Origin of the sequence: Clostridium sp. AM58-1XD (assembly GCF_003464085.1) — a bacterium.
Taxonomy (GTDB): domain Bacteria; phylum Bacillota; class Clostridia; order Lachnospirales; family Lachnospiraceae; genus Lachnoclostridium_A.
In genome coordinates this window covers 1-57,355 of record NZ_QSDR01000017.1, presented here as the reverse complement: position 1 = coordinate 57,355, position 57,355 = coordinate 1, and the positions used below count along the sequence as shown (strand labels likewise).

General features: G+C 45.9%; 58 protein-coding genes and 5 pseudogenes (2 of these 63 running past the window's edge). 45 read left to right on the top strand and 18 right to left on the bottom strand.

The window, feature by feature from the left end; all coding sequences use genetic code 11:
- On the top strand, positions 1-3 hold the 3' end of the coding sequence (pstC, locus tag DXA13_RS11930; RefSeq protein ID WP_118244726.1) for a phosphate ABC transporter permease subunit PstC. The gene continues 933 nt to the left of window position 1, outside the view; 3 of the gene's 936 nt are visible here — the last part of the coding sequence; its start codon lies beyond the left edge, outside the window; it ends in the stop codon at positions 1-3.
- Positions 1-865: the 3' portion of a phosphate ABC transporter permease PstA gene (gene pstA / locus DXA13_RS11925; protein WP_118244724.1), read on the top strand. It extends 5 nt beyond the left edge of the window; 865 of the gene's 870 nt are visible here — the last part of the coding sequence; its start codon lies off the left edge, out of view; its stop codon occupies positions 863-865. The genes pstC and pstA overlap by 8 nt, the downstream gene beginning before the upstream one ends.
- A gap of 12 nt (positions 866-877) precedes the next feature.
- Positions 878-1,633, top strand: a complete 756-nt coding sequence (pstB, locus tag DXA13_RS11920; protein ID WP_118244722.1) for a phosphate ABC transporter ATP-binding protein PstB — start codon at positions 878-880, stop codon at positions 1,631-1,633.
- A gap of 19 nt (positions 1,634-1,652) precedes the next feature.
- Positions 1,653-2,315 (top strand): phosphate signaling complex protein PhoU, encoded by a 663-nt coding sequence (phoU, locus tag DXA13_RS11915; RefSeq protein ID WP_118244720.1) that lies wholly within the window; start codon positions 1,653-1,655, stop codon positions 2,313-2,315.
- A gap of 53 nt (positions 2,316-2,368) precedes the next feature.
- Complete coding sequence (gene phoU, locus DXA13_RS11910; RefSeq protein WP_118244718.1) at positions 2,369-3,037, top strand: phosphate signaling complex protein PhoU; 669 nt, start codon at positions 2,369-2,371, stop codon at positions 3,035-3,037.
- A 228-nt stretch (positions 3,038-3,265) separates the two neighbouring features.
- Complete coding sequence (locus DXA13_RS11905) at positions 3,266-3,952, top strand: response regulator transcription factor (RefSeq protein ID WP_118244716.1); 687 nt, start codon at positions 3,266-3,268, stop codon at positions 3,950-3,952.
- On the top strand, positions 3,949-5,634 hold the full coding sequence (locus DXA13_RS11900) for an ATP-binding protein (RefSeq protein WP_118244714.1): 1,686 nt from the start codon (positions 3,949-3,951) through the stop codon (positions 5,632-5,634). The genes DXA13_RS11905 and DXA13_RS11900 overlap by 4 nt, the downstream gene beginning before the upstream one ends.
- Positions 5,635-5,658: 24 nt before the next feature.
- Positions 5,659-6,099, top strand: a complete 441-nt coding sequence (locus tag DXA13_RS11895; protein WP_118244712.1) for a GNAT family N-acetyltransferase — start codon at positions 5,659-5,661, stop codon at positions 6,097-6,099.
- 16 nt (positions 6,100-6,115) lie between these two features.
- Here DXA13_RS11895 and DXA13_RS11890 read toward each other — a convergent pair whose 3' ends face one another.
- Both DXA13_RS11890 and DXA13_RS11885 read right to left on the bottom strand, forming a co-directional pair.
- Complete coding sequence (locus DXA13_RS11890) at positions 6,116-6,694, bottom strand: sugar O-acetyltransferase (RefSeq protein WP_118244710.1); 579 nt, start codon at positions 6,692-6,694, stop codon at positions 6,116-6,118.
- Between the two features lie 26 nt (positions 6,695-6,720).
- Positions 6,721-8,079, bottom strand: coding sequence for an MATE family efflux transporter (locus tag DXA13_RS11885; RefSeq protein ID WP_118244708.1), 1,359 nt, complete (start codon positions 8,077-8,079; stop codon positions 6,721-6,723).
- Between the two features lie 211 nt (positions 8,080-8,290).
- Between DXA13_RS11885 and DXA13_RS11880 the strand changes: the two genes are divergently transcribed.
- The 3 genes from DXA13_RS11880 (at position 8,291) to DXA13_RS11870 (ending at position 11,559) form a co-directional block, all read left to right on the top strand.
- On the top strand, positions 8,291-9,241 hold the full coding sequence (locus DXA13_RS11880; RefSeq protein WP_118244706.1) for an AraC family transcriptional regulator: 951 nt from the start codon (positions 8,291-8,293) through the stop codon (positions 9,239-9,241).
- A gap of 284 nt (positions 9,242-9,525) precedes the next feature.
- Positions 9,526-10,971 carry an MATE family efflux transporter gene (locus DXA13_RS11875; RefSeq protein ID WP_118244704.1) on the top strand — a complete coding sequence of 482 codons (1,446 nt, stop codon included), beginning with the start codon at positions 9,526-9,528 and terminating at the stop codon, positions 10,969-10,971.
- A gap of 3 nt (positions 10,972-10,974) precedes the next feature.
- Positions 10,975-11,559: a cytidylate kinase-like family protein gene (locus DXA13_RS11870; protein WP_118244702.1), complete on the top strand. Its 585-nt coding sequence runs from the start codon at positions 10,975-10,977 to the stop codon at positions 11,557-11,559.
- 58 nt (positions 11,560-11,617) lie between these two features.
- Here the strand turns inward: DXA13_RS11870 and DXA13_RS11865 are convergent, their stop codons facing one another.
- Positions 11,618-11,797 (bottom strand): XRE family transcriptional regulator, encoded by a 180-nt coding sequence (locus tag DXA13_RS11865; protein ID WP_243009090.1) that lies wholly within the window; start codon positions 11,795-11,797, stop codon positions 11,618-11,620.
- An 82-nt stretch (positions 11,798-11,879) separates the two neighbouring features.
- On the opposite strand from DXA13_RS11865, the gene DXA13_RS21030 reads away from it, so the two are divergent.
- The gene (locus tag DXA13_RS21030; protein WP_181995646.1) at positions 11,880-12,032 is read left to right on the top strand and encodes a hypothetical protein; all 153 of its coding nucleotides are present in this window, start codon (positions 11,880-11,882) and stop codon (positions 12,030-12,032) included.
- 212 nt (positions 12,033-12,244) lie between these two features.
- On the opposite strand, the pseudogene DXA13_RS11860 reads toward DXA13_RS21030, so the two are convergent.
- The 3 genes and pseudogenes from DXA13_RS11860 to DXA13_RS11850 all read right to left on the bottom strand — a co-directional run.
- Positions 12,245-12,697: pseudogene (locus DXA13_RS11860) on the bottom strand (transposase); the annotation flags it as partial.
- A gap of 165 nt (positions 12,698-12,862) precedes the next feature.
- A complete protein-coding gene (locus DXA13_RS11855) occupies positions 12,863-13,144 on the bottom strand; it encodes a DUF1016 N-terminal domain-containing protein (RefSeq protein WP_243009089.1) in 282 nt (93 codons plus the stop codon).
- Between the two features lie 149 nt (positions 13,145-13,293).
- Positions 13,294-14,333, bottom strand: a pseudogene (locus DXA13_RS11850) (beta-eliminating lyase-related protein).
- 307 nt (positions 14,334-14,640) lie between these two features.
- Between DXA13_RS11850 and DXA13_RS11845 the strand changes: the two are divergent.
- From DXA13_RS11845 to phnW, 4 genes and pseudogenes are all read left to right on the top strand, one after another.
- Positions 14,641-15,406 (top strand): annotated as a pseudogene (locus DXA13_RS11845) (ABC transporter ATP-binding protein).
- Positions 15,406-17,046, top strand: coding sequence for an ABC transporter permease subunit (locus DXA13_RS21815; protein WP_347559833.1), 1,641 nt, complete (start codon positions 15,406-15,408; stop codon positions 17,044-17,046). The pseudogene DXA13_RS11845 and the gene DXA13_RS21815 overlap by 1 nt, the downstream one beginning before the upstream one ends.
- 120 nt (positions 17,047-17,166) lie before the next feature.
- Positions 17,167-18,117 carry an extracellular solute-binding protein gene (locus DXA13_RS21810; RefSeq protein ID WP_347559832.1) on the top strand — a complete coding sequence of 317 codons (951 nt, stop codon included), beginning with the start codon at positions 17,167-17,169 and terminating at the stop codon, positions 18,115-18,117.
- A gap of 68 nt (positions 18,118-18,185) precedes the next feature.
- On the top strand, positions 18,186-20,084 hold the full coding sequence (gene phnW, locus DXA13_RS23105; RefSeq protein WP_118244699.1) for a 2-aminoethylphosphonate--pyruvate transaminase: 1,899 nt from the start codon (positions 18,186-18,188) through the stop codon (positions 20,082-20,084).
- 103 nt (positions 20,085-20,187) lie between these two features.
- Here the strand turns inward: phnW and DXA13_RS11830 are convergent, their stop codons facing one another.
- The 4 genes from DXA13_RS11830 to DXA13_RS11815 form a co-directional block, all read right to left on the bottom strand.
- Positions 20,188-20,736, bottom strand: a complete 549-nt coding sequence (locus DXA13_RS11830) for a DUF6144 family protein (protein WP_118244802.1) — start codon at positions 20,734-20,736, stop codon at positions 20,188-20,190.
- A gap of 97 nt (positions 20,737-20,833) precedes the next feature.
- A complete protein-coding gene (locus DXA13_RS11825; protein ID WP_118244698.1) occupies positions 20,834-21,664 on the bottom strand; it encodes an AraC family transcriptional regulator in 831 nt (276 codons plus the stop codon).
- Between the two features lie 103 nt (positions 21,665-21,767).
- Complete coding sequence (locus tag DXA13_RS21805; protein ID WP_278287048.1) at positions 21,768-22,079, bottom strand: penicillin-binding transpeptidase domain-containing protein; 312 nt, start codon at positions 22,077-22,079, stop codon at positions 21,768-21,770.
- Between the two features lie 137 nt (positions 22,080-22,216).
- Positions 22,217-22,591, bottom strand: a complete 375-nt coding sequence (locus DXA13_RS11815) for a BlaI/MecI/CopY family transcriptional regulator (RefSeq protein WP_118244693.1) — start codon at positions 22,589-22,591, stop codon at positions 22,217-22,219.
- A 260-nt stretch (positions 22,592-22,851) separates the two neighbouring features.
- Between DXA13_RS11815 and DXA13_RS11810 the strand changes: the two genes are divergently transcribed.
- Complete coding sequence (locus DXA13_RS11810) at positions 22,852-23,673, top strand: MBL fold metallo-hydrolase (protein WP_118244691.1); 822 nt, start codon at positions 22,852-22,854, stop codon at positions 23,671-23,673.
- A 355-nt stretch (positions 23,674-24,028) separates the two neighbouring features.
- On the opposite strand, the gene DXA13_RS11805 is transcribed toward DXA13_RS11810, so the two are convergent.
- Positions 24,029-24,430, bottom strand: coding sequence for a winged helix-turn-helix transcriptional regulator (locus DXA13_RS11805; RefSeq protein WP_118244689.1), 402 nt, complete (start codon positions 24,428-24,430; stop codon positions 24,029-24,031).
- A 133-nt stretch (positions 24,431-24,563) separates the two neighbouring features.
- Between DXA13_RS11805 and DXA13_RS11800 the strand changes: the two genes are divergently transcribed.
- The 7 genes and pseudogenes from DXA13_RS11800 to uvrB all read left to right on the top strand — a co-directional run bounded on the left by DXA13_RS11800 (position 24,564) and on the right by uvrB (position 32,813).
- Positions 24,564-25,259 (top strand): alpha/beta hydrolase-fold protein, encoded by a 696-nt coding sequence (locus DXA13_RS11800; RefSeq protein WP_118244801.1) that lies wholly within the window; start codon positions 24,564-24,566, stop codon positions 25,257-25,259.
- Positions 25,241-26,271, top strand: a pseudogene (locus DXA13_RS11795) (AMP-binding protein); the annotation flags it as partial. The gene DXA13_RS11800 and the pseudogene DXA13_RS11795, both read left to right, overlap by 19 nt.
- 117 nt (positions 26,272-26,388) lie before the next feature.
- Entirely contained in the window at positions 26,389-26,769 is a 381-nt protein-coding gene (locus DXA13_RS21800; RefSeq protein ID WP_347559839.1) for a hypothetical protein, read from the top strand.
- Entirely contained in the window at positions 26,769-27,260 is a 492-nt protein-coding gene (locus DXA13_RS11790) for a GNAT family N-acetyltransferase (protein WP_118244687.1), read from the top strand. The genes DXA13_RS21800 and DXA13_RS11790 overlap by 1 nt, the downstream gene beginning before the upstream one ends.
- Complete coding sequence (locus tag DXA13_RS11785; protein ID WP_118244684.1) at positions 27,257-28,159, top strand: radical SAM mobile pair protein B; 903 nt, start codon at positions 27,257-27,259, stop codon at positions 28,157-28,159. The genes DXA13_RS11790 and DXA13_RS11785 overlap by 4 nt, the downstream gene beginning before the upstream one ends.
- A gap of 286 nt (positions 28,160-28,445) precedes the next feature.
- Positions 28,446-29,975 (top strand): exosporium glycoprotein BclB-related protein, encoded by a 1,530-nt coding sequence (locus tag DXA13_RS22420; protein WP_181995645.1) that lies wholly within the window; start codon positions 28,446-28,448, stop codon positions 29,973-29,975.
- 819 nt (positions 29,976-30,794) lie between these two features.
- Positions 30,795-32,813, top strand: a complete 2,019-nt coding sequence (gene uvrB / locus DXA13_RS11775; protein WP_118244681.1) for an excinuclease ABC subunit UvrB — start codon at positions 30,795-30,797, stop codon at positions 32,811-32,813.
- Between the two features lie 114 nt (positions 32,814-32,927).
- Here uvrB and DXA13_RS11770 read toward each other — a convergent pair whose 3' ends face one another.
- A complete protein-coding gene (locus DXA13_RS11770) occupies positions 32,928-33,434 on the bottom strand; it encodes a GNAT family protein (protein WP_118244678.1) in 507 nt (168 codons plus the stop codon).
- A gap of 284 nt (positions 33,435-33,718) precedes the next feature.
- Here DXA13_RS11770 and DXA13_RS11765 point away from each other — a divergent pair, with 284 nt between their 5' ends.
- Both DXA13_RS11765 and feoB read left to right on the top strand, forming a co-directional pair.
- Positions 33,719-33,958 carry a FeoA family protein gene (locus DXA13_RS11765; RefSeq protein WP_118244798.1) on the top strand — a complete coding sequence of 80 codons (240 nt, stop codon included), beginning with the start codon at positions 33,719-33,721 and terminating at the stop codon, positions 33,956-33,958.
- Positions 33,948-35,948 (top strand): ferrous iron transport protein B, encoded by a 2,001-nt coding sequence (gene feoB, locus DXA13_RS11760; protein WP_118244676.1) that lies wholly within the window; start codon positions 33,948-33,950, stop codon positions 35,946-35,948. Before DXA13_RS11765 ends, feoB begins: the two co-directional genes overlap by 11 nt.
- 37 nt (positions 35,949-35,985) lie before the next feature.
- Here the strand turns inward: feoB and DXA13_RS11755 are convergent, their stop codons facing one another.
- On the bottom strand, positions 35,986-36,927 hold the full coding sequence (locus DXA13_RS11755) for a DUF5688 family protein (protein WP_118244674.1): 942 nt from the start codon (positions 36,925-36,927) through the stop codon (positions 35,986-35,988).
- A 260-nt stretch (positions 36,928-37,187) separates the two neighbouring features.
- Between DXA13_RS11755 and DXA13_RS11750 the strand changes: the two genes are divergently transcribed.
- Positions 37,188-37,481, top strand: a complete 294-nt coding sequence (locus tag DXA13_RS11750; RefSeq protein ID WP_118244671.1) for an acylphosphatase — start codon at positions 37,188-37,190, stop codon at positions 37,479-37,481.
- Between the two features lie 16 nt (positions 37,482-37,497).
- Here the strand turns inward: DXA13_RS11750 and DXA13_RS11745 are convergent, their stop codons facing one another.
- The 3 genes from DXA13_RS11745 to DXA13_RS11735 form a co-directional block, all read right to left on the bottom strand.
- Positions 37,498-38,709 (bottom strand): helix-turn-helix domain-containing protein, encoded by a 1,212-nt coding sequence (locus tag DXA13_RS11745; RefSeq protein ID WP_118244669.1) that lies wholly within the window; start codon positions 38,707-38,709, stop codon positions 37,498-37,500.
- A 143-nt stretch (positions 38,710-38,852) separates the two neighbouring features.
- Positions 38,853-39,200: a hypothetical protein gene (locus DXA13_RS11740; RefSeq protein ID WP_118244667.1), complete on the bottom strand. Its 348-nt coding sequence runs from the start codon at positions 39,198-39,200 to the stop codon at positions 38,853-38,855.
- Between the two features lie 2 nt (positions 39,201-39,202).
- Positions 39,203-39,793 (bottom strand): hypothetical protein, encoded by a 591-nt coding sequence (locus tag DXA13_RS11735; RefSeq protein ID WP_118244664.1) that lies wholly within the window; start codon positions 39,791-39,793, stop codon positions 39,203-39,205.
- A gap of 331 nt (positions 39,794-40,124) precedes the next feature.
- Between DXA13_RS11735 and DXA13_RS11730 the strand changes: the two genes are divergently transcribed.
- The 15 genes from DXA13_RS11730 (at position 40,125) to DXA13_RS11665 (ending at position 54,655) form a co-directional block, all read left to right on the top strand.
- Positions 40,125-41,216 carry a TRAP transporter substrate-binding protein gene (locus tag DXA13_RS11730; RefSeq protein ID WP_118244661.1) on the top strand — a complete coding sequence of 364 codons (1,092 nt, stop codon included), beginning with the start codon at positions 40,125-40,127 and terminating at the stop codon, positions 41,214-41,216.
- 132 nt (positions 41,217-41,348) lie between these two features.
- Positions 41,349-41,738, top strand: a complete 390-nt coding sequence (locus tag DXA13_RS11725) for a tripartite tricarboxylate transporter TctB family protein (protein ID WP_347559838.1) — start codon at positions 41,349-41,351, stop codon at positions 41,736-41,738.
- A gap of 111 nt (positions 41,739-41,849) precedes the next feature.
- A complete protein-coding gene (locus tag DXA13_RS11720) occupies positions 41,850-42,833 on the top strand; it encodes a tripartite tricarboxylate transporter substrate binding protein (protein WP_118244655.1) in 984 nt (327 codons plus the stop codon).
- 22 nt (positions 42,834-42,855) lie between these two features.
- Positions 42,856-43,014, top strand: a complete 159-nt coding sequence (locus DXA13_RS21025; RefSeq protein WP_181995644.1) for a hypothetical protein — start codon at positions 42,856-42,858, stop codon at positions 43,012-43,014.
- A gap of 23 nt (positions 43,015-43,037) precedes the next feature.
- Positions 43,038-44,369, top strand: a complete 1,332-nt coding sequence (locus DXA13_RS11715; protein WP_181995643.1) for a tripartite tricarboxylate transporter permease — start codon at positions 43,038-43,040, stop codon at positions 44,367-44,369.
- A gap of 741 nt (positions 44,370-45,110) precedes the next feature.
- Positions 45,111-46,694, top strand: coding sequence for a ribulokinase (locus DXA13_RS11710; protein WP_181995642.1), 1,584 nt, complete (start codon positions 45,111-45,113; stop codon positions 46,692-46,694).
- A complete protein-coding gene (locus tag DXA13_RS22415; RefSeq protein ID WP_181995641.1) occupies positions 46,684-47,283 on the top strand; it encodes an ROK family protein in 600 nt (199 codons plus the stop codon). The genes DXA13_RS11710 and DXA13_RS22415 overlap by 11 nt, the downstream gene beginning before the upstream one ends.
- A complete protein-coding gene (locus DXA13_RS22410) occupies positions 47,259-47,903 on the top strand; it encodes an ROK family protein (RefSeq protein WP_118244645.1) in 645 nt (214 codons plus the stop codon). The genes DXA13_RS22415 and DXA13_RS22410 overlap by 25 nt, the downstream gene beginning before the upstream one ends.
- Positions 47,904-47,918: 15 nt before the next feature.
- Complete coding sequence (locus DXA13_RS11695) at positions 47,919-48,401, top strand: ureidoglycolate lyase (protein WP_118244642.1); 483 nt, start codon at positions 47,919-47,921, stop codon at positions 48,399-48,401.
- 14 nt (positions 48,402-48,415) lie between these two features.
- Positions 48,416-49,195, top strand: a complete 780-nt coding sequence (locus DXA13_RS11690) for a glucose 1-dehydrogenase (protein ID WP_118244640.1) — start codon at positions 48,416-48,418, stop codon at positions 49,193-49,195.
- A 47-nt stretch (positions 49,196-49,242) separates the two neighbouring features.
- Positions 49,243-50,256: a sugar ABC transporter substrate-binding protein gene (locus DXA13_RS11685; RefSeq protein ID WP_118244638.1), complete on the top strand. Its 1,014-nt coding sequence runs from the start codon at positions 49,243-49,245 to the stop codon at positions 50,254-50,256.
- Between the two features lie 73 nt (positions 50,257-50,329).
- Positions 50,330-51,847 carry a sugar ABC transporter ATP-binding protein gene (locus DXA13_RS11680; protein WP_118244636.1) on the top strand — a complete coding sequence of 506 codons (1,518 nt, stop codon included), beginning with the start codon at positions 50,330-50,332 and terminating at the stop codon, positions 51,845-51,847.
- On the top strand, positions 51,840-52,817 hold the full coding sequence (gene rbsC / locus DXA13_RS11675) for a ribose ABC transporter permease (protein WP_118244634.1): 978 nt from the start codon (positions 51,840-51,842) through the stop codon (positions 52,815-52,817). The genes DXA13_RS11680 and rbsC overlap by 8 nt, the downstream gene beginning before the upstream one ends.
- Positions 52,818-52,850: 33 nt before the next feature.
- Positions 52,851-53,783: a carbohydrate kinase family protein gene (locus tag DXA13_RS11670; RefSeq protein WP_118244632.1), complete on the top strand. Its 933-nt coding sequence runs from the start codon at positions 52,851-52,853 to the stop codon at positions 53,781-53,783.
- Positions 53,784-53,788: 5 nt separating this feature from the next.
- A complete protein-coding gene (locus tag DXA13_RS11665) occupies positions 53,789-54,655 on the top strand; it encodes a ketose-bisphosphate aldolase (protein WP_118244630.1) in 867 nt (288 codons plus the stop codon).
- Positions 54,656-54,744: 89 nt separating this feature from the next.
- On the opposite strand, the gene DXA13_RS11660 is transcribed toward DXA13_RS11665, so the two are convergent.
- Complete coding sequence (locus tag DXA13_RS11660) at positions 54,745-55,725, bottom strand: asparaginase (RefSeq protein ID WP_118244628.1); 981 nt, start codon at positions 55,723-55,725, stop codon at positions 54,745-54,747.
- Between the two features lie 121 nt (positions 55,726-55,846).
- Positions 55,847-56,080, bottom strand: coding sequence for a hypothetical protein (locus DXA13_RS20755; protein ID WP_147348025.1), 234 nt, complete (start codon positions 56,078-56,080; stop codon positions 55,847-55,849).
- A 194-nt stretch (positions 56,081-56,274) separates the two neighbouring features.
- Here DXA13_RS20755 and DXA13_RS11650 point away from each other — a divergent pair, with 194 nt between their 5' ends.
- The 3 genes and pseudogenes from DXA13_RS11650 to DXA13_RS22405 form a co-directional block, all read left to right on the top strand.
- Positions 56,275-56,484: a helix-turn-helix domain-containing protein gene (locus DXA13_RS11650; protein ID WP_243009092.1), complete on the top strand. Its 210-nt coding sequence runs from the start codon at positions 56,275-56,277 to the stop codon at positions 56,482-56,484.
- 90 nt (positions 56,485-56,574) lie between these two features.
- The gene (locus DXA13_RS11645; protein WP_118244622.1) at positions 56,575-56,982 is read left to right on the top strand and encodes a type II secretion system protein; all 408 of its coding nucleotides are present in this window, start codon (positions 56,575-56,577) and stop codon (positions 56,980-56,982) included.
- Positions 56,983-57,055: 73 nt separating this feature from the next.
- A pseudogene (locus tag DXA13_RS22405) lies at positions 57,056-57,355 on the top strand (hypothetical protein); the annotation flags it as partial.

Below are 57,355 nucleotides of genomic sequence, written 5' to 3'. Positions count from 1 at the left end.
TAACAGCTACAGTATCTGCAGCAAAAGAGTCCGCGTTTCCGATCAGGTTTTGAAAGCGCTGATTTACGGGGCAGCCGCAATTGCGATTATCATCCTGGTAGGAATCATGGGATACGTATTTTTCAGGGGAATTCCCCAGCTCAGCGTAGAATTTCTGACAACCGTTCCAAGCTCCAGGAAAGGAACCTTCGGTATTCTGGGAAATATTATCAATACGCTTTATATCATTGTCATTACCCTTCTGATTGCAACTCCGGTGGGGATCGGCTCCGCAATCTATCTGAATGAATATGCAAAGCCGGGGAAGTTGGTCAGAATTATTGAATTTACCACAGAAATTCTGTCAGGTATTCCATCTATTATCTTCGGACTTTTCGGTATGGTATTTTTCGGCGTGACGCTGAAGCTGGGATATTCCATCTTAACCGGTTCCTTTACCCTTACGCTGATGGTACTTCCTCTGATTACGAGAAACACTCAGGAAGCGCTGAAAACGGTGCCTGACAGCTATCGTTCGGGCGCACTGGGCATCGGGGCAACAAAGTGGTATATGATCCGTACGATCCTGCTTCCAAGCGCGGCTCCGGGAATCCTGACGGGCATCATCCTTTCGATTGGACGTATTGTCGGAGAATCGGCAGCACTTCTGTTTACGGCGGGAAGCGGTTTTCTGCTGCCCAAGAACCTGTTTACGAAAGTATTTGAGTCCAGCGGAACTCTGACGATTCAACTTTATTTATCCATGCAGAAGGCGAAATACGATCAGGCGTTCGGAATTGCCGTCGTGCTTCTTGTGATCGTGCTGGCGATCAATTTACTGACAAAGTACCTCACAGGCAAATTTGATGTGACAAAGTTAAAATAAATGGAGGACTATATGGAAACAAAGATTTCAACTTCCGCCTTAAACCTTTATTACGGTTCCAATCATGCGCTAAAGAATATTAACCTGGATATCTATAAAAATAAAATCACTGCGTTCATCGGGCCATCCGGCTGCGGAAAATCTACCTATTTAAAAACGTTGAACCGGATGAATGATTTGATTCCGGGCGTGAAGATTGACGGTACCGTTCTGCTGGACGGAGAAAACATTTACGATCCGATGGTAGATACAACACTTCTGAGAAAAAAAATCGGAATGGTGTTTCAGCAGCCGAATCCATTTCCCATGAGTATCTATGACAACATCGCTTATGGCCCGAGAATTCATGGAATCAAGTCTAAATCCAGGCTGGATGAAATTGTAGAAAAGAGCCTGAGAGGAGCGGCGCTCTGGGAAGAAGTTCACGACAGACTCAAGAAATCGGCCCTTGGACTTTCCGGAGGCCAGCAGCAGAGGCTTTGCATCGCCAGGGCACTGGCTGTAGAACCGGAAGTCCTGCTGATGGATGAACCGACATCTGCTCTGGACCCGATCTCTACGCTCAAGATTGAAGAGCTTATGGATGGGCTGAAAAAGGACTATACGGTGATTATCGTTACCCATAACATGCAGCAGGCCACACGTATAGCAGATTACACAGCGTTTTTCCTGGTAGGTGAGATTATCGAATATGCGCCTACGACAGACCTGTTCTCTCATCCAAAGGAGAAGAAAACAGAGGAATATATTACCGGCCGCTTCGGCTGATGGGGACAGGAGGGGAATTATGACGACCAGATCTGCATTTATCCACGAACTGCAGGAACTGAATAAAAGTTTAAAGGAAATGAGCCTGATGGCGGAACGGGCCATAGAAAAATCGCTGGAAGCTCTTCGCAATAATGACGCTGCTCTGGCAGCCGAGATTATAAAGGGTGACAGGGCTGTGGATGATATGGAACGTACAATTGAGACTCACTGCCTGAGCCTGATGTTACGGCAGCAGCCTGTTGCCAGCGATTTGAGGCATATTTCCACAGCACTCAAGGTAGTTACCGACCTGGAACGAATCGGCGACCATGCGGCGGACATCGCAGAGCTGACCCTTTCCATCGACGGGCAGGAACCGTGTGATATCATCGAACATCTGCCTGAAATGGCGGATCACGTAACGCTTATGCTGCGGAGCGCCATCAGCTCTTTTATCGACAGGGATATGAAAACCGCCAGAGAAACAGAAAAGATGGATGATATCATCGATGCGCTGTTTGACAGGACAAAAGAAGAAGTAATAGAACTGCTCAAGCAGGATGGAAGCAGATCAGACAAGGCGGTCGATCTTTTGATGGTTGCGAAATACTTGGAACGGATCGGCGATCATGCGGTAAATGTATGCGAATGGACGGAGTTTTCCGTTACAGGAGCAGTTAACGATGTTCGTATCCTGTAGCACACAGGCGGCCGGAACAGTTACTATAGAATTTGTATTAGGAAGGTGACAAAATGAGACAGCAATTTGACAGACAGCTGGAAGAGCTTCATATTGAGCTGATTAAAATGGGTGGTCTTTGTGAGGAGGCAATTCGTCTTTCTTCCAAAGCGCTTCTGAAAAAAGACAGAGCCATGGCGGAAAAGGTTTTTGCTCTGGACGGTGAAATCGACCAGAAAGAGCGCGTTATAGAAAATATGGGTTACCGCCTTCTGCTCCAGCAGCAGCCGGTAGCAAGAGATTTGAGAATGGTATCTGCCGCTTTGAAAATGATATCCGACCTGGAACGAATCGGCGATCAGGCAGCCGATATTGCAGAGCTGTCCCTGTATATTGATGCAGGAGAATCAGAGAGCCGCGTTCATATCAAAGATATGGCGGAAGCTGCGGTAAAGATGGTAACAGACAGTGTAGAAGCCTTTGTAAAAGACGATTTGAAACTGGCTTATCAGGTAATTGAAGATGATGATAAAGTAGACGGATTGTTCAACCAGGTAAAGGATGAACTGAAAAGCCTGATTGACAAACAGAAAGTCGACACGAAATCTGCCCTTGATCTTCTCATGGCTGCAAAATATCTGGAGAGAATCGGAGATCATGCGGTGAATCTTGCAGAATGGGTAGAATATTCCGTAACAGGTGAACGAAAAAACAATGAACATAAGCCCGGCAGTGTGATATAATGGCCGCAGAGCGGACATTATATCTGCGCATCAACGGTTTCTGCGCTCGCCGCAGAAAACCGTGCGCTAAGTTCGGCCGGAGGCGCCGTAGCCGCTTGCGGCTATGGCATAATGGCCGCAGATGGGAGCATACCAGTTCACTTAACGTGGTCTTGCAGGAGTTCAGAGAACTGTGTATACTGGGAGTGATTTATAGTAACAAGTTATAAAAACAGGCGGAGGTAAGCCATGGTATATATTGTAGAAGACGACGACAGTATCAGGGAACTGATCACGTATACGCTGAACAGTCAGGGCATGGAGGCGAAAAGCTTTGCCCGTCCGTCAGAATTTTACGAGGGGATGAAACAGGGACTTCCGAATCTGATTCTATTGGATATCATGCTGCCGGAGGAAGACGGCCTGAGTATTCTTAAGAAGTTAAAGGCGGACAGGGAAACGAAAACTCTGCCTGTTATTATGTTGACGGCGAAAGGGAGCGAATATGACACCGTACTGGGACTGGACAGCGGCGCAGATGATTATGTGGCAAAGCCGTTTCGCATGATGGAACTGCTTTCCAGGATCAGGGCGCTGATGAGAAGAGCCGGAGATCAGGTCCAGGAGGAAGAAAGGGAGGAATATACCCTTGGCAGCCTTTATGTATGCCCCTCCAGACATGTGGTGTCGGTAAACGGGGAAAATATTACCCTGACGCTGAAAGAATTTGAACTGCTGTGTCTGATGATGGAACATCGGGAAATGGTATTCTCGAGGGCGCAGCTATTGGATAAAGTGTGGGGATACTCCTTTGACGGCGAGAGCAGGACGGTAGATGTGCACATCAGGACGCTGCGCCAGAAGCTGGGTGAGGCAGGCAGCCTGATTGAGACGGTCAGAGGAGTTGGCTACAAGATCGGAGGAGAAAAGAAGTGACAAGGAGAATTTTCCACTCCATACTTTTTGTTTCCGGTATCATGCTGGCGGCGGCATTTTTGTGGATATTAATCCTGCTTCCGGGATATTTTGAAAGGCAGATACATCAGGAATTAAAAAGGGAAATCGATTATCTGGCCCTTGCAGTTGAAATGGGCGGAACAGAAAACCTGGACAGGTTTTCTGATACAGGGGAGAGAATTACCCTGATTGGACAGGACGGGACCGTCCTGTATGACAATATGGCAGACGTTTCACAGATGGAAAACCATATGGACAGGACAGAAGTACAGGAAGCCCTGGAGGGGCCGTATGGGGAATCCATCCGGTACTCAAACACCCTTGCGGTTAAGACGATCTATATTGCGACCAGGCTCGACGACGGAACCGTCCTTAGAATAGCAAATACGCAGTATACGATTGCGGCGATCATGGCAGGCCTTGCATATCCGGCGATAGCAGCGGTGCTGATTCTGCTGGTTCTGGCATTTCTGTTTGCCAGAAAAGCGGCAGAAAAGATCACGGAGCCGATCAATAAGCTGGATGTGGACCATCTGGAAACGGCCATGGGAACAAATAATGATATATATGACGAGATAGAGCCGTTCCTGACAAAGATAGAGCGGCAGAACAGGACAATCAACAGGCAGCTTATGGAAGCTCAGAGGCAGCAGCAGGAATTTGCGATTATAACGGAAAGCATGAGTGAAGGACTGCTCGTGATTGATAAAAGGACAGAGATTCTTTCCTATAATTCCAGCGCCCTTAAACTTCTGGGGGCTGACCGGGTGAGGGCAAACCAGAGTGTTCTGGAGCTGAACAGGAGTGAGAATTTTCAGAAAGCGGTGGAGTCGGCGCTTTCCGGAGAGAGTAAAACCGTAATACTGGAGACATTTGGTTACTGTCAGCTGATTGCAAGCCCGGTCATCCGGGATAATCAATGTGCCGGAGCTGTCCTTGTACTTGTGGACATTACGGAAAAACAGGAGGGCGAGCAGCTGCGCAGGGAATTTTCCGCAAACGTATCTCACGAACTGAAAACGCCGCTTACTTCGATTTCCGGTTTTGCAGAGATTATCAGGGATGGTATGGTTAAACCGGAAGACATTCCCAGATTTGCAGGGAAAATATTTGATGAATCCCAGAGGCTTATGACTCTTGTCAACGATGTAATCCGTATTTCCCAGCTGGATGAAAACACACTTCCATATGAGAAGGTGGAGATCGACCTGTTCCAGGCGGCAAAGGAGAATCTGGATCTGGTGGCTTCCGCAGCGGAAAAAGAAGGAATTGTGCTGGAAGTAAAAGGCGTGCACAGCAAAATTACAGGGGCCAGGGAAATTATGAATGAAGTGCTCTATAATCTTTGTGACAATGCCGTAAAATATAATAAAAAAGGCGGTTCGGTCATTGCAGAGGTAAAAGAAGATGACGCCAGGATCGTACTGAGCATTACAGATACTGGTATTGGAATTCCCGTTTCCAGCCATAAGCGAATATTCGAACGGTTTTACAGGGTAGATAAAAGTCATTCCAGAGAGATCGGCGGAACCGGACTTGGTCTGTCTATTGTGAAGCATGGAGCCGCCTGCCTTGGCGCCGAAGTGGATCTTGAGAGCGCGGAAGGAAAAGGAACGTCGATGATCCTGACCTGGAAGAAAGAAAAAACGGAGACTTTTTAAATCTAAAAATTTATGGGGGTACTTATGGATATTCAGGAAGTAACAGGCGATAAAAAAGCGTATATTGACTTGCTGTTGTTGGCTGACGAACAGGAAAGCATGATAGATAAGTACCTCGAACGCGGTGATATGTTTGTTTTGGACGACGATGGATTAAAGGCCGAATGCGTAGTCACCAAAGAGGCGGATGGTGTCTATGAGCTTAAAAACATTGCGGTTATGCCTGGCTGTCAAAGAAAAGGATATGGGAGAACATTGATCGAGTTTTTGTTTTCCCATTATGACGGCTGCAACACAATGTTGGTCGGAACAGGCGATGTTCCTTCGTCTCTTAGTTTTTATCACAAGTGCGGTTTCACGGAATCTCACCGTTTGATAAACTTCTTTACTGACAATTACGACCATCCGATGTTTGAAGATGGAAAACAGCTCGTTGATATGGTTTATTTAAAACGGGAGCGTTAATTTCCAATTTATCCGTTTATTCGGCTGACTGTTCATCGTTGCCTTCGATTCTTCTAATGATTTTTGCCGGGACGCCTGCTACGATGCAATGGTCGGGAACATCTTTTGTTACCACTGCGCCGGCGGCCACGACTATATTATTTCTGATGGTAACGCCTGGAAGTATGGTACAGTTGCCGCCGATCCAGACATCATTTCCAATAGTGACCGGTTTACCATATGCTTTTTTCTCCCGCCTGCCTCTTGGATTAAGTGGGTGTCCCACAGTCGTGATTAACGTGTTTGGCCCAATCATGCAATAGTCGCCGATATGTACCGGTGCAATATCTAAAATCGTAACATTATAGTTCGTCAAAAAATCCTTGCCGACATGAATGTTTTTTCCGTAGTCGCAGTTGAAATTCGGTTGGATATATACATTTTTTCCGGTAGAGCCGAACAGTTCTTTGATTGCTGAAAGCTGGGTTTCATAGTCGGCAGGATCAATGGCGTTAAATTTTGCACAATTCTTTAAGGCCCTTTCCTTACGGGCCACAAGGCCGGTATCAAAAAAGCAGTATTCCAGTCCGGCATCTAATTTTTCAAGCTCGGTCATATCAAAACCTCCTTATTTTCCATTATTTATCTTGTGATATTTTTTAGCCAGCCGTATTTCCGGTAATGGATCACAGCGGCGGGCAGTTTGACAACTTCATCTAAATTGATAATCAGAAAGACAATGACTACGGGTAGATTCCAGTAAAATGCCGCCAGGAAACCGGCGGGAACAGCAAAAATCCACATCGTGACCGCGTCGCAGATCAGGCCGAACTGAGAATCTCCGCCGGCGGGGAAAATCCCGGCTATGGTTGTCATATTGACGGCCTTAGCGACCATATAGCAGGCGCAGAATATAAGCATCCATTTTAAATATCCAGCTGCCTGGGGACTTAAAGAGGTCACGTTCAGAATCAAAGGCGTTATGGTAAGCAGGAACAATCCGGACGCTGCGCCGCTGATAACCGCCATCTTCCAGAGCAGTCTGCCGAAGGCCTTTGCCTGTGGCAGATTTCCTAATCCCAGTTCATAACCTACGATGATGCCGCCGCCATTTGCAAGTCCTGTACAGAAACTTACAATCAGGTTCTTTACGATATTTGCAATGGAATTGGCGGCAACGGCGTCGCTGCCTAAGTGTCCCATAATCACGGAGTACATAGTAAAGCCGCACCCCCACACAAGATAATCACCTAACATAGGCGTGGTATATTTCCAGTAGTCCCTGGCCAAAAGACGATCTGCTTCAAAACAATATTTCATATGCAGGCGGATTCTGTTTTCACCCAGAGATTCCGCATAAGCCCACAGCATTTCAACAAGTTTCGAAACAGAAGTGGCAAGAGCGGCGCCTGCGATGCCCATTTCCGGAAAAAAGAGCAGTCCGAAAATCAGCGCGGCGTTTAAGAAAATATTGATGACCACGGAACTCGATCCGATCGCCATACTTTTCATTGCATCCCCTGTGTTCTTCATGATACAAAGGTATATTTGCGATATTCCGGTGAACAGATAAGACAATGATACAATCCTAAGATAAATGCTGCCGCCCGATATCAGCTGCTGTTCGTTGGTGAAAATCCTCATCAATATACCGGGCATGAAAAAGGAGGCTAAAAAGAAGAGGGATGATATCAGAAAAGAAATCTTCGTGACATAGGCAAAGATTTTTTCGATCGAAGTTACGTCTCCTTTTCCATAATATTGTGCCGCTAAAATACTTGTTCCCATTGTCAATCCGCCCATAAACAGGTTGAATACAAAGGTGATTTGTCCGGCCAGAGATACCGCCGAAAGGGAATCCTGATTGACAAATCCCAGCATGAGCGCGTCGGTAGCACTCACCGCCGCCAGCATAAACTGCTGAAAGGCGATCGGCAGCACAAGGGAAAATAGTTTTTTGTAGAAGGCGGTTTTTTCGCCGTTTAGTTCATTCCATTTCATAAAAAATAACCTCCTGCCTGTCGCCTTTTATAGCGAACCTCTTTGTTAATGGTCTCAAGTATAAAAGAATATGATGAAAGAAACAGCGCTAAATCTTAATATATACAATGGTATTTTCTAATGTGAGATGGTATAATGACTGCGTAGCGGATGTATTATTATGACTGCAAAGCGGTCATTTATGGCATGTTTTTGAAAAGGGAGCGGCAGGATGGGACAGGAAGTATTGTGTGCGGCAGTTGAGAAACTGCGGAAGGAATTCCTGGAATGGGACTGGACATATCATAATTGTCCTTGTGAAAATCAGGAGGAAAAGATGTTTTACTGGCCAGGTGCGCCGGAAGATGAAATTATGGTTGTCGTTCATCAGAGCGGCGGACGGCAGGAGCTGTTTCACCGCCACGATTACTTCTATTTTAATTATACATATCAGGGAGAATACGACTCGATCAGCTTCAAGTATGATAACCGCATTACGATCCGGGAAGGTGAGCTGTATGCGGGCCAGCCTTTTGCTGGACATGCTCTCTGTGTTCATGACGACAGGGAAACGACGATTATCGGCGTACTCATTCAGAAAGATACGTTTTGCCGGGCGTTTTTGCCAATGTTGTCTGCCAATACAAAGCTGTTTCATTTCCTCCTTGATCCGGCTACGAACGAATTTTCTGATGAATTTATTCACTTTAAGATTGAAGACGACTGCAATATACGCGCCCTCCTGGAGATGATGGCAGTGGAGTATGCCAACAGACGGGAGGATAGCCAGGCGGTCCTGAAATCCCTCGCGTTATCCTTTCTGATTCAGATCGCGCGTCAATATGTTCAGGAAAACAGGGAAAACGCCAAGGAAAATCTTTCGGAGAAAATCGTGCAGTACATAGGAGAACATTTTGATACGGTATCGCTTAAAGAGATCGCAAAGAATTTTTCATATCACCCCAACTATATCTCAACCTTACTGCACCGTGAAACGGGAAAATCTTTTACTGAAATTTTACTGGAGCTTCGAATGGAACGGGCGGTCATTCTTCTGGAAGGAACGAGGATGCCGATAGAAGAAATTTCCACGGCGCTGGGGTATAGCAACAGCAGCAATTTTTACAAAGCCTTTCGGGATTATTATCATGTTTCACCGCGGGAATACTTGAAGACTATATGACGGAACCGTTAGATTGAAATTTCCGGCGGCGATGAATCATAAATCATGTATCTGCAGATTAGCGGGCAGGCATATGATATGGCAATTATGCACATATATATAGCAGCAAAACTTTAGTGATAATCACATATTACGAACGGAAAAAATATAAGGTATAATAGGAGCACCCGGTGAGGGATTTTCCAACCGGGGTGATTAATTAAAAATAGATCAAAGAGGTGGTAGCTGAAATGTGAAAACCAACACATTGGCTATCATTTTTTTGTGGGAAGAGAGAACAAAATATGAAACAAAATTCAAATCAATACCTTGTAGAGGCTCCGATCGGGAAGCTTATGATGAAATTTTCGATTCCGTGTATTATGTCGTTGCTGGTGTCGTCGCTCTATAATATCGTGGATCAGATCTTTATTGGAAGAGGCGTGGGATATCTGGGCAACGGCGCGACGAACGTGGTGTTTCCGATTACGGTGATTGCCCTTGCTCTCGCTTTGATGCTGGGAGACGGATGCGCCGCATTTTTAAGTATCTGCCAGGGCAAAAAAGATACGGAAGGTACAAGAACGGGAGCGGGAAATAACATCGTTATGCTTGTGCTGAGCAGCATTGTTATCATGGTGATTTTTATGGTCTGCCGGGAAGGAATTTTAAACGCCTTCGGCGCGACAGAGAATAATATCGAATATGCCAGAGAGTATTTTGACATTATTGTGATCGGCATTCCGTTTTTTATGTTTACAAACGGCTTGAACTCCGTGATCCGGGCCGATGGAAGTCCGCAGTTTGCGATGATATCCACATTGATTGGCTGTATTATCAATATTATTTTAGATCCGGTTGCAATTTTTGTGCTCCACTGGGGCGTGAAAGGCGCTGCCATTGCGACTATTGCAGGCCAGACCATATCCGCAGCTTTGGCCTTCTATTATCTTTTCCGTACAAAATCGTTTAAGCTGGACAGGAAATGTTTTGCCATAAAAACCGCTCTGTTGAAACGAATCTTACCCCTCGGAATCAGCAGCTTTCTGACGCAGCTTTCGATCGTCATTATTATGGGAGTCATGAATAATGTGCTGGTAAAATACGGCGCCATGTCCAAGTACGGTTCGGATATTCCGATGACCGTCGTTGGCATTGTGATGAAGGTTTTCCAGATTGTAATAGCAGTTGTGGTCGGCGTTGCCGCCGGATCACAGCCGATCGTCGGCTATAATTACGGCGCAGGCCGCATGGACCGTGTCAAAGAAATTTACAAAAAGATGATGATGATCGAAGTGGGCATCGGAATTATCGCAACGATCTGCTTTGAGATTTTCCCGATGAATATCATCAGCCTCTTTGGCAGCGAAAGCGATCTGTATAACGAATATGGCGTCATGGCATTCCGCATTTTCCTGAGTACGATCACCCTTTGCTGCGTGCAGAAAGCAACCAGCATATTCCTGCAGTCATTAGGAAAACCGGTGATGTCAATGGGACTGTCGCTGCTGAGAGAATTTGTTCTGAGCGTCCCCCTGGTGCTGATTCTGCCGCTGGCATTTGGCATCACCGGGCCGCTGTTTTCAGGGCCTGCGGCCGATGTCATATCATTTCTGGCAGTGCTGTTGATGATGAAATCTGTCATGAAGGAGTTAAACGCAGCCGCAGCCACAAAAAGAGAAAATACAGAAGAGAAAATGCAGAAGAGAAGAGGCATAAGAGAGAAGAGAAAATGTATAAGAGAGGTATAGAACATGGAAAAGATCATCATTACCATTGGAAGACAATTTGGCTCCGGCGGTCGTGAGCTGGGGAAGAAATTAGCGGAAAAAATAAATATTTCGTATTACGATAAGGAAATCATTGACGTTACGGCGGCAAAGAGCGGATTATCAAAGGAATACATCCTCCAAAACGACGAAACGGCAACCAACAGCTTTCTCTATTCTCTTGTTATGGGCACGAGAATTTTATCCGGTCAGAAAACGGTGGAAGAGATTAAAATAGACGCCCAAAGGGAAGCGATCCGGGAAATTGCCGGACAAGGCGGCTGCGTCATCATAGGAAGAGCGGCGGATTATATCCTGAGAGATCAAAACCCGTTCAGAATATTCATATCGGCAAACGAAGAAGACCGGGTGGAAAGAGTATGCAAAAGAGATCACGTATCCCCCGATGAAGCGTTGAAAAAAATACATAAGATGGATAAAATGAGAGCCGTTTATTACAATGAATATGCGGATGCAGAATGGGGAAAGGCAAGTAATTACGATTTGTGTATAAACCTAACGAAAATCAGTGTGGAAAAAGCGATCGAAATGATCCGAATGAATTTTTAGTAAAGAAAAGGAGTCTGGGAAAAAAGGATGTCTGCCATAGATTTCTTTCAGCGCTATATCAGTCACAAAACCGCTGATAATTCTCGATTCGTGTAATGACATTCTTATCAAAATTATATACGGCTAATTGTAATTTATCAGCCAAGTCTCTTTGAGATAGCGAAAAGTGCTTACGTAACGCAACAAATTGTGAACCTATAAGATTTTTTTGTCCATCTTTAGAAAGTACCTTTGCCATCTAATTCCCTCCCTCTATCGCCGAAAAGTTTGTATCACTTTTTGCACTAACTCTATTGATTTTATATCGAGAAGGAAATAACATGAGTAACAACACTGAAAAATTCAAAGAAAAGATTTGTCACCTAATGATTGGCGCTTTTGATTTAAAGCATTATCCAATTCAAGAAGACTTAAATGAAAATACTCGTAAAAGTCCTACACCAAAAGGGTACATTCTAGGAAGAACTAGATGATTTAATATCCAAAAGAGGAGTGGATTTTTGAGTAATATTATAGTATGGAAATTGAGACTATGAAGAAAAGTCTGCAATTAAGAATCTTCTATGATAAGGGAGGGCAATAAGCTTGAAGTTCCAGCTTATTGCCCTTGTTTTATATATAACAGTTGCTTACACGCATGTCAACAGCAGGCGGAATCTTCCGCCTATTTTTTGAATAGATGTGGTTATTCCGGGAGCCTGCCTTCGTACATGATAGCCAGTTCTCCATACACCTGTCCCCAGTTACGGATTGTACTTGTCCACCGTTTTGTGGCTTCAAAAGTGGCCAGATACAAAGCCTTTAAAAGTACTGTATCACTTGGAAATACGCTCCTCTGACGATTCAACTTCTGATAGGTGGAATTTAGCGACTCTATTGCATTTGTAGTGTATATTACCTTTCTAACGGTGGCGGAAAACTTAAAAATATGGGAGACCGCATCCCAGTTATCTTTCCAGCGCTTCATGGAGTTTGTATATTTAGGCGCCCATTTCTCCGTTACCCCCTCTAATGCTGCCAGAGCCTTCTTTTCATCGGCAGCCTGATAAATGGTTTTTAAATCTGCGGCAAATGCTTTGCGGTCTTTGTCTGGCACGTATTTTAAGGTATTACGAACCATATGAACAATACAACGCTGACAGAGCGTATAACACACTATACTTTGCTCCGCAAAGTCGTGTGCAAAAAGGGGCACTGCCCCCTTTTGATCCCCTCAAATCTTAACGAGGCGCGTACCGCCGTTTCTTGTTATCAGCCCCCCGGACTGCATTGCCACAGGCATTATCAATAACTTGATTGCCTTTCAGCTAATTTTTGCACCAATCTGATGCAAAATGTCCTCTGATTGTAGACGAAGAGCAGATTGCTTCATATAGTTTAGATTGCGTACAGAATACCCTTCAGTTCCAGGATATTCCAGCCTCAAGTCTTTTGATAAATTCTCAACAAATTTACTTCCCCACTGGCTGTATTCAACAATTACTTTACCAATATTCCAATAAAAAGAAAGCCGCCCTGCAAAAAACAAGGCGGCTTTGAGCATTTTCCTTCGACATCTGCCTACTCCGGTTTGAGGTTCCTGCACAACCCCTACTGAAAGCTCCGCATAACAAGGCTTTCCGGTACGCTAATATGCTTCGACACTTGACAGACACACGCCGTTGCCTGTCTTGTACTATTATTATATAGAGAATCAAAAAATATGTCAATGAATTGTAGAACCTATCTCCCACTTCAGTTTTCCTTAGAAGTAATATCTTTAAGGACAGCCACAAATGCCTTTACGGCGGCTTCCGTAGTTGCCCATGACGTTACGAGGCGGACGGCGGTGTGAACATCGTCGACTCTGGCCTGATCCAGGAACTGAAATCCTGACGGAGTCTGGCGATAATCTTGTCCGGGAAAATAGGGAAGAGCTGGTTACTTACGGATTCGGAATAGAACGGATATCCGCACTCTCCAATGCCTTCTCTTAATATTGATGCCATTTCATTGGCATGGTTTGCCATATCGTAGAAGAGGTTGTTCTGGAACAGCTCTTCGAACTGGATTCCCAGCAGCCAGCCTTTCGCCAGCATGGCGCCTCTCTGCTTGATCATATAACGGAAGTCCTGTTTTAAATCAGGATTCAGGATGATTAAAGCTTCTCCAAAAAGCGCGCCGTTCTTTGTGCCGCCGATATAGAATACGTCGGTCAGGGCGGCGATATCAGCCATGGTCAGATCGTTGACCGGACTGGCAAGAGCAGCTCCGAGGCGTGCGCCGTCCAGGAAAAAGTACAGGCCCTTTTGACGGCAGAGGTGGCAAAGCGCTTCCAGTTCGGCCTTTGTATACTGGGTTCCGATTTCCGTGGTATTGGATATGTAAACCATCTTAGGCTGTACCATGTGTTCGTCCGTATGCATGGACAGTGCTTCCTGCACCATGGCCGGGGTAAGCTTACCGTCGGCTGACGTCATGGCGATCACCTTGTGGCCTGTCGCTTCGATCGCGCCTGTCTCGTGTACGTTGATGTGTCCTGTATGAGCACAAACGACGGCCTGATAAGGCTTGAGAGCGGCAGCAATCGTTATGAGATTGGCCTGGGTTCCGCCTACGATCCAGTGGATATCCGCATCGCTGCGGCCGATTTCTTTTTTAATCAATTCTTTTGCATGAGCCGTATTCTGGCTGTCCATGCTGTAACCATCATGCTGTACCAGATTGGCAGTGAGAAGAGCCTGAAGGATGCGCGGATGAGCGCCTTCGCTGTAATCATTGTTGAAGCTGTACATGTTGTTATTTCCCCCTAACTTGGTTGCTGTAATGCAGTAACTGTTCCGACGGCGCCTCTTCTTGACCGGAAACGACGGTCGGGAAGCACCGGATGTCCATCCGATGTGAAAATTGGCGTCTGAACGGTTACGCAATGAATTCTACATTATCATATCGCAAAAACAAGAAGAATTCAATCACAGCCTTTCACACTTTGATCTGGATTTTACAAAGTCTTTACCAGTATGTGATAGATAGAAGACTGGAAAAAGAGTTAAATTATAGAGGTCTGATAAACACTTTATCGAGAAAGGGAAGGAAGAATCTATGTTAGAGCTTAAAAATATAAAGAAGTCATTCGACGGGACGGAAGTTCTGAAGAACCTGAGCCTTCAGGTGGAAGATGGGGAAATTATTTCCATACTTGGTCCGTCCGGATGTGGAAAAACAACACTTTTAAACATGATCCTGGGGATTACGGATGCAGACGAAGGAAAATTATTTTCAGGGAGAAGACATTACGGAAGTGCCGATGGAAGAGCGGGGATTTAATATCGTATTTCAGGATTACGCGCTGTTTCCCAACCTCAATGTCTATAAAAATGTGACGTACGGACTGAAAAACAAACCTGGTATTTCAACAGAACAGGAAATTGAAAATCTGATTGATCTTCTGGGATTGAGGGAACATCTTCATAAAAAGATCGATCAGCTTTCAGGAGGCCAGAAGCAGAGAGTTGCTCTGGCCAGGACCATGGTAATGAAACCCAAAATTCTGCTTCTGGACGAACCGCTGAGCGCTCTCGACGGAGTGATTAAGGAGTCGATCAAGAAAAAAATAAAAGAGATTGCAAGGGAATATCATCTGACGACGATTATCGTTACCCATGACCCGGAAGAAGCCCTGACGCTTTCGGACAAAGTTTTGATCATCAATGAGGGTACGATTTCCCAGTATGGATGTCCGGAAGATATCATAGCCAGTCCGGAAAATGATTTTGTTAAGAACTTTATTCTGAATCAGCTGGAAATCAAGCGTAAGAATATTTTCCGTCTGTTTGGACAGGAAGCTCTGGCTTTACAGGCGGTGTAATGATGGAACACAGGACAGAGAGAGAAATAAAAGGGATATTTGCCGTGCTGACTGCCATATTTGTCATATTCCTGGCAATGCCGGTCTTTCGGCTTCTGGCAGAATCCATGATGTGTCAGGGAACGGTTTCAATGGGTAATTATGCCGCGGTGTTCGGAGGAAAAGACTTCGGCCGGGCGCTTTTAAACAGTATCCTGATTGCAGTGACGAGTGCCCTGTGTGCGACGCTTCTGGCGTTTTTTCTGGCCTATGCCGTCCATTACACGAATATACCAAAATGGATGAAGAAATGGATCAGGACGGCTGCCGTGCTGCCCATGCTTCTTCCGACAATTACATATGGATTTGCAATTATCTATTCATTCGGAAAACAGGGGCTGATCACAAAGATGGCTGGCCGTCAGCTCTTCGAGATATACGGCTTTAACGGCCTTCTGATCGGGTATGTGATCTATGTGCTCCCGGTAGCGTTTTTGCTGATTCTGAACACCATGGAGTATATTGATAAAAAATTTATGGTAGTATCCAGAGTTATGGGGGATACTCCTCTGCGGACATTTTTTGCAACACTTGTACGGCCGCTGGCAGGTACGCTGGCAGCAGCCATTGTCCAAAGCTTTTTTCTCTGCTTTACCGACTATGGGATTCCGGCTTCGGTGGGAGGAAAATACGATGTGGTGGCTACGGTCCTTTACAACGAAATGCTGGGGAGTGTTCCCGATTTCGGCCGGGGAGCCGTTGTGGCGATGGCCATGCTGCTTCCTTCCGTCTTCAGCATTCTTCTGCTCAAATATCTGGAACGGTACAATATCCGTTATTCCAAGGTGTCGGTGGTGGAAATACCTCCCAATAAGCTGAGGGACGTGGCCGCAGGAATTGGAAGCGCCGTCATCATTGCAGTGATGCTTCTGATCTTTGCTGTGATTTTCGTTGTGCCTTTTGTAGAGGAGTGGCCTTACCGAATTCATTTTACGATGAAACATGTAAAAGATGTATTTCAGGATGCGAGTCTCTACAGTGTGTATAAGAATTCGCTTTTCGTAGCGGCGTCAACGGCCTTTTTCGGCCTTCTGGCAGCTTATGGGGGAGCCTTGGTAACAGCCAGAAGCGGCATGAACAAGAAGCTGAAGGCTGTGATTGAAAGTATCGCGCTTGTGACGAATACCATACCGGGAATGGTAATCGGTATTGCGTTTCTGCTGATCTTTTCAGGTACGCCTCTGCAGAATACGTTTTTCCTGATTATAATCTGTAATATCATTCATTTCTTTTCCACGCCCTATCTCATGATGAAGGGAGCGCTGGAAAAGATGAACAGCTCCTGGGAAACGACGGCCCGCCTTATGGGAGATAACTGGATTAAGACATTGGTGAGAATCGTGACTCCGAATCTCATATCAACCATACTGGAGGTATTCGGCTATTATTTTGTAAATGCCATGGTAACAGTCAGCGCCGTCATATTTATCGCGGGAGCCCGTACATCAGTTGTAACGACTAAAATAAAAGAGCTTCAGTATTACACAAAATTCAACGAGGTATTTGTATTGTCACTGCTGATTCTGTTTACGAATCTGATTGTGAAAGGCCTTCTGGGATGGATGTCAGGAAGGCGTGAAATCAGACAGATGAAAAAATAGTGACGCGCCGTGAAAGCGCGGGACTATTTGCTGCGGCTGAACCATAAGGTCAAGGCGGTTCCCGCGTGTTTTTATGGAGCGAGGACCGAGCGCAATAAAAAATAAAGGAGAACATCAATTATGAGAAGAGCAAAAAGTGGTTTAAAGAAGGCAGGCATTGCAGCAGTAACGGCAATTGTCATGGCAGCGGCAATCGCCGGCTGCGGAAAATCAGGCGGAGAAGAAAAACAGGTTGTTATTTATTCCAATGCGGATGACGAAGCGGTGGAGGCTATGAAAAAGACGCTGGATACCAATGGATATGAAGGGAAATATCTGTTCCAGACGTTTGGAACGTCGGAGCTGGGAGGAAAGCTTCTGGCAGAAGGAAAGAATATTGAGGCGGATATGGTCACCATGAGCTCATTCTATCTGGACAGCTCCCAGGAGAAGAACAGTATGTTCAAACCTTTGGATTTTGAATATCAGACGCTGGCTGAGTGCCCGGATTTCTATGCCCCGATTACTTCCCAGGAGGGAACCATTCTGGTAAATACGGAAATGCTCAGGGAAAAAGGGCTGGAAGCGCCCACATGCCTGAAAGATTTTACAAAGCCGGAATATGCGGATCTGGTATCCGTAACAGATGTGAAGAGCTCTTCTACGGCATGGCTTCTGATCCAGGCGCTGATCAGCGAATATGGAGAAGACGGCGCCAAAGAAGTTTTAAGAGGTATTTATAAGAACGCCGGGCCTCATGTTGAAAGCTCAGGTTCTGCGCCTCTGAAAAAAGTCCGCGCCGGGGAAGTAGCACTTGGATTCGGACTGCGCCAGCAGGCGGTTGCGGATAAAAAATCAGGCCTTCCTGTAGATTTTGTAGATCCTCCAGAGGGTAATTTTTCTCTGACAGAATCGGTTGCTGTTGTGGATAAAGGCGATAAGACAAACGACATGGCAATGAAAATGGCTGAATGTATTGTAAAAAACGGCCGAAGCGAGCTGATTCAGTATTATCCGAATCCTGTTTATGAAGCGAAACAGCCAACGAGGAGAATGTATCCGGATATCCTAAGACATTTTCCGAAAAGCTGACGGTGGATCTGCTTAAAAAACATCAGGAATTATCAGAAGAATGTAAATAATTTAGGAGGATATGTAAAATGAAAATCAATGGAGTCGTATTTGACTGGGCAGGAACGGTAATGGATTATGGTTGTTTCTCCCCGCTGGGAGCTTTTATAGAGGCGTTTGCAGATAAGGGAATCACTCTGACCATGGAAGAGGCCAGAAAACCTATGGGCATGCTGAAAATAGACCATACAAGAGCGCTTTTTCAGATGGAAAGCGTGAGAAAACAGTTTGAAAAGACATATGGCCGTCAGGCAGGGGAAGAAGATGTAAGAGAGTTTTACGGCCTCTTTGAAGACCACCTTTTCCGCGTTCTCACATCTTATGTGGAATTAAATCCATATGTGACCGAGACGGTTACGGAGCTGAAAAAAAGAGGAATTCATATCGGCAGTACAACCGGATATACAAAGGCCATGATGGACTGTATCTTTCCGGTCGCAAAGGAAAAGGGATATGAACCGGAGGTCTGCATCGCTTCCGATGAACTGGGATATGGACGTCCGTATCCATATATGATGTATGAAAATGCGCGCCGTATGAACATTTTTCCGATGAAGTCCATGATCAAGGTGGGAGACACAGAGGTTGACATGCAGGAAGGAAAGAATGCAGGGTGTATCTGCGTGGGCCTGATCCTGGGAAGCTCTGTACTCGGTCTTACAAAGGAAGAAGTAGAGTCTATGGACAGGGAAGAACTGGAGAATAGAAAGAGTGAAGTCAGGGCGGTGCTGAAAGCAGCCGGAGCCGATTATGTAATCGACGATTTATCCGGACTGATTCCGGTGATTGATGAACTGGAAGCTCTGGATGAAAATGTGATGGGCGTACCGGAAAATGACTATCTGCTTCTGACGCCGGGACCGCTTTCCACCAGCAGAAGAGTGAGAAACGGCCTCTTAAAGGACATGTGCACCTGGGACAGGGATTACAATGATATCGTTCAGGATATCCGCAGAAAGCTCCTGAAAGCAGCCGGCTGCAGCGAAGAAACGTACACGGCCGTACTCATGCAGGGCTCCGGAAGCTTTGGCGTGGAAAGTGTGATTGGTACGGCAGCGGGAACAGAGGCCAGACTTCTCGTGCTTGTCAACGGAGCTTACGGAAGAAGAATTGTGGAAATGGCAGACTACTGCGGCGTTAAATATGAGGTTATGGAATTCCCGGAACACGAAATCTGCCATCCTCAGAATGTAGATACATATTTAAAGGAACATACGGAAATTACCCATGTGGCCTTCGTTCACAGCGAGACGACTACGGGAATTCTGAATCCTGTTGAGGAGCTGGCAGCCACGGTAAAGAAATACGGGAAAGTATGTATCGTAGATGCAATGAGCAGCTTCGGCGGAGTTCCGATTGAGGTGGAGAGGCTTGGAATCGATTATCTGATCTCATCTGCAAACAAATGTATACAGGGCGTGCCGGGGTTCTCTTTCATCATTACAAAAAAAGAAGAATTTTTAAAGACAAAGGGAAATGCCCATTCGCTATCCCTCGATCTCTATGCACAGTGGGAGACGATGGAAAAGGATCAGGGTAAATGGCGTTTTACCTCTCCGACTCACGTAGTACGGGCATTTTATGAGGCGATTCAGGAATTTGAAGAAGAGGGTGTGGAAAAAAGGTACCAGAGGTACAGCAGGATGCAGCAGCTGCTGAGCAGCGGCATGGACGGACTGGGCTACCATCCGTATATCAATCCGGCATACCAGGGGCCGATCATCACCACTTTCCTGTGTCCGGATGAGGAGTTTTCCTTTGCAGACTTCTACCAGTACCTGAAAGAGCGTGGATTTGTTATATATCCAGGAAAAATCAGTGCGGCGAACACCTTCCGCATTGGGAATATAGGGGCTCTGGAGGAATGGGACATCCGTCACCTGCTCCATATCGTTGCAGATTATAAGAGGGACTGCACGAAGGCATAAATCTGCAGGATGCAGCACTTTTCTTATTTTATTCCTCTGATTGGGCGATTCATTTTACCCTGTGTGCGTACCTCTGACCTTCATAAACGGATATGGAACCGTGTTATTGCCAGACAGGATTATGTAGAGTAATTTTCATAAGGCATACAGGGTCGCCCATTTTTATACTTTTAAGTAATTCTACATCCGCCTTACAGGCAAAAGCCTTTTCAAAAAGAGCTTTGCTGTAACCGGTCGTACACTGGCACCATGTATTAGTCTCTAATTTCTTCACTTCTGTAAGCATGGGGCAGGGACAAAAACCAAATTGTAAATAGAGTTCGCCGTCCTTGCTGAAAAGCCCTGCAGCCTTTGCTTTTTCTGAGCTTGTAAATTCTTCTATACTGGATGCAGATGACATCAGTTCCTTCACGAGCGCAAGCTTTTCATCCATGCCGTAACCACATTGACAGTTCATCCGTATTTTCTTTATGGTGTCGGATTTAAACCTGCTCTCCAGACGATGCATCGCAGACTTCACCCAATCGGCATTACTTTCTGCATGCGCCGGCGGCTCCACGCCATATACCACTTCAACGGCTGTATCAGCATCGCTTTCCGCTTTGACAGATTCATATATGACATACTCCTGTAGCTTTCTTATATCGAACATCATTTCAAAACGACCTCCTATCTATCGAAGTATTTTTAACCACTTCTGATTATAGAGGAAAAGTCGCTTCAATGACTTCTGAATTCTTGCTTTTATTTTAAATTGGGATACATAAATCCATTACAACGCTGTGATTATCACGGTCAATTCTGTGATAAATATTCAATCCATATCGCTGCGTCATGGTGTAACCACTTTCAGGCAGCCAAACGCTGAAAATCCCCTGTAAGGTCTCAAAGATATCTTTGATTTTCCCATCGAAATGGTACACAATCCATCTGCCGCCTCCGATCCACATAACATTATGGAAGCCAAAACCCTGTTCTGCTGTCATGCAGATATCACAGATACATTGGGATGAGTCTGTAATAGCCGGATCATTAAAAAAGCGCTCTGCCAGAATTGTTTTCTCATTTATAAGTGCTTCGTACTGATCTAAAAATTGATACCAGTTATTTTCAAGATCTGCATAATTTCCAATGAACCGCTCATAGATCACAAAAAAGTCATCCAGCTGTTGAATTTCAATTTTAGAGGCATATTCCTCCGCAGTTTTAAAGTGAACTATCCGCTCAGGAACAAAGGGATCTGACATACTATGGGCAGGGATTGACTGCCTGAACAGGGTGGGGGAAGTATTGTGATGTTTTTTGAAGACAGAACTATAGTTGGAAGAGCTGTATCCGTAATCTAAACCGATGTCTGTAATTGCTTTTGACGGATTTAATTTCAGATCGACAGCGCTCTGGTCGATCTTACAGCGCTTAATAAATGAATAAATGGTTTCTCCGGTTTCTTCCTTGAATATCCGGCTGAAATGATATTTAGATATAAAAAAACGAGCAGATAGGGTATCAAGTGATAAATCCTCATCTAAATGCTGTATAATATAGTCAATACTTTGATTGATGAGCTCTTTTCTGTCCATATATCATGCCTCCGCGTGCCTGTCATACCTTTTGCTGTTGTTGATTCCGATACATTTATCCTATTTTTTTCGATTGTGCCGTCAGCGTAAATGCTGGCTGCATTTAGTCCCATATCTGCATATCTGATAAAACAGACTGAGTGATTTCGGCTGCCTTGCTTCCAACTGCGCCGGAACGGCCGTGAATATTTGCGGCAAAGTAATAAACACGGTCTGGTTTTTCCACGTAACCGACAAACCAGCCGTTCACATTTTTTCCGTTTATTTGTCCCGTACCCGTTTTTCCGTAAAAAGAACCGTTCTCAGATGAAGAAAGCAGGATGGATTCCTTAACAGCCTGAATATTAGCCGGATGAAATCCAAATTCATTGTTGCGCAGCTTTTGCAGAAGCTCTGCCTGTTCAACGGGAGAGATATGTAATAATAGAAAGCCATCCGGCGGGGCGGACAGGGAAAAACGAAACAGACAGAAGCAGGAGCATGAGAAACCAGAGACGGTACTGCATGCGGCCGGAAAGATGATTGCTGAATAACTTCCTGAAAGCCCTCCTTTTATTTGGATTTTTTGGAAAGAAGGGAACGAAGCGTATTGATATCGGTATCGGACAGCTGGTCATTCTCAATAAAGGACGACAGCATGGAGGTGATATTGCCGTCATAATAACGTTTTAAAAATGAACAGCTTTTTTGAATGAGGTATTCGTCTTCCTTTACTAACGGTGTATAAATGAACAGGCGGCCCTGTTTTTCATAGGTGAGAGCATTTTTATTCACCAGCCGTTTTAACAGAGTCTGTATGGTTTTGGGGCTCCATTCCGTACTTCTTGTCAGAATATCGGTCACTTCATTCGTACTGATCGGCGCAAGTTTCCATACGATCTTCATAACTTCAAATTCTGCTTCAGAGATTTGAGGTAAATCTGTCATAATAACTTCTCCTTAATTCTTACAGATGTAATAACAATATTATATATGGACCAAGGTTTCTTGTCAAATACATCCGAAGCGCAGATTTACAGAGAACTTATGGAGCAGCTGTTAAAGATCTTAAATTTCGAAAATCGGATTCGAGAAATGAATATAGAGAACAACTGTTCAAGACCAGGTGTACTTTTCATATCCGGTATGCTATAATTTTCAGTAATATATACTCGAAAAAGTGAAAGCGGCGAAGGGAGACAATGGAAATGAACATGTTAAAGATGCCTGTTTTTACGGCAGAGACAATTCGTGGAATGGAGGATATGTCATTTTTTACATATGCCAGAATTTTTGATGATTTACTGATTGTAGCTCAAAAGGAAACAAACTGCTTTGTGCTGAAGACGAGTGAAGGTCTGATCGTAATTGATGCCATCTGGCCTGCGCAGGAAGCTTTTCAGGCGATTGTAGATGCGGTAAAAGGTGCGGGATGGAACCCGGACGATATAAAAAAACTGGTCCTGACACATGGACATGTGGATCATACAGGCTGTGGGAAATGGTTCGTGGAACAATATCACGTGGATACATACCTCTCCAGGACGGATGACCGTTTCTGGCAGGAACATCCGACAAAGCCGGACAGGCCGGAGACCTGGAAGGATTATGAAATCACGGCTTATGTTCAGGATGGCGATACGATATCATTAGGGGACAAAACGATCTTTGTTTACAGTACGCCTGGTCATACTCCGGGAGGATTGAGTTTCTTATTTTCTGTAACGGAAAATGGGCTGCCCCATATGGCTGCTCTTTGGGGAGGCACGACGCCTCCGCGGTCAAAAAATCAGATTGTGCAGTACTTAAGGTCATTGGATTATTTTATGGCCCGGGCAAATGAAAAGAACGCAGACGTGGCATTAAGTAATCATACCTCTGTCGATAACGGTCTTGAGCGCATACGGTATTCAAAGAACCGGATGGAATATATGCCCAATATTTATATTATAGGGCGTGAAGGATTTCAGAAGTACTATCAGGTATTTCGCGACATGAGTTACAGTGCCCTGGAGAACCTGGAAGATTAGATAAATATGTTTGCGGCAGCCACGCCAGGGATTACAAGTACCATATATAATACATATTCAATTTTTCACCATCATATCAGCAGAAAATATTCACCTTGATCCTTGCCTGAAAGACACAGATTCACGCCGGCAGATTGGATACAAGGTGGATATGCTTAATACAGACGACAAATTTAGCCGGTTGCAGTTTCTTTCAGCCTTTTCACATCTAAAGAGAATGGGAGAATCAAATCCCGTGTCGAATGAATCACATGCCAGCCGGGTTCCCTCTGGTAGAAAGCCTCAATGACGTTATAGTGCAGATCAGGCATTGTGCTGTCAGCGGGCGTCTTTTTCCAGCGCAAACTTTAATATGTCATTCCGGTCGGATTGGCTGCTCCTTTTCCGACCGGTCGTTTTCATGTTTGAATCCCCATTTCATAATTTCATAAAAAATGGGCATCAGGTCTTTTCCCTTTTCCGTAAAGGAATACTCCACATGGGGAGGGATTTCATTGAACTGCACCCGGTTGATAAAGCCATCTGCTTCCAGTTCGCGCAAAGCGCTGGTCAGCATGGTATTCGTAATACCGGGCAAATCCTTTTTCAGTACGCTAAAGCGCACAGAATCATAAATGCAAAGCTCATATAAAATCTGTGTTTTCCATTTTCCCTGAAGCATAATCAGAAGCGGTGTAACCGGACAATTTCCTAAATCAGTAACGATTCCTTTTTTTACATCTCGTAAGTATTCTTCATACGACATAAATCCCTGCATAAGTATAAGCCTCCTGTTCTGAAAATCCATGGTACGTTTTTTGATACTATGTACCAAAAATCTGCGTACTTGCTTCTGTTTTCAGATATAGTATAATTAATGTACTATCAATAGTCAAGGAGGCGTGATGTATATGGAAAGAAATTTTTACGACAAATACCAATATAAAATTGCGGATAAAAAGGTTCTGGTCTATCCCAGCGACGAAGCGGACAGGCCGATTATTTATCTGCATACATTTTCAGAGGAAGGAGACCGGGTATATGAAGCGCTGCAAGAATGCCGCTGTCCTGATTTCACGCTGGTGGCTATTAGCGGATTGAATTGGGATCACGACATGGCGCCCTGGGACATTCCACCCATTTCAGCGGACGACACGCCCTGTACCGGCGGCGCGGACGAATATCTGCGGCTTTTATTGGATCAAATCGTTCCAAAGGCAGAAGAACAGATTCGGGGGCGTGCTTTATGGAGAGGAATTTCCGGATATTCTCTTGCCGGTTTATTCGCAATCTATTCTCTGTATCAAACCGAGAATTTTTCAAGGGCTGCCAGTATGTCCGGTTCCCTCTGGTTTCCCGGCTTTGCGGAATATGTCTGCTCCCGTGAAATGAAGCAGCGACCGGAACATTTATACTTTTCGTTGGGTGATGCGGAGCGTAAGACAAAGAATCCCTATTTAAAAATCGTACAGGAGCAGACAGAGAAAATAGAGCGGTTTTATCGTGACAAAGGCATTGACACTTGTTTCAGACTGAATCCCGGTAATCATTTTAAAGATGGCACACAGCGAACAGCAGCAGGTATTGCATGGCTGTTGGAAAGATGAGTTACAGGCAAAAGGTACAGGAGGATATTGTTATGACAGATACCATTTACACACTTTTCGAGAACACAGTAAAAAATCACAGGCAGGAAAAGGCCATTATTGAAAATGGCAGAACCATGACATTTGGAGAACTCTCCGATATGGTGGATATGATCGCGGGCAGTTTTCCAAAGGAAGTAAGCAGCATTGGCATTGTCATGAGTCATCGCGGTGAAATGATCGCGTCCATGCTGGCCGCATTAAAATGCGGGGCAAGATATGTTCCGGCTGAGCCGTCTTTCCCAACTGGTAGAATCCATTACATGATGGCGGAGGCAAATGCGGAATTTATTTTGACCGAGCGGGAATACGCGGACAAATTAGATGGGTTTGAAATACGGCTGACGGACTGCGAGATTTGCGGCGTGGAAACACCGGTTCCCCGGAGAAATAATGTGCAGAATCCGGAAAGTCCGGCATATGTCCTTTATACTTCCGGCACAACCGGGAAGCCAAAGGGTGTCTGCGTCAGCAACCGCAACGTGTGCCATTATGTCAAGGCGTTTGCACATGAATTTCACCCTACGGTGGGCGATGTAATGCTTCAAAATTCCGTGTGTTCCTTTGATATTTTTGTAGAGGAAGTGTACGGAGGGCTTTTGAACGGTGCGGCGCTTGCTATTCCCTCTGCGGAAGATAAAGAGGATATCCGCTCGCTGATGAACTTTGTGGATAAGCATCATATCACGATGCTCAGCGGGTTTCCGTACCTTTTGGCAGAGATGAATCATCTGCCTGAAATTCCGCCGTCCCTGAGGCTTTTAATCAGCGGAGGCGATGTACTGCGCGGAGCTACGTGGATCATCTGCTGGATCAGGCGGAGGTATACAATACATATGGCCCGTCTGAAACTACGGTATGCGCCTCCTATTACCGCTGCAACAGCGGGATGGTTCTGGCGGACGGAACCTATCCCATCGGCCATCCAGTCAAGGGGTGCGAAATTCACATTCTGGATCAGGACGGGAACGAAGTTCCTAACGGTGAAACGGGCGAAGTCTGCATTTTTGGAGGAGGTGTATCCCTCGGCTACATTGGGGATCGTGAGGAAGAAAACAGAGCATTTGTAGTTTTATCGGATGGGAATGTGATGTATAGAAGCGGTGACTTAGGCTATGTTCTCCCGGATGGGAACATTGCGTTTCTCCACCGGAAAGACACGCAGATAATGATTTACGGCAAGCGCGTGGAGGTCATGGAAGTGGAATCTACACTCTATCAGTGCAAAGGGGTGGAACAAGCTGTCGTTCGGGCTTTTAAGGACGATGACGGGCTTTCTTACATGATTGCCTATGTCATTCCGGAAAATCAAAATATAAAAGTGTCTGAAGTGAGGAAAGAGCTTTCAGAAAATCTGACTGAGTTCATGATCCCGGAATTTATTGTGAAAATGCCGCAGATTCCTCTGAACAGCAATGGGAAACCGGATATTACCAGGCTTCCGGTGGTGATGAAAGCGGGGAATTTCTAGTGGAAATTATAATAAGGCAGGCCGGTATCGGTGATCTCGAAACTATGATGAGTTGGCGCATGGAGGTTCTGCGCGAGGTATTCAGCATTCCTGAGGAGCAGGATCTGACTGCACTGGAACAGGCAAACCGCAGCTATTACCAGACCATGATGAAAACAGACGGGCACGTTGCCTGCTTCGCCTGTTCGGAAGAAATCATCGGCTGCGGCGGCATCTGTATCTATCAGGAGATGCCTTCCCCCGACAATCCCACCGGCTTGTGCGCCTACCTGATGAATATTTATATCCGTCCTCAGTTTCGCGGACAGGGAGCGGGTAAAAGAATCGTTCTCTGGCTGATGGAGCAGGCCATGCAGCGCGGTATCACCAAAATCTACTTGGAAACCTCTGATTGCGGAAGAAAGTTATACCAGAAGATTGGATTTACGCCCATGATGGATTATTTGAAGCTGGACATGGCTGTTTTCGACAGAAAGGGAATTATTTTATGAAACCAATCATTCAGGATATAGAAGTAAAAGGCATATTGACAAAATCAAATCTTCCCGTCAGCGACTATTCCGTCAACCCGTATGTGGGCTGCGAACACAGCTGTAAATATTGCTATGCTTCCTTTATGAAGCGGTTCTCCAACCACCCTGAGCCTTGGGGAGAATTTGTGGATGTGAAGCATTGGCCGGAAATCAAAAAACCGGAAAAGTACGCAGGCAAGGAACTTTTCATTGGCTCTGTTACCGACCCCTATCAGCCGCTGGAAGAAATCTGTGGCCGGACGAGGGCGCTTTTGAAGCAAATGCAGGGCAGCGGCTGCAAGATCAGTATTGCAACAAAATCCGACCTGATTCTGCGCGACCTTGACTTAATAAAATCTTTTCCAGATGCCCGTGTATCGTGGTCGATTAATACGCTGGATGACGCCTTTCGTGCGGATATGGATACTGCGGTGAGTATCGACCGCCGCTTTGCGGCCATGAAAGCCTTTCACGACGCCGGAGTACGGACGACCTGTTTTATTTCACCCATCTTCCCCGGCATTACCGATGTTCCGTCAATTATCCGCCGGGCAAAGAAGCAGTGTAATCTTGTCTGGCTGGAAAATCTGAACCTGCGCGGCGGATATAAGAAAGTCGTTCTGGACTATATTGCGGATAAATATCCGAACCTTCTTCCTCTGTATGAGAAGATATATCAAAAGAATGACAGAAGCTATTGGGCCATGCTGGATGAAGAAATGCGAAAGTTTACAGCGGACGAGAAGCTTCTCTATGTGCGGGACGATGATTCTATCAGCCGTCCCTTTGAGGAAATGCCTATTGTGGTGAATTACTTCTTCCATGAGGAAATTATACCTTCCGCAAAGAAAAAAGTAAGGCAACATAGAAATTATTAGAAACTTCTTGTTTCCATATAAAACAACACGGTATGAACTTACCCCTGATTCTGTGGATTGCCTGGCTTTATGTTCAAAAATCATGCGCCGATGCTGCCGTTTACTTCACCGATCACAAATAGATTTAATACGTAAAAAACCTGCCTTTGCGCACTTATCTGCAACAGCAGTTACATAAGCTGCCGAGATTTCCTTTATGAAAACACTGCCGGACAATGGCTGCCGAACTCTTTTCCTATTGGGACATATTATAATATTGGACATAGTATTTTAGGAGGTTTTTGGTATGAATAATCAATATTTTCCGTTCAATCAGCATCCCTTTGGACGGCAGCCTTATGGTCCTGATGCAGCGATGGAATTTCAGGAGGAACAGGCTGAGTATGACTCAGCGGCTCAATGTCCTAATCGTGTGACGGGAGGACCTGGATCTTGCGGTTATCCGTCATATGAAGGAGGGTGCTATCCGATACAGGGGCCTCCTGGACGGCCAGGACCTCAGGGCCAGCAGGGAAATACGGGCCCGACAGGTGTTCAGGGGCCGATTGGTCCACAGGGAGAACCTGGAATTGCCGGCCCACAAGGACCTCAGGGCGCACAGGGTCCCCAGGGACTGCGCGGAGCAACCGGTCCGACGGGAGCCACGGGAGCGGCAGGTGCACAGGGAATTCAAGGCCCGACGGGAGCTACGGGAGCGGCAGGAACTACAGGAGGAACTGGGCCGGCTCCAGTTATTACGATTGCTGGTACAGTAACAGGAGACCCAGGTACACAGGCCAGTGTTGATGAAAGTTTTACCCCGAATGGAGCTCAGCTCTTATTCACCATTCCGGCAGGCCCGACGGGAGCTACGGGAGCAGCAGGCGCCACCGGAGCACAAGGGTTACCAGGCTTAAATGGAGTTGATGGAGTCATAGGCCCGACAGGAGCCGACGGGGCGATGGGTCCAACAGGAGCTGACGGTGTTATAGGTCCGACAGGAGCTGATGGGGTTGATGGAATAGATGGTGCAACAGGTCCAACAGGTCCAACGGGCCCAACCGGGCCGATGGGGCAAACCGGCCCGACAGGAGCGGCCGGAGCGCAGGGAATTCGAGGTACAACCGGAGCTACAGGCGCAACGGGAGCAGCTGGAGCAACCGGCCCGACCGGAGCACAGGGAATTCAAGGAACAGCGGGAGCAACAGGAGCAACGGGAGCACAGGGAATTCAAGGTACAACCGGAGTTACAGGAGCAACCGGCCCAACCGGGGCGCAGGGGACTCAAGGCCCAACTGGAGTTACAGGAATAGCCGGAAGTTCAGCAATTATTCCATTTGCTTCTGGTATACCAGTATCGCTTACAACGGTTGCCGGTGGACTGGTTGGTACCCCTGGATTCGTGGGCTTCGGAAATTCAGCTCCTGGTCTGTCGATTGTTGGTGGGGTGATTGATCTGACAAATCCTGCGGGCACGTTGACTAACTTTGCTTTTTCTATGCCAAGAGCGGGTACGATAACAAGCCTGGCAGCATACTTCAGTGTAACTGCAGCTTTGTCCCTGGTGGGGTCAACATTGCAGATTACAGCACAGTTATATCAGTCTAGTGCTGCCAGCAACAATTTTACAGCGGTCTCGGGAGCCGTTGTGAATCTGGCACCTGCGTTATCAGGAGTTCTGTCAGTTGGTACGATTACGTCGGGGATTACCGCAGGACTTAATATCTCTGCAGCAGCAGGAACACGTTTCATGCTTGTCTTTACTGCTTCAGCTACAGGTTTGTCACTGGTAAATACAATTGCAGGCTATGCAAGCGGTGGAATTGCTATTTCGTAGATAAAAATATAGAAAGAAATCATCATATTTGCATTTTCGTAAACAGTATAAAATGGAAGCAGAATTATTGTTGATTATATAGTATGGGATTCATGTGCTCCTCTTGAAGCAGATTGAGTTTTATTAAAGTCTGCCTGAAAGAGGAGCATATTTGAGTACATAACGATAGGGAAAATGGTTCGTTGACCGAGTGTAAATCAGACCTGGGGCTTATCAGTATAATTGTGTGTTTCATACGGATATATTTAAAAGCGGACACTTCATACAGAAATTATTTATCATATTATAATAAGTAAAATAGTATGGAGATGAAATATAAAAAAGTATAGGTACAAAAAAGAACGAATGTTCTTGCTTGTACCTATACTTTTCATTATGTCTATGTTATAATTTTTAGTGATCTTTATTTATAAAATGGAGAAAATTATTTTCCCTAACTCCTGGTAAAGTCTTGTAGCAAATTTAAAGAATATAGGTCATTTTGAAACAGCTATATTTTAGATGAAATAAAGGTATTGAATTTATCCAGGACCAAAGGGGAACCATGTTTTTATGAAGATGTTCGACATATTTTTAAGGCCACGAGAAATTCAACATATAAAAGCGTTATTTCAGCAGATCCAAAGCTTACTGGGAGACAGGTGAAAGAATTGTGGAATAGGAGCAGAATGGAACTGGATTTTCTATTACAAATTTGATAAATTAATGCATCAGGATATTGGGCAAAAGGATATATATGACAGTATTGCTTACAAAGGAAGAATTGGCATATGAACTTGAGCAAATTTTATTTGGTCACCAAGGAGGTAAAAACACAATATGGAGTTCAAATTACATTCAGAATACCAGCCCACCGGCGATCAGCCGCAGGCGATTGAAGCCCTGGTAAAAGGTTTTAGAGAAGGCAACCAGTTCGAGACTTTACTCGGGGTTACGGGATCAGGAAAGACTTTTACGATGGCCAACGTCATCCAGCAGTTACAGAAGCCGACTCTCATCATCGCCCATAATAAAACTCTGGCCGCCCAGCTCTACGGTGAGTTTAAAGAGTTCTTCCCGGAGAACGCTGTGGAGTACTTCGTCAGCTACTATGATTACTATCAGCCGGAAGCATATGTGCCGTCTACGGATACTTATATTGAAAAGGACTCTGCCATTAACGACGAGATTGATAAACTGCGTCATTCGGCTACGGCTGCGTTGTCGGAACGAAATGATGTTATCATTGTGGCCTCGGTGTCGTGTATCTATGGTTTGGGAAGCCCGATCGATTATAAAGAGATGGTTATATCTCTTCGTCCAGGTATGGAGAAGGACAGGGACGAGGTGATTCATAAATTAATTGATATACAGTATACCAGAAATGATATGGATTTTCATCGTGGGACATTCCGTGTCCGTGGGGATATTGTGGAGATATTTCCGGCATATTCGGGAAGTGAAGCATACAGGGTAGAATTTTTTGGCGACGAAGTAGACCGAATTACGGAGATTGATACGGTTACAGGAGAGATCAAGGCTCAGCTGGGCCATCTGGCTATCTTCCCTGCCTCTCACTATGTAGTTCCAAAAGAAAAGATGATGGAAGCTACGGAACATATACTGAAAGAGATGAAGGAACAGGTGGCTTATTTTAAAAGCGAGGACAAGCTTCTGGAGGCGCAGCGAATTGCGGAGCGGACGAATTTTGACGTGGAAATGATGAGAGAGACGGGATTCTGTTCTGGTATTGAGAATTATTCCAGACATCTTACGGGAACTGCTGCGGGAGAACCGCCGTGTACCCTGATCGACTATTTTTCCGATGATTTTCTAATCATCGTCGACGAGTCTCACATTACGCTCCCGCAGGTGCGCGGAATGTATGCGGGCGACCAGTCCAGGAAAAAAACGCTGGTGCAGTATGGATTCCGTCTGCCGTCTGCTCTGGATAACCGTCCGTTGAATTTTACTGAGTTTGAAAGTAAAATCAATCAGATGATGTTTGTGTCCGCGACTCCGTCCGTTTATGAGAAAGAACATGAACTCATGCGGGTCGAACAGATTATTCGGCCAACCGGTCTTCTGGATCCGGAAGTTATCGTACGCCCTGTGGAAGGACAGATCGATGATCTGATTTCTGAGGTAAATAAGGAAATAGCCGGTCATCATAAGGTGCTGATTACCACTCTGACGAAGCGTATGGCCGAGGATCTGACTGACTATATGAGAGAAGCGGGAATCAGGGTAAAATATCTCCATTCCGATATAGATACGCTGGAGCGTGCGGAAATTATCCGTGATATGCGGCTTGACGTATTCGACGTTCTGGTGGGAATTAACCTGCTCAGGGAAGGCCTGGATATACCTGAGATTACGCTGGTGGCGATTCTGGATGCAGATAAAGAGGGCTTTCTGCGTTCGGAAACATCTCTGATTCAGACGATTGGACGTGCGGCCAGAAACAGCGAAGGCCACGTAATTATGTATGCGGATACGATTACGCGGTCCATGCAGGTGGCGCTTGAAGAGACAGAACGAAGACGCCGGATTCAGCAGGAATATAACGAGGAGCATGGGATTACGCCTACTACGATAAAGAAAGCCGTAAGAGATCTGATTGCAATTTCCAAAGCAGCTGTAGAAAGTGACAAAGACTTTAAGAAAGATCCTGAGTCCATGGATGAACAGGAACTTCACAAGCTGGTAAAGGAACTGACAAAGAAAATGCATCAGGCGGCAGCGGAATTAAACTTCGAAGAAGCGGCAAAACTGAGGGACAGAATGGTAGAGGTGAAAAAAATGCTGCTGGAGCTGGAAGGCGGAAAAGAGGAACAAGATTCCGAGATGGTACGGTAATAAGAAAAAGGGGACTGCCGTGAACCAGATGGAGCGGCCGCAGGTCTTAGCGATAAAGCGAAAACGGATACCGGGGTTGTCCATGAGGTTACGTTTGCAGTGCCCTTATGGTAATCAAGGCTTAATAAGTGAATACATTTTCATATCAATTATCTGTCCGTTTTTTACCGCATTGCTTCTAAGAGTACCTTCATACTCAAAGCCATTTTTTTCAAGTATTCGACAGGAAGCAGTGTTATAGGCAAACGGTTCGGCAAAAATTCGGATGATGTCTGTGTTTTCAAAGATATACCGGCAGATTTGTCTGACCGCATTTGTTCCGATTCCGCACCGCCAGTACGGTTCGGCAATATAGTATCCGAGTTCTGCAGTCCGGGCATGAATGTTGTCCTTACGGAAGACGCCGATACTGCCGACGGTTCTGTCATCGACTGTAACTGCAAAAGAAAAGGTCGTCTGACTGTCTGAATGCAGCATTGCCTGGATAAATTCGGCGGCATCAGCTTCGGTATAAGGATAAGGCAGACCATCCCGTAAATTATTCTGAACATTTTTATTGTTGATTGCCAGAGCAAGATCAGCGGCATCGCCGGCCCTCCACTTTCGGATTATACATTCCATCCTCACTTTCCTCCTTAAAAAAGATAGCTGGCACTTGCCAGCTCAGTGGTCATAATTTATTTCTTCATAATGATATCAGGCTATCAAGGCCGCGGCAGTTCGAAAAGACAGCTGCGGCCTTATTTTACTTTTTAGGAACGGTTCTCTCTTGATTTTTATTTATAATACCTAATATTACCATAGAAAGGACTGTTCGTCCATTTGATATTGGACAGTATTATTGACAATTATTCTCAATAATGATACAATTTTCTTGATAACAGGATAGAGAAATGGAGACTGCCATGAAAAAGTTAAATGAAGGGCAAAAAGGGGCTGTTTACCGCGTAAAAAGCGTGATGGTCGACGAACGCCTTACAAGGCGTCTGGAGGCGCTGGGTGTGAATGAGGGCACGACGGTTACGCTTATGAATAAAAAGGGAAGCGGTACTTTAATCATAAAGGTAAGAGGTACGAGACTCGCTCTGGGACGAAAGATTGCTGAGGGCATTGAAATAGAGGAGGAACCACAGAATGGACGATAGGAAAGAGAAAGTGATCCGGGTCGGATTTGTCGGCAATCCAAACTGTGGGAAGACAACTCTGTTTAATGCGTTCACCGGCGCAAATCTGAAAGTAGCGAACTGGCCGGGAGTTACGGTTGAACGTGTGGAAGGCGAGACAACTTATCAGGGGCAGACAATAAAGGTAATCGATCTTCCTGGAATCTACAGCCTGACCTCGTATACGATTGAGGAGATTGTAACGAGAAAGAGCATTGAGGCGAATGAAGTAGATGTAATTATAAATGTCGTCGATGCATCTTCTCTGGAACGAAATCTGTACCTTACCCTTCAGCTTCTGGAGCTGAGAAAACCGGTTATTCTGGCGCTGAATATGATGGACATCGTAGAAGACAGGGGAATGGAAATCGACCTTCACCGCCTTCCGGAAATGCTTGGAGATATTCCTGTGGTGCCGGTTTCTGCCAGAAAACGCACGGGTCTGGACGTTTTGATGCATGCAGTTGTCCATCACTATGAAGAAGGACCCAAGGGCATAGTCGTCCATTATGACAACGGCCTGGAAGACAAGATCGAGAAGACAGAAGTCATTCTGCGCGCCCATTACGGCGAGATGGAGAATATCCGCTGGCATGCGATTAAGATGCTGGAATATGATGAAGAAGTATGCAGGGATCATCCAATTGATGTAAACAACGTCGTTGACAGAAGCTATGAAAAAGAAATCATTAATGAAAAATACGATTATATCGATGAAATTGTAAAGGAATGCCTTTTTAACAAGGAATCAAAGGAAGCGGCAACGGATCAGATTGACGTATATCTGACGCATCCCGTATGGGGAATTCCTATATTTCTAGGCATTATGGCTCTCGTATTCTTCCTCACATTTACAGTGGGAGACTTTTTGAAAGGATACTTCGAAGTCGGTCTGGGATGGTTTTCGGGGACGCTTTTGTCGATCCTTGAAGCGGTCCATGCCTCTCAGTGGGTGATCTCGCTGCTGGTTGACGGTATTGTAGCAGGAGTGGGAGGCATACTTACATTTCTGCCAAATATTTTTATCCTGTTTCTGGCGCTTGCCTTCCTGGAAGACAGCGGCTATATGGCAAGAGTTGCATACGTTATGAACGAGACGATGAGCATGGTAGGGCTGTCGGGGAAGGCTTTTCTTCCTATGCTTCTTGGATTTGGCTGCACGGTTCCTGCTGTTATGGCCACGAGAGCACTTCCGAGTGAAAGAGACAGACGCAGAACAATTCTTATTACACCGTTTATGTCGTGTTCCGCAAGGCTGCCGATCTATGTGCTGTTTGCAGATATGTTCTTTCCCAATCACGCACTTTTAGTCGCTTACTCGCTGTATCTGGTTGGACTGATGGTAGCGATTATTATCGCATTTGCGGTACATAAAATGAGTCCGGGAGAGGAAGAGGATGCCCTCTTAATAGAGCTTCCGGAATACAAGACGCCAAATGCCCGCACCGTGGCTATTTACGTCTGGGATAAAGTAAAAGACTACCTGACCAAGGCAGGAACCACAATTTTTATCGCATCCATAGTCCTGTGGTTTGTTCTGAATACGGGAACGCAGGGATTTGTAGATAACGTTTCAGACAGCTTTGCTGCTATGTTCGGTCATTTCCTGACCCCTGTTCTCATACCGGCGGGGCTTGGAAGCTGGAGAATTGCGGTAGCGCTGATTTCCGGATTATCCGCCAAAGAAGTGGTGGTTTCCAGCTTTTCCGTGCTGTACGGAATTGGAAATGTCAACTCCGCAGCTGGCATGAGCTCCCTTTCCCAGGTGCTGGCAGCTTCCGGCTTCGGCGCCGTTAATGCTTATGCGCTGATGATTTTCTGCCTGCTTTATTCCCCATGTATGGCGGCCGTAGCGACGATAAAAAGAGAAACCCATTCCTGGCGCTGGACGATTGGAATGGTGCTATTCCAGATTGTGATTGCATGGACGGGGGCTGTTGCCGTCTATCAGATCGGAAGCAGAATTTTTTAGTCTCATAGATTATGCAGCTGTATCATTATTCTTGTATTTATGGGATTTTGGAGGAGATTCCTGAAGGGAGAAAGATGCGGTCGGAAAGGCGGGAATAGAGATAGATGTGGCTGGACAGCCTGTCTTCTTCCGATACGTCGCTGCAGTTGATTTCCTTCACCATTTCGTTCATTTCATCATAGCGTGAATCAGAGGTATCAGGAACAAGTATGATTTCGTGGACGCTGGACGGCAGGATGATCAGATCGCTGCCATAAGAGTCGGCAAATTCTTTCAGAACACCGGGATAGAGCATGCAGTAGGCTCCGTTCATGCCTTTGGTATTCGACAGGACGTGAAGCGGCTGGGGATCATTACAAAAGTCGGGAACTGCAGACGCCGGTTCTTCTTCGTCTCCGGCGGAGCCGTTTTGTATCATCCCTTCGATTGCGTCCCCCAGCTCCTGCAGAATCGGGGGGAAAAGCCGTGGAGAATTGGCATGCGCTTCTGTGAAAAGCTCGGTTTCCGTCATGTTCCATTGAGAAAGCTGCTCCATATTGATGATAGAGGTAAATGCTTCTTCATCATTTTCAAGAAAGAGAAAAAAGACAATGCTTAGATCGAGAAAGGGAATGTGGGGAACCTGGGAAAGAAGCAGTTCATTATCAGCCGTATTGATTAATTTGCAGGCCAGACTGGTACGGGCAGAACTGAAGCGGAGGAACTGTTCAGGATGGAGAGTGGCAGGAAGAGAGTGACCTGTATAGAGATTCAGAATTTCTGATACAATACAGGATACCGGAAGACCGTTTTCGTATTCTTCAAAAAACTGGCGAAGATAGATGGCAGCGGCCACAGTGGACGGCGGTTTCTGAATACACAGACTGTCGGAAAGAACCCCGTTATTTTTAGGAATCTGACGAAGAGATACAGAAAAAGAACTTCCGAGCTGCCCTGCAACGGCAAGCCGGATGTTTTCTAAAAAAATTTCGTATACCACAAGTATACCTCCTTTGTATGAAATTTTATAAAGGGATCGTTTGTTCCGAATGGAACTGAAAAGAAGGCCAGGCGACTGGTGTTTTTTATTATAACGAAACGGAAGCCAAACCGCAAGAAAACACATCATAAATATTGTTCCATAATTATGATGAATATGAAAAAAGGATAATATATTTATGTAATTTTGAGGGAGTTCTTCAGAAATGAAATGATGGAAAGCGGGAAAATGAAAGGATTGCGGTCAGAGAGGAGAAGCGCATGATATCTTGGAAAAAAGAACCGAAGAAGGTAAGAAAACACATATTTTTTTCAGGAATGGTCCAGGGTGTCGGTTTCCGGTACCGGTCCTATTATATCGCCCAGTCGCTTGGACTGACAGGATGGGTCGCCAATATGTGGGACGGCCGCGTGGAAATGGAAGTCCAGGGAGATCCCGATTCAATCGGCCGGATGCTGGAGCAGCTCTATGAAGGGCGCTTTATATCCATAGACAGGATTGATTCGGAAGATATCCCTGTAATTTCAGAACTGGGGTTTACGATTAAAAATTGAGTTTATTCCATTGATTTCATTCCTCTTTGAACTGGCTTCTGTACTGCCCGGGAGTGGTGTTTTCGTACTTTTTGAATGTTCTCATAAAGCTGCGTACGTTATTGAAACCTACCTGAAAACCGATCTGTTCGACGGTCAGGGTAGTTTCCTTTAAAAGCTGTCTGGCTTTTGCAATCCGCTGAGTATTCATATACTCTACAAAACCGATATTCAGGTTTTCCTTGAACAGTCGGCTGACATATGGGGCACTCAGATGGCTGAAAGCGGCCAGGTCATTTAAAGAAATGTCTTCACCCAGATGGGTATTAATATATTCCAGAAGGCGCTCCGTAATTTTAGGCGAATGATCGTTGTTGAACGACTGAACGCTTACAGCGGCAGATCGTACAAATTCGGCTGTACCGGAACGAAGTGCTTCAAGAGAATCAGCACATTTCAGTTTCTCATAGTATTCGGAAGAGCCGGAAGAAGCGATGTCAATACCGAGTTCGATAAAAATACCGAGGACGGAATTTACGACATCAGAAGAGACGGCACGGGCATATTCTACGGTCAGACCGTCTTCCACATCGGAAAAAATAGCGCTGCAGTATTCGCTGGCCTCATCTGCAGAACCGGTTCGTACGGACTCCATCAGGGAGTCCTTTAATTTTGCATCCGGCACCCGCATTGCATAGTCGATGGATTCCAGCGTTTCAGAGGTTTCCGCAAGGGAACGTTCGCTGTACTGCTGAAACTTCAAGGATTCCAGAGCTTCCCTGTATGAGTAGGGAAGGTCGGATAGATTCCTGTAAAGCCGGCCGTAGCCCATGCGGAGAAACGGTGTGGCAGCAAGGGAAAACTGTTCCTGGAACAGATGGATGATTTTTACGAATTCTTCCTGCTGAAAGCCGTCAGAGCTGCTGGAAATGTTGACAATCAGCGCCCACTCCGAACGGTTTACTTTGATGAAGGCAAAAGGATCGTGAAAGGGCTGCATAAGCTGTTCTGCCACCTGGGATATCGTATAGCTGTGCAGCGTGCGGGAGTTTTCATCGAAATCTCTTCGATATTGTTCATAGTCGGAGACCTGAAATACGATGCAGCCGTAATTGTCTGGGGAGAAACCACCGTCTATGAACTTTAATTTCTGGATAATTTCGTCTTCGGAGACGGCATCTCCCCTTAAGAGGCTGAAGAAAAAGTCATTTTTTACCGCTGGCTGCATGGATTTTACGATGGATTCCATGTTTTCATTCTGGCTGGCTATATTTTTGTAAGCATTCTGTATATACTGATATTCTTCGGGAAGCCTCCGGGCTTCTTTTTTTCCGTCTTTGCCGCTGATAAAGTTGGTCAGTACGCGGAGCGGCAGATAGACGCGATAAGAAATCAGAATCGATAAGAAGAAGGATAAGACCAGTGTAATAACGGCAATATTGGACAGCAGCCTGGAAATAGCCTGTAGGAATTAAAGAATACAGGCATGGGCGCCGCACCTACATAGACCCAGCCGGTAACTGGGGAAAATGTGTTCAGGATTACGTATTCGTCCCTGCCTACCGTATAGGTGAACGTGCCGGGGCTTTTGTACAGCAGATTCTGAAATTTTTCCGAATTCTGATATAAGGAATCAGGATTCTGCATATAGAGGCTTCGTCCGGATGCGTCATAAACGGACATTTCCAGAATTGCGGCATCATCATGAGAGGAAAAAAGAAAGCTTTTTTCCATGTTCAAAATCAGACATCCAAGTGAACCGGAGGAATCCTCGGTATATTCTGATAAATGGTAATAAATTCATGGGTGCCTCCTGTATCTGTATCATAAGTTCGGTCCATCATAGGTTCATAAGAGCCGCTGGAATAGCTGTCCAGAGCAGCTTTATCGTAGAACTGGTCATAGGTGTATCCGGTTTTATCCGATGTCAGGACCAGCTTTTCATAATTGGAAAAGAGATAAATCAGATCCATTCCGTTTTCAGCTGTTTTCAGATCGTTCAGAGATTTCATAATCAGGGTATTCCGCTGGACTTCTGAAAATGTGGGATCCGTGATAAAGGACAGTATGGATTTATTATCTGCCATCTGAGAAGCAGCCTGTCTGGCTGAAAGTATTTTACTGTCAACCTGATTGGTATATTGGAGAAACGCTTTCTGGTTAAAACGATAGCTTTCACTTTTCCAGAATCGTTCCGCCATGCTGGAGAAATACATTGCCATACACAGAATCGGAATCACTGCGAAAACATTTAAAAGCAGAAAGGTTCGAATAAAAGCTGAAGCAGGCCGTTTTGTCCTGTACAGCTGTAAAAGAAGCCGGAGCTGTTTCATGTCTGTACCTCGTCGATCCAAAAGTTGTCCTGGATATTATAAGATAACCGCACAGCGGCTTATAAGCTCCGGCGGAATAGAGCGCCCGGATTTCTGTAGTGAATGCAGAAACCGCAATGCGCAGATATAATGTCCGTTATTGGGACATTATATCATAGTCCAAAAGATTATACAAAAATTTGGCTGTAAAAAATGACATGACAATAATTATAACGAAACAAATTCGATAAAATGTCATGGGAAACATAGAAAAATGTCAATTGTGCACAAGATAAAGGAAAGATATAATATAGCCATGTCATGCATGATAGATGAAAGAGGTACCGAATAAATGAATAGGAATAAAGGATTATTGTTTAAAATCTGGAAAATCGGCGGGGCGGCTGTACTGGCAGCCGCAGTCAGTTCGATATCCGGCTGTGGTCAGGGATCAGGTCAGAGAGAGCTTTCTCAGGAACAAAAATCAGAGGAACGGGAAGCGCCTTCTGCAGAAAACAGGGAGAAACCGATTCCGATAAAACTTGCTGATTTTCTCGCAGAGGATCACCCTGTCAATGAATCTCTGAATGAAGTTCTGCGGCCGATGCTGGAAGAGAAAACAGATGGGCGTTATACATTAGAGGTCTATTCTGACGGAGACTTGGGAGGAGAAGAAGACTTCCTGAAAGGAATCAGAAAGGGCACAATCGAAGCAGGTATTGCGGGAGTTGAACTGTCCGATCAGTTTCCAGCCTTAAAAGTGGTAGATTTTCCGTTTGTATTTGAAGATATTGACAGCAGTTTTGCGGCTTTGTCTGATCCGGATATCATGAATGCCATGAACGAGGCGATCGAACCGGCTGGAATTGTATGCAAAGGCTTCGTGTTGACAGGCGTACGGTCCATTTCCAATGATGTCAGGCCGATCAAAACTCCTGAAGACTGTAAAGGACTGACGCTCAGAACACCGAATGTAACGCAGTTTATCGAGTATGCTCACAGACTGGGATTTGAAACGATCAATGCATCCGTTCCGGAAATTTTTACCGTACTCCAGCAGAAGCTGGCTGACGGCCAGGAAAATCCGCCTACGGCGCTGCTGACGAGCCAATGGTATCAGGTACAGAAATACCTGTCTCTGACAAGACATCAGATCACATATAACTGGATCGCAGTCAATAAGGAATTTTATGATTCCATGAAGGAAGAGGACAGGAAGGCTTTTGACGAGTGCTGTATGGCTTACACAGAAACGGTAAAACGGGCATATATGGAAAGGGAAGCCTCGGATCTGGAAAGTCTACGTGAACTAGGCGTCGATGTGACAGAGGTAGACAGAGAGCCGTTCCGGGCAGTCGGACAGGCTATGATCGAAGAATACAGCCAGAAATATCCTGAGTTCAAAGGTATGTTAGAAATGCTCCGTGAAAAGGGGGCAGAATAACAGGAGGTAAGTTTGTGTGAAAGTAATAAAAAAAGCGAATGACTTTATTCTTGGCGTTTTAATGATCGTGTTAAGCGCAGGTCTGTTTTTTGGAAAAGTGACGTCCAATGTTCCGGAAGTCAGCCAGGCGGGCTGATCGCCAGGCCGGATGTATGGCTGCAGATGATAGCTGTGCTTCTGTTTCTGGTAGCCGTGATTCTGGTTGTATCATCTCTGGATTTTGCTGGTAAGGCAGAAAAAGAGGGGTTCCATTTTGTGCTGGACAGCACCATCCTGCTGACAGTTGCCGCTCTTATCTTATATGCGGTCTTGCTGCCGGCAGCAGGATTTATTCCAACGACGTTTCTGATGACCGTATTTCTGACGGCAGTTTATACGCTGAAGGAAGAGAAACTCTGCGTCAGAGGGCTGGATAAAAAAGATATGATCAGAATCGGGCGTAAAAGCGTAATAACAGGGGCGGTTCTGCTCGTGATTTTGTGGCTTGTATTTGCTAAACTGCTGGCCATCCAGCTTCCGTAGCGGTCTGAGCGTCGGTACAGAAAGCGGTATTGAGTATTCAATGTCGCGAACTTCATAAAAAAGGGAACAAGCAGAAGAGATAAAAATGTAAGAAAAAGGAGAAGGATTGAGATGAAATTTAAAAATATATTAAAGGCAGGCATTTGCATTTTTTCAGCAGCCGTATTGCTGGCTGGCTGTCAATCAGGAGAAAAAAAGGATGATTACCCTACAAAGCCGGTCAATGTGATCGTCCCGTTTGCACCGGGCGGCGGTTCTGATGTCCTGACCCGTTCGATGATGGAATATCTGAAGCTTCCGAACAACCAGAACTTTGTTGCGGTAAATGTGGACGGCGCAGCCGGATATATCGGCTGTCAGCAGGCGTATAATTCTGCAAACGACGGATATACCCTTCTGGCGCATAATCCCATGGATGTCGTTTCTTATACTCTGGGCGGGACGACGGACGTGGAACTGTACAAGGACCTGGAACTTGTCTGCGGTATTGCTGACGACTTTAATATCCTTGTGACAAATAAACAGAGCGGATGGAAAACGCTGGATGATGTCGTAGAGTATGTTAAGGCACATCCGGGAGAAGTTAAGGTGGGAAACACAGGCTCCATGAACTGCAATATGGCGGACTGCTTAAGAGTTCTGGATGCCCTTGGAATCAAAGACGACGTAACAGTAGTTCCATATAACAGCGGCGCGGACAACAAGGTGGCCAATATGGGCAATCACGTTCAACTGAGCGTAAATACTGGGGCGGACGTGCAGGCTTCCGTAGAAGCGGGCGATGAAATTCCACTTCTCGTCATCAGTGACCGCCGCTCTAAATCCCTTCCGGATGTACCGTGTACAAAAGAGCTGGGATATGATGTTGTAACGACAAAACCGAGGGGACTGTATGCTCCGAAAGGAACGAGTGCGGATAAAATAAAAGTGATCAGCGACGCAGTGGCAGAGGTGTGCGCGAACGAGGATTTCCAGAAAAAGGTTTTGAGCCTTGGCCTTGAAGTACATTATGTATCCGGTGAAGAACTGCAGAAAAAGATCGACGGCTGGGTGGAAGAAATTAAGCCTGTATTTGAAGACATGAAACAACAGTAAATAATTTAAGGAGGACAAGCACATGGAAGCGATTATCGGCGGCTTTTCCACTATTTTTACAGACCCTATGTGCCTGACAGTGTTATTTGGAGGCGTTTTCATAGGAATTGTATTCGGCTGTATTCCAGGTCTGACGGCAACACTGGGGGTAACGCTGATGATTCCGTTTACATACGCTTAACGCCGGCACAGGGACTAACTCTGTTGATTGCCATTTATGTAGGTGGAATCAGCGGGGGTCTGATTACAGCGACATTGATCAATATTCCGGGAACGCCGTCTTCTATTTTTACGTGTTACGACGGTTATCCGATGGCAAAAAACGGAAAACCGGGACAGGCGCTCTCCATCGGCGTATTCGCTTCGCTGATCGGCGGAACGGTATCGGCTCTGGCGCTGTTTTTTATCGCACCGCCGCTCTCAAAGGTGTCATTGATCTTTGGAAACTGGGAGTACTTTGCAGTTGCATTTCTGGGACTGGCAGTCGTGATCAGTATGGCTTCAGACGACATCGTCAAAGGACTGATCGGCGCTCTGATCGGAATTATATGCGGCAGTATCGGCCTGGACGCAGTGTCGGGAGCCCAGAGACTGACATTCGGGTCATGGCAGCTGATGAGCGGACTTCAGTCCACAGCACTGATGATGGGGCTGTTTGCTGTTTGTGAAATACTGATTCAGAGCCATGATCTGGGAAAGGAGAAAAAGGATATACAGATGGGGAAGATGTCCTTTATGCCTCCGCTGAAAGAAATGAAAGGCTGCGGCCTTCCCATTGCTCTGGGATGCCTGTATGGTACGGGAATCGGGATTCTTCCCGGAATCGGGCAAAATGCATCTACGCTGATCACATATAATCAGGCTAAAAAATTATCCAGGCATCCGGAACGGTTTGGCCACGGCTCACCGGAAGGCATTTGCGCTTCTGAGACATCCAATAATGCGGTAAACGGAGGTGCGCTGATACCTCTGATTACTCTTGGAATACCGGGAGACCTGACGACGGCGGCACTGATCGGAGGTCTGATGATTCACGGCCTGCAGCCGGGGCCTCTCCTTTTTAAGACAAATCTGGATGTCGTAGGCGCGATTATGGTTGCCTATTTCCTGGCAAATATCGTCATGTATGTGATGGAACTGGGACTGATCCGAGTTTTTGTGAAAGCGGTAAATATTAAATTTTCTTATCTGTTCCCGGCGATTCTGATGTTCTGCCTTCTTGGAACTTTCGCGCTGAACAACAGGACATTTGATTTGTGGGTGCTGATTATTTCCGGAATCGCAGCCTATGTCCTGACACAGTTCAAGGTGGATATGGCGCCGGTGATTTTAGGATACATTCTGGGACCGCTTGTGGAAAAGTATTTCCGTATGGCGCTTACAGCGGAAAATGGTAATTTTGCCGCTGTGCTGGACAGACCGATTGCCCTTGTCTGCCTTGCAGCAGCTTTGATCTTCCTGATCATGCCGGTGTGCAGCAGCGGTTTCCGCAGAAACAAGAATAAACTTAACAGACTTCAGGAACAGGGAAATTAGCTGTTTTCAACAAACAGCAGTTTTTTGAAAAATAGAGTTAAAAAAAGATCAGGCTGCCTGCCATAAGTGGAAGCGGCCTGATCTTTTTACTTTCCAGGAAAGAATTTGTTGCTGTGAAGTATTAAAGTATCTGATTTCCTGGAAAGTAAAAAACGCTCCGCTATGGATGCGCACTGCGGCGGAAGGGAATCAAGTCGCTGAAGCGACTCGCCGCAGGCGCGAGAGTTCCGCTTGCGGAACTCTTTGTTTACTTTCTAGGAAAGACCTTGTTATTGTAAAGTGATAAAGCGTATGATTTCCTAGAAAGTAAAAAACGCTCCGCTATGGATGCGCACTGCGGCGGAAGGGAATCAAGTCGCTGAAGCGACCCGCCGCAGGCGCGAGAGTTCCGCTTGCGGAACTCTTTGTTTTAGGAGAGCCGGTTTTTGCGGAATTTAAGGCTTTCGGCAGGGCGGAACCCTCTGTCAAGGGAGTGCAGCTATCCGGTCCCCCTTGCGTTGTTGTACAAATGACACAAAAAATAAAAAATGAAGAAAAGAATATTGACAAAAATGTTAGATGAGTATATTATAATACTTAATTACAGTATGAAAGAAAGTAGTGAGGACAAGATATGGACAACTACGTAATAGGTATTGATTTTGGGAGCGATTCTGTCAGAGCGGTTTTGATCGATGTGAATAATGGGGCTGAGCTGTCATCGTCAACTGTCTTTTATAAGAGGTGGGCAGAGAAGAAATATTGCGACAGCCCATCCAACAGGTTCAGGCAGCATCCATTAGATACATAGAGGGCTTTGAGGAAGCCGTCCGCAAGGCAGTTGCTGAAGGAAGTAAAAAAGTCGGCCGTCCGATCGGAGAGAAAATTGCGGGAATAGGAGTGGATACGACAGGCTCTACCCCCTGCCCGGTAAATAAAGAAGGAATTCCGCTGGCACTTCTTCCGGAATTTGCTGATAATCCGAATGCCATGTTCTGGCTGTGGAAGGATCATACGGCGATTGACGAAGCGAAGGAGATCAACAGGATACTCAGCGATTTTCGGGGAGAAAATTATACCAGATTTCAGGGCGAATACGCTTCTGAATGGTGGTGGGCCAAGATTCTTCATTGTGCGCGTACAGATTCAAGGGTAAAGGAAGCAGCTTATTCCTGGATCGAGCACTGCGACTGGATTCCGGCCCTTCTGACCGGCAGAACTAAGCCGGAAGAGATGTACCGCTGCAGCTGCGCAGCAGGACATAAAGCCCTGTGGCACAGTGATTTCGGCGGACTTCCCGCCCATGAATGCCTGAAAGCGATCGACCCTTATCTGGAAAAAGTGGCGGAAACCTATGGACAGGGACCTCAGGTTTCCACGACCAATACTGGTATGATTACTCCTGAATGGGCGGAGAGGTTGGGAATCAGTAAAAAGTGCATAATCGGAGGCAGCTCTCTGGACGCTCATGCAGGAGCGGTGGGAGCGGGCATTACAGATAATACGTTAGTTATGGTAATCGGAACATCTGCTGTTGACATGCTTATCGAAAAGAGGCAAAATGTCAGAGGTAAGGACCTCAAGGATTCCTGCGGAATGGCTGAAAATTCAATTGTTCCGGGATATATTGGAATTGAATCAAGCCAGGCAGCGTTTGGCGATGTGTATTCCTGGATTCGGGATATTCTGATGTGGTCGGTAAGAGATTTCGTGGATTCTATGGAAGGAATCAGCGAGGAACAGAAAAGGCAGTATACAAAAGATTATAAAAACAGGCTGCTGGATCGGTTATCCCAAGAGGCGATGGCCTACGAAGGAGAAGACATCAGTGCAGTCGACTGGTTAAATGGACGAAGATATCCGATTATCAATGAAAAAGTAAAGAGCGGGGTCTATGGTTTATCATTAAGTACCGATACGGTGCAGTTATTCCGCTCATTCGTTCTTTCTACTGTATTTGGAGCGAGGAGAATAGTTGAGTCCTTTGTTACAAGAGGGATTCAGATTGACAGAATTATTACGGTGGGAGGAGTTTCTAAAAGATCGCCCCTGATTATGCAGCTTTTGGCGGATGCATTGAAAAGGCCGATACAGGTTTCGAATTGCAATCAGGCATGTGCAAGAGGGGCGGCGATCTATGCGGCAGTGGCGGCAGGATTCTATCATACGATTGTGGAAGCGCAGAAAACGATGTGTATAGGATTTTCCAATGTCTACACGCCGAATGAGGATAATTTTACCAGATACGACATACTTTACAGGAAATATCTTAACGTAGGGCGCCATTTTGAGGACATCCAGTCATCCTGGGATGGAGAAGGTGCTGAGAAAGAGTATGAACAGTAGTAATGTAAACTTAAAAAACAAAACGGATATCCTGGATGTGCTTTGGAGACATGACAGTGTATTTAAGGCAGAGATTGCCCGGATGGTGAATCTTTCCCAACCGACCGTATTGAGGATTATTGAGGACCTGAAGAAGAAAGATATTGTAAACGTAACAGAGATTGGAGTGAGCAGCGGAGGAAGACCTCCGGTGATGCTGGAACTGAATAAGGATGCGTACAACATCATATCTCTGGACATCGACGAGTACAGGACAGAAGTGCTGCTGACGGATTTAAAGCTGAACATTATTGACAGCAGAATCAGGGACAACCAGTCTGCGGATACCAGCCTTTCCATTATGACAAAGGCTGTCGAGATGGTGAAATCGGTTATTGAAGATAACCGTGAGCGAATCAGGGAAATTGCCGGAATCGGCGTCTGTGTTCCGGGACTGGTGGATGCAAAGCAGGGCTATGTCATTTACAGCAATGAATTAAAGTGGAGCGAGGTCAGTGCCAGGAAGTTCTTTTGCCAGCATTTTGATGGTTATATTACGGTGGAAGAAGGAAGCAGGCTTTCGCCATGTATGAGAAAATGTTTGGAATAGGAAAAGAAATCGGCAATTATATGTGTCTGAGCCTGGGAAAGGGAATCTCATCTGCTCTTGTTATGAGGGGAAAGCTGATTTACGGAGCTTCTGAGATTGCCGGACAGATCGGCCACATGGCAGTAGAAAAGGACGGTCCGAAGTGTTACTGCGGCAATTATGGCTGTCTGGAGCTGTTTGCTTCCGGAAAGTCCATTAAGGCAAAGGCGGTAGAAACAGTAAAAGGAAATCAGAATTCTATGATTACCGATCTTGTATATGGAGAGGCCGGAAAAGTTGATCTCGATATTGTATTTGAAGCGGCATCGAATGGAGACAAGACTGCGATAGATATATTAAGTAATGCCGCAGAATATCTGGGGATGGCAGTGAGCAGCGTGATCAATCTGGTAGATCCGGAAGCGATTATCTGTGGGGGAAAGCTTGGGAATAATCGATTGTTTATAAACATGTTCAAAGAGGCGCTTGATAACAGAAAGATGAGAATGAGGGACGGGGAAATCAAATTAATTACGGTAGAGAATGTAAGCAGCTATCGGGCAATCGGCGCGGCAGCCTTCATTTTGGAACGATTTCTTGAGAATGGAGGAGGAGTGCCGGACAGCATTACAGTCAAATAGAGGGGAGAGGATTTTATGCGTCAGATTCAGGCAAAAAAATTAACAGTTCAGGGGTTTGCACCTTACGGCAGCTATATGGATATTCTCCATCCGGAGGGCAGCTGCCTGGGGGATTTTTATAACGATAAGGTCCTCTACCATGTGTCGGGGAATATGCCGGTAGGATTTTCCACATTGATATGCAGGAAGCCTGAGCAGCAGATTGTTACAAAAGCAGAATACCATAATACCACGGGAGAGGCTATGCTTGTCATGGACGATGATGTGATCTTACATGTTGCGCCTCCTACAGGCGAACCGTGTCCTGAGCGCACAGAAGCATTTATCGTACCGATGGGAACACTGATCGCCATTAAGACAGGCGTATGGCACATGGGGGTAATGCCACTTACAAAAGAAGAGGCGCACGTGCTGATTGTTCTTCCGGAACGGGTATATAAAAATGACTGTTCTGTATCTGAATATAAAGAGGAAGATTTTATTGAAATTTTATCATAAAGGAGGAGATTTTTATGGAAAATGTAATGGAACTGTTTTCACTGAAAGGAAGAGTGGCAATCGTGACAGGCGGAGGCCAGGGTCTGGGGAAATCCATGGCGATAGGCCTGGCACAGGCAGGAGCTGATATCGTTATAGCTGCCAGGAGAACTGAGACGGCTATGGAGACAAAGAAAATTATCGAAGACATCGGAGTAAAGTGCACCGTAATCAAGGGAGACATGAGAGTGGAAGACGATGTAAAGAAAATGGTCTCTCAGGTTGTGGAAGAATACGGAAAGATCGATATCCTCTTTAATAATGCAGGTACCTGGAGAGGAAGCGATGCGGAGAAGATGGAGCTGGAGGACTGGAAGGAAGTCATTGATGTGAACCTGACAGGACCGTTTATTGTTTCCAGGGAAGTAGGCAATGTGATGCTCAGGCAGGGTAAGGGAAGTATCGTAAACGTGGCCTCCATGTCGGGAATGATTGTCAATACGCCTCAGAACCAGTGTGCATACAATGCGTCCAAGGGCGGTCTGATTATGCTGACCAAATCTATGGCAGCAGAATGGGCGGACCGGGGAGTAAGAGTGAACGCCCTCTGCCCTGGATATATGAGGACCGAGATGAGTGAGGACAGGTATCAGAGAAAAGATCCGGCTATTGAACGGTGGTTCTCCATGACGCCAATGGGCAGATCAGGAGTGCCGGATGAGCTGATGGGCATTGCCGTATATCTGGCATCGGATGCGTCCAGTTTTGTAACGGGAGCGTCCTATCTGGTAGACGGCGGATATACAGCCTGGTAAGTTTCAAAAGAGAGCAAAATCATTATAATATATTAAGGAGGTTATTTATGAGAAGAAAGGTTTTAGCAACAGCATTGGCAGCAGTCATGGTACTGACCCTGGGCGCCTGCTCATCAGGAGAGAAAAAGGCGGAGACAACTGCATCAGGAACGACTGCAGAGGCAGGAGCAGAGACGACGGAAAAGGCTGCGGAAGAAACGACGGACAGCAAGTCTTCCGACGAAAAGGGCAAATTAATTGGCATTTCTGTGGCCGACCAGTCGAACGTTTTTTACGTTGATATTCTGGCAGGCATGGAAGAGGCAAAGCAGGACGGAGATGAATTTGTCATCATGGATGCAGGCTTTGATGCTGCCAAACAGATGGATGACATCGAAGACATGATTACACAGGGAGTTCAGGTTATGCTGATTGATCCGGTTGATTCCAATGCGATTAAGACATCCCTGGATGCATGCAATAAGGCCGGAATTCCGATCATCTGCTATAACTCACCGGTTGCGGCTGATCTGGCGGAACAGGTAGATTCTACGGTAGCGACAGACAACGTAATGGCTGGTAACCTGGCAGGAGAAGCCATGGCAAAGGGTATGGGAGAAAAAGGCAAGGTCGCTCTTCTTACATATAATGTTGCGGAAGTTACGGCAGACCGTGCAAACGGTTTTATGGATGTCTTAAAGAAATATCCGGATATTGAGATCGTAGAGCAGCAGGAAATCGAACCAGGTACAGATACGGCCCTGCCTGTAGCAGAAAATATTCTCCAGGCTTATCCGGACCTTACAGGATTCTTTGCAATCAATGACCCGTCAGCTCTTGGAATCGTAGCGGCCGCAGAGACGGCAGGCATGCTTGACCAGCTTACGATTGTAGGCGTAGATGGTTCGGAAGAGGCAAAGGCTTCTATTAAAGAAGGAAAAATGTATGCCAGCGCAGCGCAGTACCCGAAGGAAATTGGAAAGATATCCATTGAAACCGCTTATAAGGTATTAAACGGAGAAACAGTGGAAAAAGATACAAAAGTAGATTCCGGACTGATCGATGCCAGCAATGCTGAATAATCATTAACCCAGGAAAGGGCTGTCTGTTAAGAGTTTCTGATCAGACAGCCCTGTTAAGAAAGAGGGGCGGCTTATGGTAGAACAGAACTATTTAGAAATGCTCAATATCAGTAAAACCTTTCCAGGAGCGAAGGTACTGTCCAATATCGATTTCAGGCTGAAAGCAGGGGAAGTCCGGGCATTAATGGGAGAAAACGGCGCCGGAAAATCCACGCTCATGAAAATCCTAGGCGGAATCTATGATATGGATAAGGACGGCGGGAAGATTCTGATTGAAGGCAATGAGGTTAAAATCAATGATGTAAAAGATGCCCAGAAGTACGGCATCAGCATTATCCATCAGGAGCTGTGCCTGGCAGCCAATATGACGGTCTTTGATAATCTCTTTATGGGAAATGAGATCGAAAGGGCCAGAGGATTCCTGGATGACAGACAGATGAAAAAGAAGGCTCAGGCTATCATAGAAGAAATGGGGCTTACCTTCCAGGCAGACCAGATTGTCAGCAGGCTGAGCATTGCGGAACAGCAGATGGTGGAAATCTGCAAGGCCCTGCTGTCGAGGGCAAGGGTGATTGTCATGGACGAGCCTACATCTTCACTGACGGCGAATGAGATTGAGCAGCTGTTTGTACAGATTGAAAAGCTGAAAAAAAGTAATATTGCAATTGTTTATATATCACACAGAATGGATGAGATTTTCCGGATTTCGGATTCCATCACGATTCTCAGAGACGGACATTTGATTGATACGGTTCAGGCATCAGAGGTAAATTCCGACCAGTTGATTGAAATGATGGTAGGGAGGCAGATCGACCGGTATATGAAGCACACGTCAGAGCTGCCGATCGGCGCGGAGTGCCTGAGGGTAGAAGGACTGACCAATAAAAAGCTGAAAAATGTCAGTTTCCATGTAAGCAAAGGGGAAATAGTCGGTTTTGCAGGTCTGGTAGGCGCAGGACGGACAGAGACAGCGAGAGCTGTTTTTGGGATCGACCGGATTACCAGCGGTGAAATCTATGTAAATGGGAAAAAAGTCAGCATCAGGAATGCCAGCGACGCGATTGGATGTGGAATTGGCTATGTGCCTGAAAACCGAAAGGAAGAGGGAATTATCCCTATGAAATCGATCAAGTATAATATGACCCTTTTGGTGCTGAAGAATTTTATAAAGGGAATCGGAGTAAATGCCAGGAAGGAGAGTGAGATATTTGACGAGTATTCCGGCAGGCTTTCCATCAAATATTCCTCTTCGGAACAGCTGATCCGTCTCTTGTCAGGTGGAAATCAGCAGAAGGTTATTGTTTCCAAATGGCTGGCTACGAAGCCGGATATTATTATTCTGGATGAGCCGACCAGGGGAATTGACATTGGAGCAAAAACAGAAATTTACCAGCTCATTGTTGAGATGGCGAAACAGGGTGTCGGAGTAATCATGATTTCTTCTGAAATGGAGGAGATCATTAATTTGAGTACGAGAATCTACGTCATGTATGAAGGCCGTATTACAGGCGAAATAACTGAGGAAGAACTGAAAATGATTACTCAGGAGAAGATTATGTATTTTGCATCGGGAGGGGATAGACATGAATAAGAAAAATAACAGCATTATTTTAAACAATCCTGTGGCAGATTTTATTCAGCGTAATATGGGAATTCTGATCGGACTGGTGGTATTAAGCGTGTTCCTGTCATTCTCCACAGATACGTTTCTCACCTCCAGAAACCTGATTTCCGTTCTGCGGCAGATTTGTGTGAACAGCCTGATCGCACTAGGAATGACGTTTGTACTGATTATTGGAGGAATTGACCTTACGGTAGGCTCCGTAGTAGGCGCTTGCGGCGTTTCAGTAGTTATTTTTATCAACAGAGGGATTCCGGTTTTTATGTCCATATTGCTTGCAATTCTGATCGGAGCCCTGATCGGACTGTTAAACGGCGTCATTATTGCGTATACGGGAATGCCGCCCTTTATCGTGACGCTGTCCCTGCAGCAGACCATCCGCGGCGTAGCCTACATAATTACGGACGGGCGTAGCGTTGCATGCAAAAACAAGACGTTTGATGTAATCGGAAACGGCTATACTCCGCTGATACAGATACCAGTCCCGATCCTGATTGTGCTGGCAGCGATTGTGGCGGCCTCCATTATTTTATATTACATGAAATTTGGACGGAGAATGTATGCGATCGGCGGCAATATCAACGCGGCAAAGTTTTCAGGAATCAAGGTAAAATCCATCACCATCCGTGTATATGTGATCTCTGCCATGCTGGCTGCGCTGGCCGGCATCATTCTGGCTTCCCGTATGTATTCAGGCCAGCCTACGGCGGGCAATGCATATGAATCCGATGCCATTGCGGCGGCTGTTCTCGGTGGAACCAGTTTTATGGGCGGCATAGGCACTGTAGGCGGGACGATTATCGGCGCTATGGTAATCGGTTTTCTGAACAACGGCCTGAACCTGCTGCACGTTTCTTCCTATGCCCAGATGGTTATTAAGGGCATTGTTATCATTACTGCAGTGGGAATTGACCTGTTAAAGAAAGGGAAGCAGCAGTAAAAAGTCGGGATAATAAGGCAAAGGAACAGGAATATGGGAGAAGAAAAAGCTGTTTTATGTGTAGGTCTTTTGATCCAGGATATTTTCTTAAAGCCGGTGGACCGGGAACTGTTTGACCAGGACTCGGTAATCATTGCGGATCCGGTAATACAGTTCGGAGGCGATGCGCTGAACCAGGCAGTAATTTTAAACAGGCTGGGGGTAAAGGTATCCCTGGCGGGAGCGGTAGGCTGCGATGAGGCGGGAAGCAATATTATTCGCTTTCTGAAAGAGGAAAGCGTAGAACATTCTATGGTGGAAATTTTAGATGGAAGCGTAACGACTGGCAGCTACGTCCTGTGTGAAAGCTCCGGAGAGCGTCATTTCCTTGTATGCGGGAACGCCAAACACAGGTATCTGTTTGAGGAATTCAGCCGGCTGGATGCGTATCAACTGGTATCGATTGGAAGCCTGTGCTGTATGGACCGAATGGACCGGGGCGGTTCTCTGAAGCTGCTTCAGGAAGCAAAGAAGAGAGGAATTATGACAGCAGCGGATTTCTCAGGTCTGTATACAGGGAATGAGATTGAAATCAGGAAGCTGCTGGAGTGTATCGACTATCTGTGGCCCAGCTATGAAGAGGCGGCGTCTGTATCGGGAGAGACGGAACCGGAGAAGATTATCAGCCGCCTGACTGATCTGGGGGCATCGAATATCATATTAAAGATGGGAAAAAAAGGCTGCCTGGTAAGGAATGCCCTGACCGGAGAGATCACATCAATTCCGGCAGTTGAGGTTCATGCAGTGGACACCACAGGCGCAGGCGATAATTTTGTAGCCGGTTGTATTTACGGATTGATGAACGGCAGGAGTCTGGAAGAAGCCGCTGCTGTCGGCGCCGCTGCAGGGGCGATTGCAGTAACAGAGATAGGAGCCAATAAGGCGGTCAGGAACAGGGAGCAGATTGAAAGCTTCGGAAAGAGGTAAATGCTATGCTGATGAATATGAATGCTTTACTGGAAACTGCGGTAGAAAATCATTTTGCAGTTCCGGCTTTTAATATCGGAACATGCCAATTCTTAAACGGTATTATTGAATTATGTGAGGAAGTGGAAGCTCCGGTCATTCTGGCAGTCCATCCATTGGAACAGAATTTCCAGAGGGAATCAGGGATGGCAGCCGTGCTGAAAGCCGCCCATAACGCGAAGGTACCTGTCTGCGTCCATCTGGATCACAGCGGTATTGCAGATATTGTAAGGGCTATCCGCAACGGCTTCACGTCGGTTATGATTGACGCTTCTCTGATGAGTTTTGAAGATAACGTGGACATGACGAAACAGGTGATAAAGATTGCCAGGCCTCTTGGAATCTCAGTAGAAGCAGAACTTGGCACGATCGGAAAGAATGCGGGCGCCGCGGAAGAAGGGACAAAGGATATTATTTACACCAGACCGGAGGAAGCCAGGGAGTTCGTGGAGCGTACAGGAACGGATACTCTGGCCGTGGCAGTCGGAACGGCTCACGGAATCTATCCTCCTGATTTCAGGCCGCAGCTGAAACTGGATCTGCTTTCTGAAATCCGGCAGTCGGTGGATGTTCCCCTTGTTCTTCACGGAGGTTCAAGCAATCCTGATGAAGAAATAAAAGAAGCGGTAAGACGGGGAATCAGCAAAGTAAACATCGCGTCAGATATCAAGTATGCATTTTATAAACAGCTTCGCCGGACTCTGGCAGAGAATGAAAATATGATAGAGCCCTTTGACATTTATCCGGAGGCGGTAAAAGCGATGCAGCAGGCAGCTCTTCATAAGATGGAGTTGTTCGGAACCGTGGGGACGGCGCAGCTGTATCATTTTTAAAAGGGCCTCTGCCATACATATAAAACTATAAACGAGCCCTGATTTCAAGGATTTCAAAACATCCGGAAGAAATCAGGACTCGTTTAATATTAATATTCTTCAAATATCCGCTGAATCTCTTCTCTGCTCCTGGTTTTCGTCAGAGCGGCCATCAGCAGTATCTTTGATTTCTGTGGAGGCAGAGTAACGCTGTAAATGGTTCCGCCCTTCTGGTCTACAGCAGCATCGTAGACCGTAATCCCGCTGGCCACCCTTGTGGATCGGACAACCGGAATTTTTTTGGATATTCTGCTTACGGTCTCAAGCCATTCCCTGCTGAATACAGACCCGCCTGCCCCGGCAATGACGAGACCGTCCGCCCGGTCACTTAAATACTCCAGTATTCCGGGATCAGCTCCAACGTGGAAATAGGCTACGGCTACCTTGGGAAGGCATTTGACAGAAGACAGGTCAAATTCCGTATCTGTGGTATGCCTTTTGATGGATTCATTTATGAAATAGACATTATCATTTCTGATATATCCCATGCAGCCGAAATCACGGCCGCTGAATGCGTCGGCCCTGAAGTTGTTTATCTTCTGAACGTCACGTCCTCCGTACACGGCGTCTGCAAATACGGCCATTACGCCTTTTCCGGCGGAGTTGCTGCTGGCAGCCAGAGCAACAGCCTGGTACAGATTCAGGGGACCGTCTGCGCTGGTAGCGGTAGCTGGGCGCATGGCGCCCGTAATGACGACCGGTTTTTTAGTCTTTACAAAAAGATTTAAAAAATATGCTGTTTCATCCAGTGTATCTGTCCCATGTGTGATTACAAAACCGTCGATCTCATCGCGCTCTGCCAGCGTATGAATTCTGTCTGCAAGCAGAAGCCAGTCGTCCGGAGTGATATCGGCACTGGATACGTTCAGAACCTGTTCACCGGAAAGCTCCGCCAGACGACCGATATTGGGAATGCCTGATATCAGAGCATTCACATCAAATTTACCGCCGGTATATCCTGTTGTAGCGCCTTTTTCACCGCCGGCGGAAATCGTTCCGCCTGTCGCCAGTATTACAATTCGTTTTTTCATATTCCAAATGCCTCCTTAATTTAGATCATCAGGCTGATGATGAGAGTGGCAGGCAACGCGCCTATAGATTCGACGATGCTGGAAATGCTTAGAGTTTTCGGTGCTGTTTTCATATTAAATCCTATCCATCTGGCATATGCCAGAAGAAGCTGTCGCTTACGTGGCGGCAGATGCTGGCGCCTTCGGATGCAGATAAGAACAGCAGGATCGGGTCTAAGCCAAGGGCACTGCCTGCAGAAACGATAAATACGATGGAACCGGCATCATTTAACGTATCGTCTATTACTTTTAAGACTGCCGCTTTTCCAAGCTTTTTATACAGCAGTACGGTGGAAACAAGAACGCCAACATCCAACGCTACATTGGGAGTTTATTATAAAGATTGTAACACCAACGGCGGCGGAACCTTCCGAAGCGGCTATTTGAGGCAGCACCTCATTTCCGCCAGAGGTTCATATCTGCTTATCATATAAAAATATGCTTGTCAGAAGATGTATAATATTATACGATAGTGTAAAAGTTTTCGATTGCGGAAATGATTGCGTGATTATGGCAATTATTGACAAGCTGATTTTAAAGGCGGTCGGCACGGCAGATATAAAAAATCTTACAGGAAAGAAAAGCGCAGAGATCATGCGCTTTATGAATGAAAAAGGAATTGTTCTTGTAAAAAGTGCAATTGAAAAAGTTGCCGACATTATGGGAGGTTCCAAGGTGACCATTTACAGTTATCTTGATGAGGCGAAAGGAAAAAGATGACAGAATAAAAAGGTAACAGAAAAAACGACATATAGACTTTTTTAGACTTGTTTTAATGATATTCTCCTTTCCATAAGGGAGGGGATAGGCATGCGGGATGATCACAAAGGATTTACACTCCTGGAACTGGTTATTGCAATGACGATATTGACGGTTATCGTCATGATCGGAAGCACAGCAGCTGTAGGTCAGATTGGGCGAAACAGAATAAAACGGCACGAAACGGAAGCTCAGGCGGTCTATGGTGCAGTGGTGGTATATATGGACGAAGCAACATCCAGAGGGACTCTGGACGAGTTGACTTTGTACGGAGATATTATGGCGTATCCGCTGGGAGATGAGAAAAATAAACTGTATAACCTGGTAAAAGGGATGTGTCCCAAGGACGCAAAGATTACCAAAATGTCTGTTGACAGGAAGAAAACGAAGGTAACAGCAATTGTATATAAGGTCGGTGACTGTGAGGTAGAGATCAGGAACGGAAGAGTGGACAGGTAAACGTACAGGCAATTAACACTTTGTCCTGGCTGTACATAATATAATCATATAAATGAATAGCGGAGAGATGATTATGTATAACGGTTTAGATAATAATATCATGGAGAGCGGTATGTTTCAGCCGTCCTGTTCCAATCAGACATGTCCGTGCAGGCGGCCGGAAGTCTGCTGTCCTTGTCCGATTCCAGGACCTCCCGGACCGCAGGGACCGACAGGAGCAACAGGGCCGGAAGGTCCTCAGGGTCCTACAGGATTCCAGGGTCCAACAGGAGCAACAGGAGCTGTGGGAGCAACAGGGGCGACAGGAGCTGCGGGAGCGACAGGAGCTGCGGGAGCGACAGGGGCAACAGGAGCGACAGGGTCGCAGGAGCTG

Bases quoted from the DNA above. Each gene is read 5' to 3' on its own strand.
- DXA13_RS11770 (WP_118244678.1), bottom strand. From the start codon at position 33,434: ATGGAATGTATAATCCGAAAGTGGAGGGCCGGCGATGCCGCTGATCTT.
- DXA13_RS11670 (WP_118244632.1), top strand. From the start codon at position 52,851: ATGGGAGAAGAAAAAGCTGTTTTATGTGTAGGTCTTTTGATCCAGGAT.
- pstB (WP_118244722.1), top strand. From the start codon at position 878: ATGGAAACAAAGATTTCAACTTCCGCCTTAAACCTTTATTACGGTTCC.
- DXA13_RS11890 (WP_118244710.1), bottom strand. From the start codon at position 6,694: ATGACCGAGCTTGAAAAATTAGATGCCGGACTGGAATACTGCTTTTTT.
- DXA13_RS11680 (WP_118244636.1), top strand. From the start codon at position 50,330: ATGGTAGAACAGAACTATTTAGAAATGCTCAATATCAGTAAAACCTTT.
- DXA13_RS11865 (WP_243009090.1), bottom strand. From the start codon at position 11,797: ATGGCAAAGGTACTTTCTAAAGATGGACAAAAAAATCTTATAGGTTCA.
- feoB (WP_118244676.1), top strand. From the start codon at position 33,948: ATGGACGATAGGAAAGAGAAAGTGATCCGGGTCGGATTTGTCGGCAAT.
- DXA13_RS11875 (WP_118244704.1), top strand. From the start codon at position 9,526: ATGAAACAAAATTCAAATCAATACCTTGTAGAGGCTCCGATCGGGAAG.
- DXA13_RS21030 (WP_181995646.1), top strand. From the start codon at position 11,880: ATGAGTAACAACACTGAAAAATTCAAAGAAAAGATTTGTCACCTAATG.
- DXA13_RS22410 (WP_118244645.1), top strand. From the start codon at position 47,259: ATGTATGAGAAAATGTTTGGAATAGGAAAAGAAATCGGCAATTATATG.
- DXA13_RS21800 (WP_347559839.1), top strand. From the start codon at position 26,389: ATGTATAGAAGCGGTGACTTAGGCTATGTTCTCCCGGATGGGAACATT.
- DXA13_RS22415 (WP_181995641.1), top strand. From the start codon at position 46,684: ATGAACAGTAGTAATGTAAACTTAAAAAACAAAACGGATATCCTGGAT.
- DXA13_RS11905 (WP_118244716.1), top strand. From the start codon at position 3,266: ATGGTATATATTGTAGAAGACGACGACAGTATCAGGGAACTGATCACG.
- DXA13_RS22420 (WP_181995645.1), top strand. From the start codon at position 28,446: ATGAATAATCAATATTTTCCGTTCAATCAGCATCCCTTTGGACGGCAG.
- DXA13_RS11895 (WP_118244712.1), top strand. From the start codon at position 5,659: ATGGATATTCAGGAAGTAACAGGCGATAAAAAAGCGTATATTGACTTG.
- DXA13_RS21815 (WP_347559833.1), top strand. From the start codon at position 15,406: ATGATGGAACACAGGACAGAGAGAGAAATAAAAGGGATATTTGCCGTG.
- DXA13_RS11885 (WP_118244708.1), bottom strand. From the start codon at position 8,079: ATGAAATGGAATGAACTAAACGGCGAAAAAACCGCCTTCTACAAAAAA.
- DXA13_RS11805 (WP_118244689.1), bottom strand. From the start codon at position 24,430: ATGCAGGGATTTATGTCGTATGAAGAATACTTACGAGATGTAAAAAAA.
- phnW (WP_118244699.1), top strand. From the start codon at position 18,186: ATGAAAATCAATGGAGTCGTATTTGACTGGGCAGGAACGGTAATGGAT.
- DXA13_RS11660 (WP_118244628.1), bottom strand. From the start codon at position 55,725: ATGAAAAAACGAATTGTAATACTGGCGACAGGCGGAACGATTTCCGCC.
- DXA13_RS11765 (WP_118244798.1), top strand. From the start codon at position 33,719: ATGAAAAAGTTAAATGAAGGGCAAAAAGGGGCTGTTTACCGCGTAAAA.
- DXA13_RS11750 (WP_118244671.1), top strand. From the start codon at position 37,188: ATGATATCTTGGAAAAAAGAACCGAAGAAGGTAAGAAAACACATATTT.
- DXA13_RS11730 (WP_118244661.1), top strand. From the start codon at position 40,125: ATGAATAGGAATAAAGGATTATTGTTTAAAATCTGGAAAATCGGCGGG.
- DXA13_RS11810 (WP_118244691.1), top strand. From the start codon at position 22,852: ATGAACATGTTAAAGATGCCTGTTTTTACGGCAGAGACAATTCGTGGA.
- DXA13_RS11830 (WP_118244802.1), bottom strand. From the start codon at position 20,736: ATGTTCGATATAAGAAAGCTACAGGAGTATGTCATATATGAATCTGTC.
- DXA13_RS11800 (WP_118244801.1), top strand. From the start codon at position 24,564: ATGGAAAGAAATTTTTACGACAAATACCAATATAAAATTGCGGATAAA.
- DXA13_RS11785 (WP_118244684.1), top strand. From the start codon at position 27,257: ATGAAACCAATCATTCAGGATATAGAAGTAAAAGGCATATTGACAAAA.
- rbsC (WP_118244634.1), top strand. From the start codon at position 51,840: ATGAATAAGAAAAATAACAGCATTATTTTAAACAATCCTGTGGCAGAT.
- DXA13_RS11690 (WP_118244640.1), top strand. From the start codon at position 48,416: ATGGAAAATGTAATGGAACTGTTTTCACTGAAAGGAAGAGTGGCAATC.
- DXA13_RS11720 (WP_118244655.1), top strand. From the start codon at position 41,850: ATGAAATTTAAAAATATATTAAAGGCAGGCATTTGCATTTTTTCAGCA.
- uvrB (WP_118244681.1), top strand. From the start codon at position 30,795: ATGGAGTTCAAATTACATTCAGAATACCAGCCCACCGGCGATCAGCCG.
- DXA13_RS11745 (WP_118244669.1), bottom strand. From the start codon at position 38,709: ATGGAATCCATCGTAAAATCCATGCAGCCAGCGGTAAAAAATGACTTT.
- DXA13_RS11880 (WP_118244706.1), top strand. From the start codon at position 8,291: ATGGGACAGGAAGTATTGTGTGCGGCAGTTGAGAAACTGCGGAAGGAA.
- DXA13_RS11825 (WP_118244698.1), bottom strand. From the start codon at position 21,664: ATGGACAGAAAAGAGCTCATCAATCAAAGTATTGACTATATTATACAG.
- DXA13_RS11735 (WP_118244664.1), bottom strand. From the start codon at position 39,793: ATGAAACAGCTCCGGCTTCTTTTACAGCTGTACAGGACAAAACGGCCT.
- phoU (WP_118244718.1), top strand. From the start codon at position 2,369: ATGAGACAGCAATTTGACAGACAGCTGGAAGAGCTTCATATTGAGCTG.
- DXA13_RS11815 (WP_118244693.1), bottom strand. From the start codon at position 22,591: ATGACAGATTTACCTCAAATCTCTGAAGCAGAATTTGAAGTTATGAAG.
- DXA13_RS21025 (WP_181995644.1), top strand. From the start codon at position 42,856: ATGGAAGCGATTATCGGCGGCTTTTCCACTATTTTTACAGACCCTATG.
- phoU (WP_118244720.1), top strand. From the start codon at position 1,653: ATGACGACCAGATCTGCATTTATCCACGAACTGCAGGAACTGAATAAA.
- DXA13_RS11870 (WP_118244702.1), top strand. From the start codon at position 10,975: ATGGAAAAGATCATCATTACCATTGGAAGACAATTTGGCTCCGGCGGT.
- DXA13_RS11645 (WP_118244622.1), top strand. From the start codon at position 56,575: ATGCGGGATGATCACAAAGGATTTACACTCCTGGAACTGGTTATTGCA.
- DXA13_RS21810 (WP_347559832.1), top strand. From the start codon at position 17,167: ATGAGAAGAGCAAAAAGTGGTTTAAAGAAGGCAGGCATTGCAGCAGTA.
- DXA13_RS11695 (WP_118244642.1), top strand. From the start codon at position 47,919: ATGCGTCAGATTCAGGCAAAAAAATTAACAGTTCAGGGGTTTGCACCT.
- DXA13_RS11665 (WP_118244630.1), top strand. From the start codon at position 53,789: ATGCTGATGAATATGAATGCTTTACTGGAAACTGCGGTAGAAAATCAT.
- DXA13_RS11650 (WP_243009092.1), top strand. From the start codon at position 56,275: ATGGCAATTATTGACAAGCTGATTTTAAAGGCGGTCGGCACGGCAGAT.
- DXA13_RS11685 (WP_118244638.1), top strand. From the start codon at position 49,243: ATGAGAAGAAAGGTTTTAGCAACAGCATTGGCAGCAGTCATGGTACTG.